This is a genomic window from Acidobacteriota bacterium (assembly GCA_038040445.1).
Lineage (GTDB): Bacteria > Acidobacteriota > Blastocatellia > UBA7656 > UBA7656 > Onstottus_A > Onstottus_A frigus.
Genome location: JBBPIG010000026.1, coordinates 52,757 through 94,656 on the forward strand (window position 1 = coordinate 52,757; position 41,900 = coordinate 94,656).

The 41,900-nt window shown below is 56.8% G+C and carries 29 protein-coding genes; 10 read left to right on the plus strand and 19 right to left on the minus strand.

Annotated features, from left to right (window positions below; genetic code table 11):
• Positions 1 to 54 precede the first annotated feature (54 nt).
• Both AABO57_23260 and AABO57_23265 read right to left on the minus strand, forming a co-directional pair.
• Complete coding sequence (locus tag AABO57_23260) at positions 55 to 888, minus strand: SDR family oxidoreductase (GenBank protein MEK6288647.1); 834 nt, start codon at positions 886 to 888, stop codon at positions 55 to 57.
• Positions 889 to 1,116: 228 nt separating this feature from the next.
• Positions 1,117 to 1,911, minus strand: a complete 795-nt coding sequence (locus AABO57_23265) for an SDR family oxidoreductase (protein ID MEK6288648.1) — start codon at positions 1,909 to 1,911, stop codon at positions 1,117 to 1,119.
• Positions 1,912 to 2,486: 575 nt separating this feature from the next.
• On the opposite strand from AABO57_23265, the gene AABO57_23270 reads away from it, so the two are divergent.
• On the plus strand, positions 2,487 to 6,014 hold the full coding sequence (locus AABO57_23270; GenBank protein ID MEK6288649.1) for a TonB-dependent receptor: 3,528 nt from the start codon (positions 2,487 to 2,489) through the stop codon (positions 6,012 to 6,014).
• A 212-nt stretch (positions 6,015 to 6,226) separates the two neighbouring features.
• A complete protein-coding gene (locus AABO57_23275) occupies positions 6,227 to 7,576 on the plus strand; it encodes a serine hydrolase domain-containing protein (GenBank protein MEK6288650.1) in 1,350 nt (449 codons plus the stop codon).
• 255 nt (positions 7,577 to 7,831) lie between these two features.
• On the opposite strand, the gene AABO57_23280 is transcribed toward AABO57_23275, so the two are convergent.
• The 5 genes from AABO57_23280 to AABO57_23300 form a co-directional block, all read right to left on the minus strand.
• Positions 7,832 to 9,367, minus strand: coding sequence for an amidohydrolase family protein (locus AABO57_23280; GenBank protein ID MEK6288651.1), 1,536 nt, complete (start codon positions 9,365 to 9,367; stop codon positions 7,832 to 7,834).
• Between the two features lie 99 nt (positions 9,368 to 9,466).
• Positions 9,467 to 10,378 (minus strand): hypothetical protein, encoded by a 912-nt coding sequence (locus tag AABO57_23285; protein ID MEK6288652.1) that lies wholly within the window; start codon positions 10,376 to 10,378, stop codon positions 9,467 to 9,469.
• A 194-nt stretch (positions 10,379 to 10,572) separates the two neighbouring features.
• Positions 10,573 to 11,841 (minus strand): cytochrome c, encoded by a 1,269-nt coding sequence (locus AABO57_23290; GenBank protein ID MEK6288653.1) that lies wholly within the window; start codon positions 11,839 to 11,841, stop codon positions 10,573 to 10,575.
• Between the two features lie 81 nt (positions 11,842 to 11,922).
• A complete protein-coding gene (locus AABO57_23295; GenBank protein MEK6288654.1) occupies positions 11,923 to 13,257 on the minus strand; it encodes a thiol-disulfide isomerase in 1,335 nt (444 codons plus the stop codon).
• A 141-nt stretch (positions 13,258 to 13,398) separates the two neighbouring features.
• A complete protein-coding gene (locus AABO57_23300) occupies positions 13,399 to 14,673 on the minus strand; it encodes a serine hydrolase domain-containing protein (protein MEK6288655.1) in 1,275 nt (424 codons plus the stop codon).
• A 335-nt stretch (positions 14,674 to 15,008) separates the two neighbouring features.
• Here AABO57_23300 and AABO57_23305 point away from each other — a divergent pair, with 335 nt between their 5' ends.
• The 3 genes from AABO57_23305 to AABO57_23315 all read left to right on the plus strand — a co-directional run bounded on the left by AABO57_23305 (position 15,009) and on the right by AABO57_23315 (position 18,894).
• Positions 15,009 to 15,326 (plus strand): SdpI family protein, encoded by a 318-nt coding sequence (locus tag AABO57_23305; protein MEK6288656.1) that lies wholly within the window; start codon positions 15,009 to 15,011, stop codon positions 15,324 to 15,326.
• A 204-nt stretch (positions 15,327 to 15,530) separates the two neighbouring features.
• The gene (locus AABO57_23310; GenBank protein ID MEK6288657.1) at positions 15,531 to 16,391 is read left to right on the plus strand and encodes an alpha/beta hydrolase; all 861 of its coding nucleotides are present in this window, start codon (positions 15,531 to 15,533) and stop codon (positions 16,389 to 16,391) included.
• Positions 16,392 to 16,572: 181 nt separating this feature from the next.
• Positions 16,573 to 18,894 carry a protein kinase gene (locus AABO57_23315; GenBank protein ID MEK6288658.1) on the plus strand — a complete coding sequence of 774 codons (2,322 nt, stop codon included), beginning with the start codon at positions 16,573 to 16,575 and terminating at the stop codon, positions 18,892 to 18,894.
• Positions 18,895 to 19,115: 221 nt separating this feature from the next.
• On the opposite strand, the gene AABO57_23320 is transcribed toward AABO57_23315, so the two are convergent.
• The 11 genes from AABO57_23320 to AABO57_23370 form a co-directional block, all read right to left on the minus strand.
• Entirely contained in the window at positions 19,116 to 19,949 is an 834-nt protein-coding gene (locus AABO57_23320; protein ID MEK6288659.1) for a hypothetical protein, read from the minus strand.
• Positions 19,921 to 20,085 carry a hypothetical protein gene (locus tag AABO57_23325; protein ID MEK6288660.1) on the minus strand — a complete coding sequence of 55 codons (165 nt, stop codon included), beginning with the start codon at positions 20,083 to 20,085 and terminating at the stop codon, positions 19,921 to 19,923. Before AABO57_23325 ends, AABO57_23320 begins: the two co-directional genes overlap by 29 nt.
• A 442-nt stretch (positions 20,086 to 20,527) precedes the next feature.
• Positions 20,528 to 20,737 carry a hypothetical protein gene (locus AABO57_23330; protein ID MEK6288661.1) on the minus strand — a complete coding sequence of 70 codons (210 nt, stop codon included), beginning with the start codon at positions 20,735 to 20,737 and terminating at the stop codon, positions 20,528 to 20,530.
• 128 nt (positions 20,738 to 20,865) lie between these two features.
• Complete coding sequence (locus tag AABO57_23335) at positions 20,866 to 21,099, minus strand: hypothetical protein (GenBank protein MEK6288662.1); 234 nt, start codon at positions 21,097 to 21,099, stop codon at positions 20,866 to 20,868.
• A gap of 108 nt (positions 21,100 to 21,207) precedes the next feature.
• Positions 21,208 to 23,802 (minus strand): carboxypeptidase regulatory-like domain-containing protein, encoded by a 2,595-nt coding sequence (locus AABO57_23340; GenBank protein ID MEK6288663.1) that lies wholly within the window; start codon positions 23,800 to 23,802, stop codon positions 21,208 to 21,210.
• 189 nt (positions 23,803 to 23,991) lie between these two features.
• On the minus strand, positions 23,992 to 24,534 hold the full coding sequence (locus AABO57_23345) for a hypothetical protein (GenBank protein ID MEK6288664.1): 543 nt from the start codon (positions 24,532 to 24,534) through the stop codon (positions 23,992 to 23,994).
• A 68-nt stretch (positions 24,535 to 24,602) separates the two neighbouring features.
• Positions 24,603 to 27,689: an efflux RND transporter permease subunit gene (locus AABO57_23350; protein ID MEK6288665.1), complete on the minus strand. Its 3,087-nt coding sequence runs from the start codon at positions 27,687 to 27,689 to the stop codon at positions 24,603 to 24,605.
• 289 nt (positions 27,690 to 27,978) lie between these two features.
• Positions 27,979 to 29,208 carry an efflux RND transporter periplasmic adaptor subunit gene (locus tag AABO57_23355; GenBank protein ID MEK6288666.1) on the minus strand — a complete coding sequence of 410 codons (1,230 nt, stop codon included), beginning with the start codon at positions 29,206 to 29,208 and terminating at the stop codon, positions 27,979 to 27,981.
• On the minus strand, positions 29,205 to 30,464 hold the full coding sequence (locus AABO57_23360; protein ID MEK6288667.1) for a TolC family protein: 1,260 nt from the start codon (positions 30,462 to 30,464) through the stop codon (positions 29,205 to 29,207). The genes AABO57_23355 and AABO57_23360 overlap by 4 nt, the downstream gene beginning before the upstream one ends.
• A 435-nt stretch (positions 30,465 to 30,899) precedes the next feature.
• Positions 30,900 to 32,291: an ATP-binding protein gene (locus tag AABO57_23365; GenBank protein MEK6288668.1), complete on the minus strand. Its 1,392-nt coding sequence runs from the start codon at positions 32,289 to 32,291 to the stop codon at positions 30,900 to 30,902.
• Positions 32,284 to 32,973: a response regulator transcription factor gene (locus AABO57_23370; GenBank protein ID MEK6288669.1), complete on the minus strand. Its 690-nt coding sequence runs from the start codon at positions 32,971 to 32,973 to the stop codon at positions 32,284 to 32,286. The genes AABO57_23365 and AABO57_23370 overlap by 8 nt, the downstream gene beginning before the upstream one ends.
• A gap of 398 nt (positions 32,974 to 33,371) precedes the next feature.
• Between AABO57_23370 and AABO57_23375 the strand changes: the two genes are divergently transcribed.
• Complete coding sequence (locus tag AABO57_23375; protein ID MEK6288670.1) at positions 33,372 to 34,250, plus strand: metallophosphoesterase; 879 nt, start codon at positions 33,372 to 33,374, stop codon at positions 34,248 to 34,250.
• A 39-nt stretch (positions 34,251 to 34,289) separates the two neighbouring features.
• Positions 34,290 to 34,694: a hypothetical protein gene (locus AABO57_23380; protein MEK6288671.1), complete on the plus strand. Its 405-nt coding sequence runs from the start codon at positions 34,290 to 34,292 to the stop codon at positions 34,692 to 34,694.
• 148 nt (positions 34,695 to 34,842) lie between these two features.
• Here the strand turns inward: AABO57_23380 and AABO57_23385 are convergent, their stop codons facing one another.
• Positions 34,843 to 37,041, minus strand: a complete 2,199-nt coding sequence (locus tag AABO57_23385) for a TonB-dependent receptor (protein MEK6288672.1) — start codon at positions 37,039 to 37,041, stop codon at positions 34,843 to 34,845.
• A 755-nt stretch (positions 37,042 to 37,796) separates the two neighbouring features.
• On the opposite strand from AABO57_23385, the gene AABO57_23390 reads away from it, so the two are divergent.
• The 3 genes from AABO57_23390 (at position 37,797) to AABO57_23400 (ending at position 41,793) form a co-directional block, all read left to right on the plus strand.
• Entirely contained in the window at positions 37,797 to 38,501 is a 705-nt protein-coding gene (locus tag AABO57_23390) for an ABC transporter ATP-binding protein (protein MEK6288673.1), read from the plus strand.
• Between the two features lie 123 nt (positions 38,502 to 38,624).
• A complete protein-coding gene (locus tag AABO57_23395) occupies positions 38,625 to 39,539 on the plus strand; it encodes an SDR family oxidoreductase (protein ID MEK6288674.1) in 915 nt (304 codons plus the stop codon).
• Between the two features lie 28 nt (positions 39,540 to 39,567).
• The gene (locus AABO57_23400; GenBank protein ID MEK6288675.1) at positions 39,568 to 41,793 is read left to right on the plus strand and encodes a DUF1800 domain-containing protein; all 2,226 of its coding nucleotides are present in this window, start codon (positions 39,568 to 39,570) and stop codon (positions 41,791 to 41,793) included.
• Positions 41,794 to 41,900: the final 107 nt, after the last annotated feature.

The window sequence follows — 41,900 nt, forward strand, 5'->3', positions numbered from 1 at the left end:
GGAATGAATGATGCGACTACGCCTATTTCCTTCGCACCAAATCTCGCGAGTCGCTTACACATAGGACCCGCCGGTCACCAGCAGGATATGTCCGGTTACATAATCGGCAAGCGGCGAAGCGAGGAATAACACCGGCCCTGCGGCCTCACCCGGGCTGCCCGCGCGACCTAGTGGGATAAATTGAGCGGCCATCTGGCGCATCTGTTCAGGGATGCCAAGCTCCACTTGCTTGCCCGCGCGTTCGATTGTCTCCTGCTTCTCCTTGGCTTGGGTGAGCCGCGTGTCGATGAAACCGTACGCGACCGCATTCACATTGACGTTGAAGCGGCCCCATTCTTTGGCGATCGTCTTTGTCACCCCGACGATCCCCATCTTGCCCGCGGAGTAGTTGACCTGGCCCGCATTCCCGGCTACGCCCGAGGTCGAAGAGACGTTTATAATCTTTCGCTGTACCCGCCTGCCTTCAGCGATCTCCTGTTTGGCTGCGTCGCGCATATACGGGGCCGCCGCGCGGATGATGCGAAACGGCGCGGTCAGATGCACGTCGATCATCGCGTACCATTGTTCGTCGGTCATATTTTGTATGACGGCGTCCCAGGTATAGCCTGCGTTGTTGACGATGACGTCGATTCCGCCGAAGGCTTCGGCGGCAGTCTTAACCAGCCGATCGGGAAACTCCACATCGGTGACGCTGCCAGCGCAAACGACAGCCTTGCCGCCAGCGTGAATGATTTCCTTGGCTGTCGCTGCCGCCACTTCCTCGTCGATATCATTGACCACAACCGAAGCTCCGTGATCAGCAAAGAGCTTCGCGATACTGCGTCCAATGCCGCGGCCGGAACCGGTAACGATTGCGGATTTGCTCTGAAGAAGTCTGTAATCTGACATCTTGTATCCCCTTCGATCGATCTGTGAGTCGCCACTGCGACTATTCGTAGCGCGTGATGATACACGAGGCAATGGGGAAGACGAAAGCAGATTGTACCGGCAGTAGATTGAAGCGGATTAGTAAGAACGCGCGATTGCTCACCGGCAGGCCCCTGGGAGCGCAGGCATCCCTGCCTGCTCGGCTTGCGCGAGAAGAGGCAGGCACGGATGCCTGCGCTCCCAAGGGCTTTACGTTATACAGATCCCGCCATCCACAGGGATCACCACGCCGTTAACATAAGCGCCGGCTCTTGACGCGAGATAGATAGCTACTCCAGCCATGTCCGGTGGGGAACCGATTCGCCCAAGCGGACAGTCGGCTTCAATCTGCTTCCGGAAATTATCGAGCAGCCATTTGGTCATCTGGCTTTCGAAGGGGCCGGGCGCGATTGCATTGACGGTGATGCCGCGCGGGCCGAGCTTTACGGCAAGCACTCGCGTCATATGGTGGACCGCGGCTTTGCTTGGAGCGTAGGCGTAGTTCTCGACGCTCGGCGCCTTGAGTCCATCGATCGAGCCAATGTTGATCACTCTGGCAGGATTATCGGGACGGGCGGCTTTCTCCAGTAGCGGTATAAAGTCCCTTGTAAGAAAAAAGACTGACTTGACGTTGGTGTCCATAACCTTATCAAAGCCGGATTCCGGATAGTCTTCCAACGGAGCACCCCAGGCCGCGCCGGCGTTGTTCACCAGAACGTGCAGCGCCCCCTCTCGCGCCGACACCTCGCGAACGAGTACCCCGCGCCCTTCGGTTGTAGACAAGTCAGCGGGAATCGAGACACACTGGCCTATCTTTGAGAGCGCTTCGGCCACGGCATCGCAAACTTCTTTCTTGCGGGATGATATGTAGACCTTCGCGCCAGCCTCGACGAAGCCACGCGCTATCATTAGCCCTATCCCGCGAGAGCCGCCGGTAACAAGAGCGACCTTGCCCTTGATCGAAAATAAATCTTGAACGTTGATCGCCTGATCGTGATCGCTCATTAGTCCTCCTGACCTTGAACTCGAGTGTTTTCGGTCTGCCTCATCGTCGACAAGCTTCAAGTGGTTCCCATGGCTTCCGCGGTCTGAAAAAAGAAGCAGCAAAATATAGCACACGCTTAGAAGCCCTGTGAAGTTTTGAGGATTGTTAAGGCTCTTCTTTTTTTCTGTTGCCGCCAGGAGATTTTCCCTGATTGACAACAGTAGGCACCTGCGATAATATGCCGCCCGACTGGCCGGTCGGGATCAGAGTCCGGGCCAGTATTTCGCAATTCTTCTTCTTACAGGCAAGTTTTTATCGAGTTTCTTTAGCGGACCTGCTCATGCTTTCAGGGGCGGATCCGCTGTGCCGGTGCAATTCGGGCCTGAGCTAACTTTCTGAAGTCGGCCTCTGTTAGCAATTTACCTGCGGATCTTAGCCTGAGGACTAAGCCCTTGGCTAAGGTCATTGAGCAACTCTCTTTTGCAGGATGAGAGGCGCTACTCTCACCCTTTCTCGCTAGGTCTCAGGCGGACACACGCCTGCAAAAAAAGGCGTCGCATCATCCTTCAATGGTGCAGCCACAAGGAGAAAGTCTATGCAGACTCACGTCAACCATTTATTCCGCTCGCTTGCGATGTTGGTCTTGTTGATGGCTATGGGTATCCAGGCCTTTGCTCAAAACGCGACTGGGGCGATCAAAGGAGTCGTTAAAGACCAAAATGATGCAGTAGTCACGAATGCTGCCGTCACCGCGACGAACAAGGCAACCGGCGCCGTCCGCACGATGAACGCCGGAGGTGATGGCATTTATGCGCTCGAGAGCCTCGTGCCGGGAGAATATGAAGTTAAAGCCGAGCATCAGGGATTCTCTACTCAGATTCAGACGCTGACTGTGGAGGTCGGCGCCACCACGACCGCCAACTTCTCAATGACCGTCGGCGTAGTTACCCAGGTCGTCGAGGTGACTGCCGAGGCCCCGGTCATCAACACAACCGATACCGTTGTCGGCGGCGTTATCAGCCGGCATCAAGTCGAGAACCTGCCTACGAACGGGCGAAGTTTTCTATCGATCGCGTTGTTGGAGCCCGGCGTATCGGTGAATTACAACGCCAACTCCGGAGTTGCCAACCCCAATAGCTACTTCACCGTCTCGGTGGGAGGAGCCCCTTCCCAGATGACGCTGATTTCTGTCGATGGAGCGAGGGTCAACGACCGCATAACCGGCGGCACTTCGCAGAATTTCTCCAGTGAGACAGTGCAAGAGTTTCAGATCAGCACCACAGCCTTCGACCTCTCCACTGGCACCGTCTCGGCGGGGGCCGTGAACATCGTCTCCAGAACCGGGACCAACAAATTTCACGGGAGCAGCTTCTTCTTTTTCCGCGACCACAATATGGCCGCGTTCCCGGACCTTAAACGCCCGACCGAGTTCTTGGCGAACGGTATAACTCGCCGCAACATACTATGCACAGATCCTGCGTCTGAAGCTTGCAAGCGTGCCCTGGACCCCTTCTTTGTGCGGAGACAGTTTGGAGGCACCATCGGGGGGCCAATCAAGAAGGACAAGATCTTCTTTTTTGCCAACTACGAGCGTAATGACCAGGTGGGGGCGCGTACCATTACCTTTAGCGATGCGGTCCTTTCCGGGTTCAACCATGTCGCGCAGCAGCCCCAGGATGGCCATCTCCTCGGCGTTCGGCTGGACTCTACAATAAACCAGAAGCACACCGCCTATCTGCGAGGCAACATCGATGCCAATGATGGTATAGCTGGGACCAACCTGGAGTCGTCGTGGATCGCTTCCAGCAATTTCGCGTACCAGACCCAAATGGGTCTGACCAGCGTTTTAACGCCAACCGTGGTAAACGATTTCAGGTTCGCCTACTCGTATTTCAGAAACTTCCTCTCTCCGCCGACACTCGCGGAGTGTGAGGCTCTCGGTGGAGGCCCTGGCTCGTGCTTCGGCGTAGGCGGCCCTCGAATTACCTTTTTTGGCGGGCTTTTGATAGGAAACGATCCGAATGCTTTGCAGAATCGCCACCCGCGCACCTTCCAGTGGACAGACAACGTCAACTGGACAAAGGGGTCCCACCGTGTGCGCTTCGGTGGCAACTGGGAACATAGCTACTCCCATGGGGGCTGGGGTCGCAATTACGAAGGAACGTTTGTAGCCTTCAGCCCGACGCAGATTCTGGGCAATCCCGGAACTTTCGGTTCGGCGAATATTCCCGCGAGCTTGCTGACCGGGGGGACGGGTGCAACCTTCGCGGACCTGCTGAAGCTCCCAATGACCGGCAACCTGAGCATGGGAGTCGGGAGCCCGGGCCAGCCTGCCCCTTACAACTACGAGAAGGCCACTGGGAACAATCTCGTTCGCTTCTACATTCAGGACGCCTGGCAGATGTTTAAGGGATTCACGCTCAACTACGGATTGGGTTGGTCGTTCGAGGATAAGGTCTTCTACCACGACCTTGATTTCCCGCCTTCCGGCTACCTGACACCGCTGTTCGGAAATGACTCGGGCAAGGTTCCTCAAAGGTACAAGAACTTTGATCCTGCCTTGGGATTTGCGTGGGCGCTTGGTAACGATCAGAAGACGGTTGTTCGCGCGAGCGCATCTCTTCATCACAACTCCCAAAGCGTGAACTTCTTCAGTCTCGAGCAGCGGAAAATCTTGGGTCCGGCGGGTAACGGACTGCAGCAGGTCACCAGCGTATCGCTGCCGAACCCCGAAAACCCGGCGGGATTTCTAAACTTCACCGCTCCCACTAACTGGACAGTTGGCGACATGCTCAACTATCTGGCAACGGCCAGGGGCCTGTTCCTGGCCGCCCTGCCATTTGACGGAAAGGATCTTGCGTTCCGAGGTGTTGATACCAAAAAGGCGGTTGTCGATGCTCAATTCCTGGATGCGATCTACAATAAGGACTCCGCACGGACGCCCTACACCATACAGGTCGATCTCGGCTTGCAACGCGAGGTAATGCATAACCTTTCGGTTTCGGCTGACTTTGTGATGCGGCGGGGAGTCGGGTTCGGATCTGGACACTCGGGATTCGATCAAATGTTCCCTGACCTCAATCTCTGGAACAGGTTCGTTCCCAACACCTATTCACTTTCCGCCAACGGGACCGCCAATCTTGCCACTCTTGTTCGAAACCCGGTTATTCCGGCCTGTACGGCAGCACAAAATCTGTTGGCACGGACAAATCCGAGAGCCTTTGCAGCGATCCCATGCTCAAACGGAGAAATCCAATATGGGATGCCGGGAATTCTCTCCAAGTATCAGGCCCTGCAGATAAAGGTGGACAAGCGCTTCTCTCATGGCGTCCAGTTCGGGGCGGCCTACTCCCTCTCCCGTTACAAGACGTGGTCGGGCCGGGTCATCGACAACACCGACTTTCACAAAAGTATCGGCACCAGCACTACCAACCCTAGACACCGCTTTACGGCCAGTGGAATCTGGGAGTTGCCCAAGTTAAAGGGCGGCGAGAAATGGATGCGAGGCATCCTGAATGACTGGCAGGTGTCAACGATTGTGCAAATGGCAACTGCGGCTCCGGTTTCGGTCAACATAAGCGGGGGTAACGCCTCTTTCGGCGGAATTGGCTTTGGTGGCTTTGATATCGAAGGGGACGGTACCTTTACGTTCCGCCTCCCCGGTTCAACTATCGGCTCATTCGGCCATAACCTGAGCCCTAATGACATCAGGCGGCTAGTGAACGAATACAACGCCACCTACGCGGCGCCGCAGAACACGCCGTTGACGGGTATTCCGAAGGGCCCGCAGCGCGATATCATCGGTACCGCGTTCCCGTTTATTGTCTTACCGCAGAAATTCGCTTTTGGCGACAGCTTCATGACGCACGATCTCCGCGTGACGCGCGTCATCCCGATTCGTGAAAACATCAGGCTCAACTTGATCGCGGAGGGCTTCAACATCTTCAACATCGCGAACCTGACCGGTTTCAGCGGTACTCTGGATCAATGGATTCGGCCCACCGCAACGGCACCCGGTCGTAACCCGGATTTCAACTTTGGTCAGCCTACCGGCCGGGTCAATTCGATTTTCGGCTCCGGCGGCCCCCGCGCATTCCAGTTCGCTGCGAGGTTGAGCTTCTAGGCTAAGCCTTTTAATCGGGGCGGCGGGGAGACTCTCCGCGCCGCCCCGCTTCAGAAAACCCGCACGAAGTCCCTTATCTCCGCACCATTGAAAAATGACATCGGACCACGTGGGCATCGGATCGTTCGAACCAACAAAATGGGGTGGGGATCGACCATGTTGAGATACGCCATCCAGCAAAGGACAAACAAACTTGCGAGAAAGAGGCTGACATGAAACGAATTACGGTCTTATCGCTGATCGCCACAATGTTCTTCACGTTCACCATCGGAGATGGCCGAGTGGTCGCGCAGTCAGCAAAGCCGGGGCTGCCAACAGCCAGACCAGAGCAGGTCGGGATGTCAGCCGAACGGCTGGCGCGCATTCGCAAAGCGATGCAGCGCTATGTGGATCGCGGGCTGGTTCCCGGCGTGGTCACGCTCGTGGCCCGGCGCGGCCGCGTGGTCAGTTTCGATGCGATCGGTTATCGCGATGTTGAATCCAAGGCTCCGATGACCACTGACACCATCTTTCGTATTGCGTCGATGACCAAACCCATTGCCTCCACCGGTCTGATGATGCTGTACGAAGAAGGACACTTTCTGCTTTCTGATCCGATCTCAAAGTTCCTTCCCGAGTTTGACAACATGAAGATCGCGCAGGCCGCGCAGCCTTCAGCAGGTAAGGACGCGCCTTACAACCTCGTGCCTGCAACGCGGCCGATCACTTTCAAACACGTTCTGACACACACGGCCGGATTCCCGAATAACTATCGGGGAATCACTCGGGCGGAGTTCACAAAGAACTACCCGCGGAAGAACACGAACGAAACCATCGTCGATGTAGTGAAGCGGCTCGCCACGATGCCGCTCAATTTCAATCCGGGCGAGGCGTGGGAGTACGGCCCGGCGACCGATGTCGTCGGCCGCCTCGTTGAAGTCATTTCCGGCATGACGCTTGACGAGTATCTGCGCAAGAGAATTTTCGAGCCGCTGAAGATGAGCGATACCCATTTCTATCTCCCAGCGGCCAAGCTGAATCGTTTCGCCGCGAACTATCAACCTGACGCTACGAACGGGAATAAGCTCAAGCTGGTCGAGGCGCCCAACGCCGAGAGCCGATACGTCAAAGAGCCGCACAACTACTTTTCCGGCGCGGGCGGTCTGGCTTCGACTGCGGCTGACTATCTCCGGTTTCATCAGATGATGCTCAACGGCGGAGAGCTTGACGGCGTGCGCATCCTGGGCCGCAAGACGGTCGAGTTGATGACGACCAATCACATCGGCGATCTGCCGGTCTGGTTGACGGGACCGGGCTTCGGTTTCGGCTTGGGTTACAGCGTTGTCAAGGACATCGGCGTGACGGGCCAGGCTGGTTCGGCGGGCGCTTACGGCTGGGGAGGCGCGTTCTGCACCTATTTCCAGGTCGATCCGAAAGAGGAGCTGATCGGCATCGTTATGACGCAGGTGCGGCCTTACGACCACCTGAACATCCGCCAGGAGTTTATGGCGCTGGCCAATCAGTCCATCGTCGATAGCGCCAAACCCGGGTCGCTGACTGCGAGCCGTGCCCCGATGCGTTGAGGGCGAATCGCGGAAGGATGACAAGCAACAAAGAACAAGTACAACCCCGGCCCCCATGGCGAGAGTGCGATCGGGAGGCCAGACGCGGGATGAGATGCTGGCAGGCTATTTTAGAACACTCGATAGATAGCCAAAATCTCACACGAGAAACGGCGAAGGCAGGAGGGGCGGCTTCCAAATAATCGTGGAAGTAGGAAGACAGCCGCGCCAAAGAAAGCACGAATCTGTGAAGAACCGGTGTCCGTTCGTAGCTAGCTAGCCGTCGGCTCGCACCCAACCGTAAGCTCTGTTTGAAGCCTGGCCACCCTCCTCTTTGTAAACCTTTTTGAATTTCGTCAGCGCGTCCGCGGGCAGACCATTGCGCTTTGCCTTCAGGTCTACCTTGTAGAGCTTCGCGGCGTTCAATCCGAGGATCCTGGATCTGTCTTCCCTGGTCAGCTTCTTGTAGCCGAACTTCTCGCACATCTCGTCGGTGAATTGAAATCGCTTGAAGAGATCTATCGCCCATTGCGGTGAACCCCACCACAGGCAATCCGTTCCCCAGATGACATGATCGGCGCCGTAGTTTTTGATGTTCTTCCCCATAAGGTGCTGGCACATCGCTGGATTCTCGACGGCGAGCAGCCCGAACGACGATCCGATTTCGCAGTAGACATTGCTGATCTTCGGATTCCTCTCCTTGATGTCCATCAGCACGTTGTGCCACAAGAAGTCGCCGGTGGTCGCGTTGAACTCGTTGTCAGCGACGTAATTCGGCTCGTTTGGCCCGTGCTTCAACGCCGAGTGATAGATCACAAAAGTTAGATCGGGATTCTGAAGCGCGGCCTTCTCCACGTCCTTGGGGTTGGCCAGGTGTCCCAGAGTGCGCGACTGATAAGAGAAGCCCTTGTGGACGCTGAACAGCCTGAGCCCCAACTGCCGTGACTTCTCATAGAATTTCGCCGACATGTCATCATCGAGCTGGAAGCCCCCGCCGCTCGATCCGGGATCGGTGTGACAATACCATTTCCACGAGTCGATTCCGTAAAGCTTCACCTCGCGCTCCATCTGCTCCCAAAGTGCCGGCCAATCGGGCTGGTTTTTTACCTTGTCCCAATAGTGGTTTGGCGCGCAGTTGCCCTGAGAAAGGGAGCGCTGGCAGCCGGCCAGTTCGTTGAGGTCTTTCTTGCGCTTGGCCATCAACCAGCTCGGCAGCGCGGTGCGGCTTCGGTCGGCGCCCTCGAGCACCTTGCCGTCCACGCCCCGCTGCTTCTCTTTAGTCGGCACGCCGCTGATCACGATCATGCTGGTTTCGCTGTCGAAGAATATCTCTTTCACGAAGTTGTGAAAGCTGTAGGCTTCTGCGTCGCCTTTCAGGTTGAAGCCCATGTTCTTGAGGAACTCATATTGGCGAAACCCACCGCCGGAGCCGGCGCGACGTTCCACTCCCAAATCGTAGGAGTTGGTGAAGTGAGTTTGAACGTCGAGGATAAAGTAGTCGCCCTTCGGCCATTTTTCGGACGTCGCCGCGGGCTCGAAAGCCTCTGCCGCATCAACCTCCCAATAATCGCCATGTACCGCGTTCATGGCGAGCACCGCAGTCGCAAACCCCATGGACGAACGCATGAAGTCGCGGCGGTTCATTCCCAGCCGCTTAGCATTCTCCGCGCCCCATTTACCGATCAGGTGCTCGACCTGTTGCTGCTTCTTGCTCTGGGGCCGCGGGAGGATCTCTTCATTCGACACGACCTGAGTCGGTATGGGCGAATCAACTCCCTTCAACTCATCGCGCTTGTATTTCGGTATCCACATGGCATTTGCCTCCTGTTTGAGGTTCAGAGTTCAAGCTTTAGCTTGCCCCCCCACGAACGGCAGGCAACCTAAAGGTTGAACTCCGAACCGGCATTCGGACTATTTGCTGACCGCGACTCTGGCATAGATCGCACTGCCGAGCCGAACGAAAGGTCCGCCGTTCTCCGACAGCTCTTCTGTAACGGTGAATGAGTGCGCGGCGACGATCGAGATGACTCGCTTCAAAAGGAGCGTCTGTCCTTTCACCTTGATGGGATCGACGGTGAAGCGGATCGAGATTGGGCTGCGCCAGTCGGCCTTACTTTGAATCTGAATGCCGTTGGCGATGCGCTCGGAGAAAGTCATCATCTTGGTTCCGTCATCGAAAGTGATCACGGCGGTTTCAGCGAAAGCCTTGCCGTCAGCTTTTCCTTCGGTGCGCGCATCGAGAGACTTACCATCAGGCAGAAGTGTGAACGTAGTCGTTCCTTCCCTGGGCGCGGGCCCTAGCGCGCTCTCACGGCCGATCCAGTTGAAGCTCCATTGCCCGACAAAGTAACTGATTGACTGTTTTTGCTGCGGCTGGGGTACCTCTCGCCTGGGCTGCGCCGGAGGAGGCTGCGATTGCTGCTGCCCCGGGGGCGCGTCACCACCTCGTTTCATGTCGAAATCGAAACCGTAGGTCTGCCCGCCGAACTCGGCTTCGCCCTTTCCCTTCATCGTGTCGCCCTGCACAACGAAGTCGTAGGTGATGGCCACATTGCCCTGCGGCGTCTCTATTTCAGTCCTGGCGGTCACCTTTTCGCCTTCCAGCTTGATGTCCTTGAGAGAAGCATCCATGCCTGGCCGCAAGCCTGTGATGGTACCGGTGTACTTCTCGCCTTCCTTTTTGAAAGTGGCCACAGCCGCTTGCCTCCCTTGTAGCCCTTCGACGGTGCCGACCCAACGGCCCTCCAGCCGGACGGGTGACTGGCCCGGCGTCGCGAAACATTGAGTCAAAATCATCGCTACAACAACGAGTGCTCTACGCATTAACTCCATCCTCCGAGTATAAAATGAGATTCCTGGGAGCGCAGGCATCCTGCCTGCCTTTGATCCCGTTAACCAATTGTTTTCTTTTCGAGCAACGCCATGCAGGCAAGGATGCCTGCGCTCCCAAGTACAGAAACGGGCGGCCCTCCCGCACGGAGACCGCCCGCTATGTTCTCGAACGTCGCCACCCGATCTCACTTGGCCGAAGGCGATTTAGCGACGGCCGTCTCGCGCTGTTCAGCATCACGGGTAAAACTGAACCAGCCTATCATCATCTCTTCCCAGGTCTGATCGCCCCAACGCACTTCCTTGGTCGGATCCGGATTGAATTTGTTCTTAGTCGAGTTGTCAAAGTGCGCCACACAATCCAGTCGCGTCCCCTTGGGAAGCGCGATCGGTTTCTCCAGCACGTAGGTCAACTGCCAGTTGAAGTCATACTTCGGCACGCTGAGCAGGACCTCTGAACGGCCATCCGGATACACTGCTGTGTAAATAAAATCCTTTCCGCGGAAATGCATATGCGGCATGAAAGACGTCAGATGCACGTCCTCTTTGAACGTAGTTGATGACTTCACCTCGTGGCTGGCCTCTCCCGGCGGAATAACAAAGCGCGCGTTCAAGGCATTGCCCGTAACCAGCGTCCGAGTCGGAGGCTCCTTGGTGAAGACCAGCCCGATGCTCGTGCGGTCTTTTGTCGCTTCCCCGTTTGTCGTGTAGTGCATTTGGAAGACTATGCTCGAGCCCGCTTTGATAAGCCGCGCAGTGCCGGGACTAAAGACCACGCCGGTCTTGTTTGGTGTGATACCTCCCAACTGGCCCCTGCCCTGCTGCGACTCACCTCCGCCGCCCCCTCGACGCGTGGTGGCGCCAGCTTCCTGAACGAAGGCAATAACGTGATGCACCACGCCGCGGTTGCCGGGCCTGATCTCCATCGCCTGAACCCACTTGTCCTCTTTGAAGCCGGTGGGGATCGTGAAGTAACGGTAAGGCACAGTTCCGTCGGCGGGAATCGAGTGCTCTTCCTGCATGGCGAGCACGACGTCGGGCTTGCCGATCGTCCAGCCCTCTACGAACTTCGGCGTCGGCGGCATGTCCTTGTCGTCACCCTTGGGCGAGCCCGCATCAACCCATGCCACTATCGTATCGATCTCTTTTTGAGAAAGACTCGCGTCATTTGAAAACTTTCCGTAGTGCGGATCAGCAGACCAGGGCGGCATCGAGCGCTCCGCCACGCGTTGCCGGATAGACTTGGCCCACGGGCGCACCTCTTGATAGTTGAGCAGAGACATCGGAGCGATTTCGCCCGTCCGGTGACACTCGATGCAGCGCTTGTAAAGAATCGGAGCGACGTCCTTGGTGAAAGTCGCGCTGGTTTTAGCAGGCCCGCTCGCAGAGGCTCCAATCACCAGGAGCAAGCTTAGCCCTGCGATAACGGCCCCCAATTTGAGTAAGCGCATTTTCATACACCCTCCTACGAAGAGTTCGGATTGTTGTTAGTCGGCACGAACCGCGCAATGCCGGGCGCGGTCCGTGCCGTTGAAGGTTTACTTGGACGCGGTTTCGGTCCGGAGATTTTGACCATCCATGGTGTAGTCCAACCACCCGATCATCATCTCCTCCCACGTCTGCGGACCCCAGCGAACTTCCTTGGTCGGGTCAGGATTGTATTTGTTCCGTTCGGAGTTGTCGTGGTGCGCGACGCACTCGATGCGGCTGCCCTTTGGCGCGGCGACCGGTTCCTTCATGAAGTAAACCAGTTGCCAGTTGAAATCATACTTCGGCACTTTTAGCAGGATCTTCGAAGTGCCGTCTGGGTACACCAGCTTATACTCGAAGTCCTTCCCGCGAACATGCATGTGCGGCATGAAGCTGACGATGTGAGAGTCTTCCTTAAAGTTAAAGGTCGCTTTTGATTCGTAGTTCGGGTCGCCGGCCGGGATCACCAGATTGCGAGACACCGCGCCGGTTGTGATTACCCGCTTCTCGACCGGACCCTTTGCGAAGTAGACACCTATGCTTGTCCGATCCTTACTGGCCTGTCCGTTTGTCGTGTAGTGCATCTGGAAAATGAGCACGGAGCCTTTCTTGATCAGCTTGGCGTGGCCCGGGCGGAGGTTCAGAGGAGTCATCCCTGGCGCCCAGCCAAGCAGCATTCCGTCCTGAGTGTTACCTCTGCCGCCGGGCTGATTCGATTGCTGAGCAGTTCTTGCTTCGCCTTCGCGGTTGGCGGCTGCGCCAAGGTTGATCTCGCCCGCCGGCGGCAACGGTCCCTGACCAGGTTCGCGCACGCTGACGATCACGTGGTGCACCACGCTCGGATCACCTCGCTTGATCTCAGCAAACTGAACGTACTTGTCTTCGGTGAAGTTGGTGGGCACCACGAAGTGCCTATAGGCAACCACACCGTCCGCGGGCACGCTCGCTTCCAGAGTCATCGCAAGCTCAACGTCCGGCTTCCCGAACTTCCAACCTACATCCGGCAATGGCGGAGCGGCCGGCCGATCCTTTACGTCTCCCTCTTTAGCTCCGGCGTCAACCCAGGCGACGATGGTGTCAATCTCCTTCTGGGAGAGACGGCGGTCGTTGGCGAATTCGCCGTGTTGCGGATCAGCGAGCCAGGGCGGCATCCGGCGCTCAACGACGACCTCGCGAATCGACTTCGCCCAGGGACGAACTTCTTTGTAGTTGAGCAGCGACATTGGAGCGATTTCGCCCGGCCGGTGACACGCGGCGCAGTTCTTGTACAGAATCGACGCGACATCCTTGTTGAAGGTGACTGAGGATGGCGGCTTGTCGCTAGCGCTTGTCGACAACTGGAATAGGAAGACCACGGCCAACAGCAGCCCCGCAGTCAGGCAAAGTCCGCTGGTGCGTTTCATTTTCTCTCCTCTTCTTAAGCGATGACTGAAGTTTTGATTCCACTGATCTCGCTGAACCAGCGAGATGTCCTCTAACTGTTTGTCAACTCTAGCCCTAAGTCGAGCGGTTGTCAATTGAACTATCGCATTGTTGACTAACCACTAATCCGAAATAGCCTGATAAGCGAGTTGCCGGAACTGGGTGCCGTACGTCAGATTCGTGTGGGGCAAAATCTGAATCATGAAAATTCCGATCATCTGCTCCTTGGGATCAATCCAGAAGCGCGTTCCCGCGGCGCCTCCCCAAAAGTACTCGCCCGCCGAACCAATCACTCCGGTCTTCCCGGCGCTGTGACCGACTGCCATTGTGAAGCCGAAGCCGTAGCCCTTTGGCAGCAGGCCGCCGCGCGGCATCTCCCCAAGGTGGTCTGAAGTCATCAACTCAACCGTCTTGCGGCTCAACAGTCGAACGCCGTCAAGCTCCCCTCCGTTGAGCAGCATCTGGCAGAACCGCAAATAGTCCGAAGCGGTTGACACCGATTGCGAGCCGCCGCCGAAATTCACCGCGGGCTTGAGGTAAGAGCTTTGCGCAGGCGTGGTGTTGAGCTTGATGGTCCCACCATCGGCTGGCGCGTAGAGTTTCGAAAACCGGCTCGCCTTCTCAGCCGGCACCGTATAGCCTGTGTCGACCATGCCCAACGGTTTGAAGATCCGTTCTTCGAGGAACTTGTCGTAGGGTTTGCCCGAAACGACTTCGACCAGCCGCGCCAAAACATCCATCGAGAGGCCGTACTCCCACATCGTCCCCGGTTGATGTACCAGCGGCGCCTGGCTGATCTTTTTGACCATTTCGCCGATTGTTTGATCGGTGGAGTTGGTCCCGAGCTTTTCATAAATGAATTTACCTTCCGCGTCTGCGGGCCCTCGGTAATCGATCCCTGAAGTGTGCCGCAGCAGATCGAGGATCGTGATCTCACGCTGAGCAGGAACGCTGTAACGCGTCTTCTTGCCGGTCTGCGGATCGGTTTCGACAACCGCAACCTTCATGTTGGCAAGCTCGGGAAGATACTTGGAGACCGGATCGCTGAGGTAGAACTTACCTTCCTCGTATAGCAGCATCACCGCGACGCCGGTGATCGGCTTGGTCATCGAGTACATGCGGAAGATCGTGTCCTTGCGCATGCTGACCCCGGCCTCTTTGTCCTGAAATCCGTAGGTCTCGAAATAGCCCACCTTGCCTCGGCGCGCGATCAGGCCGATCGCCCCGGCGATATGTCCCTGGGCTACGTGTTCCTTCATCACCGCATTGATGCGATCGAGACGTTCGTTGGAAAGCCCTGTTCCGTTTGGCGCGACTGAGCGAATTCCCTGACCAGCAGCGCCAACCGCCAAAAGTACAACCGCAAAAATCGACATCACGCGAGTAGACGGCTTCATGAGTTTCTCCTTCCGTAACAATTCTTGCTCCTCCGATGTGCTACCGAGAGATGATTCCACCAAGTAAGGCCACGATCTGGCTGCTGCCTTCGATTTAGAGTTCTTTTGAGATGGTTCAAGCGCAGCGGCCAGCCGCTGCGGTTTTATATCAGCAAAAGCAAGAGTGTCAAGCGCGAGGTCCGGCGGGTGCATCAGGGAACTTCCAGCTCGCAAAGATTATGCTTGACGCCTGCGCGCATCCTGGGCTTTAATTCGGACCGAGAAGGCGGCCCCTTCCTCAAAGTGAATCTGAAAGGCAGTTGCTGTTTCAAATGTTGATCTACGGATATCTCTTGATGACGAGCGATATCGTGCTGATTCTGGGCGGCGCGACTATGTATTGGTTTTCCCCCAGGCTTAGACGCCACTGGGCCCTCGGCTATGGTTCGCCGCGATCGATGGTCAATGACGCCACCTGGCAGACAGCAAACAGATTTGCCGGGGCAGCCCTTGCAGTCCTGACGCTGACTGCGATGTCACTCCAGGTTAGCCTGTGGAGCGTGATCGAGTTGAATGATCTAGCCCAAACACTTTCGCTGGCATTGACTCTATCGCTCCCATTCCTCGCAATGTATTTCACCGAAGTGTATCTGGCACGGGTCTTCAGAAACTAATCCCGAAGCATAGATCCGCGAAGATGGTGGCCTGTAACATGCGCTTCACTAGTCAATGAGTGGGGTATCCGCGCAAATCCGCCGAATCAGTCTCACCCGTGGTCTATGCGGCGGTGGCAAATGCGATTCTTACGAACCCATAGACCACCCATGACCGCGGGTTTGACGGATTCGCACCGATTTCGCTTCAAATTGGAGGAACCGTTGGAGCCCATTTCACACTACTATTACTCGCACCGCTTAAAGCTGCACTTCTGGGATTGGGGCAATGAAGGCAAGCCCGCGCTCATCCTGGTTCACGGCGGGTTGGATCACGCTCGCAACTGGGATTGGGTCGCCCGAGCGCTACGCACGCAGTTTCACGTCTATGCAATCGATCTTCGCGGGCACGGCAATAGCCAGTGGGCTCCCGGAGCGCTCTACAGCATAGCCGAGCACGTGCTTGACCTCTCGGCACTCGCCGACATCATCAATGCCTCTCCCATCTACCTGGTCGGCCATTCGTTGGGCGGGATCGTCACCCTGTTCTATTCCGGCGTCTACCCGGATCGAGTAAAGAAAGCGATCTCGATCGAAGGCCTGGGCCCGCCCACCAACCATCGCATATTCCGGCCTGCCTCGGAACGAATGCGCAACTGGATCGAAGCGATTCGACAGACCGAGCGCCGTGACCCGCACAGCTACCCGAGCCTCGATTCAGCGGTCGCCCGAATGAAAGAAGCCAACCCGCATCTTTCAGATGAAGTAGCCCGGCATCTGACGCTTCACGGCACTAACTGGAACGCCGACGGTTCGCTGGTGTGGAAGTTCGACAACTATGCGCGGCCGTTCGCGCCTTACGGTCACAACCGGGAGGACTTCGTCGAGATAATGGGCCAGATCACATGTCCGGTCTTGTTGTTCTGGGGAATGGAAAGCTGGGCGCCCGATCCTGAATCGGACGGCCGCGCTCAGGTCATCAAGAACCAGCGTCTGATCAAAGTCGCCGGCGCCGGTCACTGGGTCCACCACGATCAGTTGGAGGTATTCCTAACAGAGACGATGAAGTTTCTCCTCGAGCCCTGAGGCCGCGACGCTGGGCGCCAGAACACCGCCCCTTCTTCAGCACTATTTGGCTCTTTTCTCTCATCCCAAATTGCGTATAATTGAGCGTTGAAGATTCCTCGGGTAAGACCTTGACTTACCGCTCTTGAGCCTTCCGCGGGTCTCAGCGGCCTGACGATGAATATCAAGGCGTGACACCTGGATGATATCTCAAAGCATCTCCCACTACCGCATCATTGAAAAAATCGGCGCAGGCGGAATGGGCGAGGTTTATCTAGCTGAAGACACGCGCTTGGGCCGCAAGGTCGCCTTAAAAGTGCTACCCGCTCAATTCACCAAGGATGAGAGCCGGTTGCGCCGCTTTGAGAAGGAGGCGCGGGCCACTTCTGCGCTCAATCACCCCAACATCCTTACCGTTTTTGAAGTCGGCCAGACCGAAGACCTGCATTTCATCGCCACAGAATTCATAGAGGGCAAGACGCTGCGTCAATATGCTGCACTCACAAGAATCGAGTTGAGCAAAGCGCTGGATATCAGCATCCAAGTTGCGAGCGCACTATCGGTAGCACATCAGGCGGGTATCGCGCATCGGGACATCAAGCCCGAGAATCTGATGTTACGAGAGGATGGCTATGTAAAAGTGCTCGACTTCGGGTTGGCAAAACTGATCGGGGAAAAAGGCCCAACAACCGACACGGAAGCCGCAACTATCGCCAAGGCCGACACTGCCCCGGGCACAGTTATGGGGACAGCAAACTACATGTCGCCGGAGCAGGTGCGAGGACTGGAAATCGATCCGCGCACTGACATCTTCAGCCTGGGTGTGGTGCTTTATGAGTTGATTGCCCGTCGCCGGCCGTTTGATGGCCCGACACCGACAGACGTGATCGTCGCAATAGTGGCCAAGGAACCTGCGCCCCTCGGTCAGTTCGCGCCAAATGTTCCAAACGAGTTGGAGCGTATTGTTACCAAGGCGCTCGCCAAGGATCGCGAAGAAAGGTATCAATCAGCCAAAGACTTGCTAATTGATCTCAAGCGATTGAAGCAACGTTTAGAGGTTGAGGCTGAAATCTCACGTAGCTTCCCATCAGGAATCGAACGGCAGAGTTCGGGGGAATTGCCGAAGCTTCTCCCTTCGATTGCCGTGTTGCCGTTCGCAAACACGAGCGCAGACCCTGACAACGAGTATTTTTGCGAGGGGCTTGCCGAAGAATTGATAAACGCGCTGGCAAAACTCGACGGGTTGCGGGTGATGGCTCGCACTTCTGCCTTTTCGTTCAAGGGCAAGAATGCCGACGTACGCGAAATAGGCATGAAGCTGAATGTGAGCAGTGTTCTTGAAGGAAGTGTGAGAAAAGTTGGAAATCGGTTGAGAATCATGGCGCAACTCATCAACGTGGCTGATGGCTACCATATTTGGTCAGAACGGTACGATCGCCAGATGGAAGACATATTCGATATTCAGGATGAACTGTCGCTTGCCATTACCAACGCGCTGAAAGTCAGATTGCTCGACACCGAAAGAGCTGCGCTGCTCCAGCGCCGCATAGACAACCCGGAAGCCTATCGGCTGTATCTCCTGGGACGGTTTCATCTCAATAAGTACACGGAAGAGGGGTGCAAGAAGGCCGTCGAATACTTTGAGCAGGCAATTGGGATCGAGCCCGGCTACGCGCCGGCTTACAGCGGGCTCGCGGATTCCTACAGAAGGCTCTGGATCTTTGGCTATATTCCTCCGGACAAGACGGTGCCGCAGTGGAAGACAGCGGCGGCAAAAGCTCTCGAACTCGACGACACCCTGGCCGAAGCTCACGTTTCTCTGGCGTCGCTCAAATGTCTCTATGATTGGGATTGGCGCGGAGCTGAACTCGAATTCAAGCGCGGCATCGAGTTGGATCCAAACAATCCTCTAGCATATCAGAATTATGGCTACGTTTTCATAGCGCGGGGGCAGATGGAAGAAGCATTGGCGCAAAGCCGTCGCGCGCTCGAGCTTGATCCACTCTCGATGACACAGAACACGCATATGGGATATATCCTAGCCTACGCCCGGCAGTACGATCGAGCTCTAGAACGAGGACGCAAGATTATCGAAATCGAGCCTCGGCATCACGGCGGTTATACTCTCATGGGGTACGCATATCGAGCGAAAGAGATGTACAACGAAGCCTTAGAAGTTATCCAGAAATCTATTGCTTTGGGCGGCGGAGCGGTGGCCATGATTATCGCTGCAGGCAGTTACGCAGGAATGGGAAAGCTCGACGAGGCGCGCCAGGGACTCGACAAACTACTGGCGATACGACAGCAAAAATATATGCCCGCATATTTCATAGCGTCGATTTACTCAGCGCTTGGAGATACAGATAGGGCATTCGACTGGCTGGAAAAGGCCTATGAGGAGCACAACGGTTTTCTGGTTTTCCTGAAGGTACAGCAGTCCTTTGACCGCCTGCACTCAGACCCCAGGTTCAACGAACTATTGCGGCGCATCGGATTGCCGCTTGAGACTTCCGTCTCTCGCTAGACGGCGATATTCGCGTCGAAAAGCCGCGAGCGTCGCGCCATCTACGTGGCCTAGCGGAATGACGGGCGCACCCGAACGCTCAACTGACGAGGCGCCCCGAGTGCGTGCCCTCAAACGGACTCCCGAAGTAATAAGCGAACCGCCTATCCATAAGGTTCAACACGTCAAACTCAACGCTAGCCCGACTCAGGTTTGACACGGCCTTAACGCCTGAAAACTCTTCAGTGAGTTAGCAGCTTGCTGAGATCCTTCTCAAGCCCGGTTAGACGATAAACCCCAGCTTCGATTCGCGCGGCATATCCCTCATCCACCAACGCGTGGTTGCCGAGCCCGGCATCGGGGCGCGATAGCCCGGTCACACGCGCCAACTCCCCGGGAACGGTCAGACCCGCCCCTTGTAAGAACGCGCGGGCTATCTCGCACAGCGCCTCGCGACGCGACACCTTTGTCGATAGCTCGTGGGGAAAGCGTCCTTCTGCCAGCGTCCAGATGTAAGTGAACGTCGGTTCGTAAAGGACCTCTGACGGAATGACTTTCATCGCGCGTTGAAGCTCGTCGATGGCTCGCGTGAACCGCGCGCGATCGGTCACCCCTGACTCCGCTCGAAGGTCCCGAGTCCCCATCTCCCATTCGCGGCGAAGGGTTTTGAGAATCGCGCGCGCGCCGGGCGAAAGCAGCTCGGATTCTTTTCTTCGCGGAACTCCCCACAGCACGTTGAAGTGCGGAATGAGTCGCGGCGCTATGAACGTCGACTTTCGCTTCACTAGCTTCGCATAGTAGACACGGCCGCGACGCAAGGCCTCGTCTTTGATGTACCACGCGAGACTCGCTTCGGGGTCCTTCTGAACGTTGCGCGGCATGTAAGCGTCGCGGCGGCCACAGACTGCGATGTAAAGCGAAGGTCCGGGTCTCCGCGAGTCGGTCAACGTCGCGCAGAAGCCCAACGATTCGACAAACTGTTCAGCGCGCACGACGTCCTCGACTCGAAGCTCCGGCATCCGGCGCCACGTCTTGTCGCGATACGCTTCAAACTCTTCTGGAAGGATATGAATCATCGGAGGCAGCGAAGGACCCGGCGGCCAGGAGAATGGCCTCGCCGGGCACGGGTACTCCCGCGTTTTCCAGCATCACGCCGAAGAAGACCACCCAGTAGCCGTATCGTTGGAAGTAGGAGAGGAGGGTTGAGAGCATACCTCGTTGATTGCGGACTGACCGACAGATTGGTTGCGCTATGGCTGCCTATTGAAACCAGCCTGAACAAAGTCGTCATCAAAAGTAAACGCGATACTAGCACCGAGCCGCTTCATCACTATGAAAGATATGCAATCCGTCAGAGAGAAATCCTTGTCCTGATGTTGTTGGAAGTACTGCCACCCTTCGTAGAATAGCGCCTAATCAACATGAACTAGCTCGACGGAAGTGCTAACCAAAAGATTGTTCCCAACCTGAACCGCCTTTGCATGATGCCCTCGACTATTGAAATAGGTAACAACCTCATCGAAGACATAGGATGTCGTCACAAATGACGGAGGCGACTGAATGATGGTTTGCCAGTGCTGTTTGGCCGCCAGATGGTTTTGGTCTTTCGCTAATTCCAGGGCTAACAAATAGCTCGTATCAAGGAAGACTTTGCTCATCGTTGATAGATGTACCGGTCATGTTCCACCGAAGCATCAGTTACATCGTCGTCGATTGGATCTTGGCCAAGCTGAAGGATGGGGTCATTCGCAGGAAGAGGAACGATTACAATCAGACCGTTTTCCTTCCTGATCTCCACTTCCTTGATGCCTTCCAGAAGCCGTTTGGGAATGAGTAGACCTTGATCGGTTACTTCTGTTCTCATAGATCCCTCTCAGCGGAAGTTTATAAGAGCGCATTATAGCACATCTATCTGAAGCCGCCCCCGAGGCTCCGCTCCCCGGTCCTGTTTGTCCAGCATTCTGCGTCAGCAGGCACGTGATCAAGCTTCAACTATGAGGAGCGTACAGCGAGAAGTTTTTTGCGGACTGCAGTCGAGAACTCAACAAAAACGAAATGGCTCTTGTCATAGAGGTAGTCCTCGCCGCTCTCATCGACGATGCGTACTAGATCATCCTTGGCTGCCGTTGGATCCGGTATCACGGGATAGACTTTGCTGAGAATCAGCGACATCTTGTATCCACTGTCGTCAACGCATAACACAAATTCTTTCGTCGATGGCTTCATTATTCTTCCAATAGGCGCGCTTTTCGATATCGGTGGAGGTGGGTCTCTGGTGTAGAGCCCACAAAACCAGCCTCGCCGACGGTGATGCCCACGCGCGAAACGAAAAACCTAAAACCTGAAACCCAAAGTGAGCTGCGTGCGTCGCGCCGGCCGCGAGACTACCGGCAGGCCGAAAAACGGCGAGCTGAGGTTTCCCACGAAGCCAGCGTAGTTAGTCCGATTCAGCACATTGAAAGCAGCGACAGCGAGAGTAATGGCCGGACCTTCGTCTTCTCCTTTCTTTGGCTCTTTCAAGCTGAGCTCTTTGGCCCAACGCAGATCGAGAGTAGCCGCTCCCGGGCCCTGCAGACTATTGCGACGCACGCCCGCTGGCCGGTCGTTAGCCAGGTTGTCGCGATTGTCATCACGCCCGGTCGTGAGGCTGTATGGTCGGCCGCTGGTGAGCGCCAGCGTCATCCCCAGATTCAGCCATTCGCCGGCTTTCATTGTACCCAGCAGGTTGAACCGATGGCGCTCATCGAAATCGGCGCGCGACCACTCGCTCGTCAAATCATAGTTGTTGGCCGGCCGCGAATTGATTCCGCCGGTGTTGTTGTAAGCCCTCCCAAGGTTGTATTGGATAGTCCCGTTAAAGAATCGGCTGATCTTACCGCGCAACATCAACTCCAATGCGTGCGTCTGTGAATGACCCGTCGATTCCACCTGGCGCAGCACGCCGATAGCCGGATCCGGCCGCTCAACCGAGGACGGCAGCGGCGCATTGATATCGCGCGAACGAAACAGCTTGCTCCCGCGCGTATTGATGTAAGTGGCCGTTGCCGTCAGCGATTTGTTGAGTTGTCGCTCCAGACCCATGGTGAATTGAAAGGTATAAGGCGAGCGCAGATTGGGAGCGAACCGGACGATGCTAACGGGTTGCGCTGCAAGCGTGCCCCCGGACGAGAGCGGATCCGGATAACCGGGATCGGTAATATTCACCTGGCGTAATCTGCGGCCGTCAAAGCGCAATCTATCGCCAATTGGACCGGCGCCGGTGCGGTCATAAAAGATCCCCGCCCCGCCCCGCAAAACTGCTTTACGTTTCTTATCCGGCGCGTAGGCGAACGAGAGCCGCGGCGAGAAATTATTCTTGTCGCCCAAATAATTCTGCTTGTCGTAACGCAAGCCCGGCGCGATCGAGAAGTTTGGCCGCACCAGAATATTGTCCTGCACAAACAAGCCGAATTCCTTTTGCCAGAACACCAAATAACCGTCGCCCTGGTTGATGGAAAACAGGAAGGGCCGGTTGTTCAAATAGTCTTCCACTGTGGAGAAGGAAAAGGTGCCGCCAAAGTTGGTCCGGTCACTCAATCCGCGACGGCTGATGTCCGGAATGTTGAGTCCGCTTTTTACAAAGTGTTTGCCATGATTCCACGACAGGATCTCGTTAAGCTGGACGTGGTTTTCGGTCGCGCGCCGATCCGCCTGGCTGCCTCCCCCGGTAAAGGCATCGGGTACGACCAATCTGGGAATGCCCGGCCGCTCGCTGCGCGTCACGTTGTTATCGGTCCCGGCGCGCAAGGTGAATTCATTGACCAGACTGGGCGAGATGATCAGGCGATGGTTGAAAAAAAGCTGGTGCTCGCGGCCATTCGAATTGGTGGCTACTTCAGGAAGATTGAATCCGCCGACGCCGCCATTCCTGGTTGAGTCAACGGTAAACTCATAACGAACCGAGAAGGTCGTTCTTTTGCTCGCCTGATGGTCGATCCGAAAAGACAACTCGGTATCCCGGTTTGGATTGGCCACATTTGCGGAAAACACGCCCGCCGGTGTGCGGGCGAAGACCACCGATTGTAAATCTTCTTCTTCCCTGTCGACGCTGAAAAAGAACGAGGTCTTTTCGCCGCGGCCGAGTGGGCCGGTCAAGGCGCCTTCAAAGATGCGCCGCTGCTCGGGCGGGCGTTCGAGCGCGAAGGCGTTGCGCGCATCGAGCCGAAAATCGCGAAAGATGAAGTTGAACTCGCCGTGATATTCCGGTTCACCGGGTTTGGTAATGACTTCGATCCGCCCTCGTCCCGGCCGGGCGAATTCAGCCGAGTAAGGGTTCTGATTTATCCGCACTTCCTTAATCATCGAGGCCGGGACCTTCCTGGTTGTCTCGAGGCCATCGACCAGAACCGTCGGACCGCCCGATCCAGTCGAACTGGCGTCCACAAGGTTCGCCACGCTGGAAATGATGTCATTACCCAACACCGGCAGGTTTTTTAGCGCCTCGCGATCCAGCTTGATGACACCCAGGTTTTCTTCCGGATTTGTGTTTGCTTGATTGGGCCTATCAGCGACGGCAATCTCTTCGCGCACGTCAGCGATCGGCAACGTAATTTCGAGCGGAGCCGTTGGTTTCGCGCCAATCGTAAGCTGAGTTGTCGTCGGCTTGAATCCATCTTTTCGAATCTCGAGCTCGTAATTGCCGCTCGGCAGGCGCGGGAACCGAAACTCGCCTTTTTGATTGGTTGTCTTTGATTGTTCGGTGCGTTGATCATCTCGCCGAAGAGTAACTTTGGCCTCGGCGATCACTGCCCCGCTCGGATCGATCACAACGCCTGAGACCTCGTACGACTGAGGCGGACTCTGGCCGGGGACCGCGATCGCCGCGATGAGCATTAGCACCAGACAACTTGGTATCCGCCGCGCCAAGCTTTCTTTTGTAGTACGCCGCATTTCGTTATTCTCGCAGTGACCTTTGAACTGCAGATTCAGCAGCGAAATGCTACGGGTGAGTTCAAGAATAGTTGATCCGGCTTCTGAAAACCAAGCGGTTTGAGGACGCCCGACAAAACTTCAGTCCGTTGCAGGTTCTCAACGCCATCAGCCGGACGGCGACAAACTGAAGTTGTCGAACACTGTGACCTAAGGCTTCTTCGTTTTCGGCGCCTTCTTACGCTCAGGTTTCTCTTCGTTGTCGTCCTGGTCATTTTCAACGGTGATCAATTTCCCATCAGGCGCTACCTTAATTTCGGACATCTTACCCGCCCTGGTCACATGTGCTTCATAGGCTTCGATCGTGTTGTTTTTGGTGATGGACTCAACGAAGGTGATCTTTCCCTTGCCGGCGTCCTTTTTGATCGTCGCTTGAACTTCCGCCGGGAGCGAAGCCAGGGCGACTTCTTCTTCAATTTCCACCACTGCCCCTGAGGAATCAATGAGCACGTCTTTCTTGTGACCATTGACCTTCAGTTCGGCCTCATAGAACGTCTGTCCGTCTTTGACCTCTTTTGCGAGACCGCGCAGAGTCGCACCTTTGCTCTGTTCCTGAACGGTCTTGCGGACGGCTTCAGGAAGGTCCTTCATCTTCACAGGCTTTTCGGAGTTCTGAGCGAAGGCGTTTGCGCTAAACACCAGGCTCAGGCCAAACAGAAACGCGGTTGCGGTCCTTACACGTGGTGTCATCATGTGAATCTCCTTTCGATTAACTCAAGTACCTGGGAGCGCAGGCATCCCTGCCTGCGCTCCCAGGCTCATCAATCGCTCTTTTCGACATGTGCCTTTCGCCGAGCGCCGTAGCGAAGGTAGAGCGCCGGCATCAAAAACAAATTCAGCAGCGTCGAGGTCACCAGGCCCCCCAGTATGACTACCGCCATCGGGTGCTCAATCTCGTGACCCGGGCGGTTTCCGCCAACGACGATCGGCAAAAGCGCAAGTCCCGTAGCGAGCGCGGTCATCAGGATCGGAGCGAGCCGCTCCTCCGAGCCGCGCATGACAAGCTCTCTGCCGAACGTCTCACCCTCTTCAAATTCAAGGTGCCGATAATGGCTTACCAGCATGATGCCGTTGCGCGCAGCTATCCCGAGCACGGTCACAAACCCGACAAGCGAACCCAAAGAAAGCACTCCGCCGGTGAGCAGCGTCGCAATCACGCCTCCGACTAAAGCAAAAGGAAGGCTCACAAACACGAGCCCAACCAAACGGGGCGAGCGAAAGTCGGCGTGCAGCAGCAGGAGTATACCGAGAAGCGAAAGACCCGAAAGAGCCAGGAGCCGGTTCCTCGATTCCTGCCGGGCAGCATATTCGCCGAGGAACTCAGGATGATACTCGCGGTCAAAAGAGAGAGCTTTGACCTTGGCCTCGATCTCGCGCGCGACGCTTCCCAGGTCGCGCCCTTTCACGTCGCAACTCACATCTATGCGCCGTGAAGCGCCCTCGCGCTGGATAACATTCGGGGACGGCGCAATGCGGATCTCGGCTACCTCGTCCAGCGGCACATCCCCGCCCGACGGCAGATTGATCCTCATCTGGCGCAGCGCCTCAATGTTGCCCCTTACCTGAGCGGCGCCCCATACGACGACATCGAAGATCTTCTGCTCCTCGTAGACCTCGCCCACCTTGGTGCTCTTAACCAGGGTGGTTGCCGCCCGCCGAACATCGCCCGGCGTTAAACCGGATCGAAGCGCCGCGTCAGGACGCAATCTGATCTCGAGTTGCGGCACAAGGACCTGGGGCTCGACTTTCAAATTGGTGACGCCTTGAATCTCGCTCATGGTCCTACCGACTTCGGCTGCTTTTTCGCGCAGTACTCCCAGTCCAGGCCCGTAGATGCGCACGACAATCGTCGCCCCCGCCCCGGTCAGCACCTCTTTGATCCGTTCCTTCAGATAAGTAAGCACGTCACGTTGAAGACCAGGATAGCCTTCGACTACTCCTTGAATCCGCGCGACCGTCGGCTCGTATGGCGAATCGGGGTCGATGCTTATCCAGAGCTCGGCGAAGTTCGGGCCGACCACTTCGTCGGCAACCTCTGCGCGCCCAATGTGCGAGCCGAAATTCCTCACTCCGGGAATGGCCCGAAGCTCTTTGCTCACCTGAACGGTGATCCGCTGCATGGCTTCGAGCGAGGTCCCTGGCTTTCCGACCCAGTGCATCAGAAAGTCGGTCTCTTTGAAGTCGGGCAGGAACTCTTCGCCAAGAAAAGGGACCGTCACTGCCGTGAGACCGAAGACGACCACCAGCACCACCGCAGCCCATCGCGGTCGGCCCACCATACGCGGCAGAAAGCTTTTGTAATACCGCTTAAGCAGGCGGGCGACCGGCGGGTCTTTGTGATCGGCCTTTGCAGCGCGGGGCAGCAGCAACAAAGAGAGCGCGGGAGTCAATGTGAGCGCTATGGCCAAAGAGGCCATCACAGCCAGGACATATGAAACCGCAAGCGGGCGGAAAAACGACCCTGCCAGTCCATCCAGAAAGAAGACCGGGAGGAACACGAGTACCACAATCAAAGTTGCGTAAACAATTGCGCTCCTAACTTCGATTGAGGCCTTCAGCACAACCTGAAAAGCAGTCTCCGGATTCACGGCTGAGCGGTTGAGCCGCAATCGACGCATGATGTTCTCGACATCTATGATCGCGTCGTCAACCACTTCGCCCAGCGCGATGACCAGACCTGCTATGACCATGGTGTTGATCGTGTAGCCCCGGTAGTGCAGGATCAGCGTTGCCGCGAGCAACGACAGCGGGATCGCCGTCAGGCTGATGAGAGCAGTTCGCCAGTCGTACAGGAACGCTACGAGAACTATCACCACCAGCACGCAGCCGATCATCAGCGCGCGGTTCAAATTCTTAAGCGCCAACTCGATGAAGGTCGCGGGTCGAAAGATCGTCGAGTCCACCTCGACATCCTTTAAGCCCGGTCTGAGCGCATCCAACGCACTCTCGACGTTGCGGGTGACATCGAGCGTGTTACCCTGCGGCTGCTTCTCAACTATCAACAGCAATCCCGGCCCGTCGTTGATGACCGCATCGCCAATCGGCGCAGGAAAGCCTTCGACAACAGTGGCCACGTTGCCTAGCTGAAGCGGCGACCCGTCGCGGAAGGCCACTGGAATTCTCGCGAGATCCTCCGCGCGAACGACCGCCGAGAGGTGGGTGATGGAAAAGCGTTGGTTGGGCGTGTCAATGAATCCGCCGGCGCCCGGAGAAACAGCATCGCGCGTCGTTCGCACCACATCATCGAGCGTCACGTTGTGGGCGCGCAGATTGTCTGGGTCAACCAGCACCTGAATCTGCCGGTCTCGCTGGCCCCAGATCGCCACATTGGCCACACCAGGTATCGCCATCAGTCGAGGTCGAATCGTCCATCGCGCAAGCGTCGTAAGCTCCATCTGCGACAGCGACGCCGACGACATGCCAATCTTCATCACGCGGCTGGTTGATGAAAGCGGCGAGAGAATCACTGGCGGGCGCGCGACCGCCGGCAGTTGCGCGGCGACGATTGAGAGGCGCTCCTGGACAAGCTGCCGGGCGCGCATCAGGTCCGTGCCTTCCTGAAAAATGAGAACAACGGATGAGAGCCCAAGCACGGATTTCGAGCGTAACGTCTTTAGCGACATTATGCCGTTCAGCGAGTTTTCAATCGGCGCGGAGACGAGGCTTTCAACTTCGGCGGTGGACAGACCCGGCGCTTCTGTTTGTATCTCGACTACGGGAGGCGCAAATTCCGGGAACACATCCAGAGGCGTTGTGCGCACTATCTGTATCCCGACAATCATCAAGACAACAGCAAGAGCTACGACAACGATGCGCAGGTGAAGCGAAGTAGATACGATCCAGTTCATCATAAAAAACGGTTCAGGGTTCAGGGTTCGTGGTTCAGGGTTCAGGGTTCAGGGTTCAGGGTTCAGGGTTCAGGGTTCAGGGTTTCGATTTGATGGTTGCTGTTCTCCGGTTCTATTGAGTCTCGTAACCACAAACCAGAAACCCTGAACCCTGAACCACGAACCACGAACCACGAACCACGAACCCTGAACCACGAACCCTGAACCACGAACCCTGAACCCTGAACCCTGAACCCTGAACCACGAACCCTGAACCCTGAACCCTGAACCCGGAACCCCGAACCGGGGTTCATTTGCCCCCGCTGAACTCCGTGCTGAACAGCTCCGCCGCGCCAGCTACAACGACCTTGGTTCCCGCTGCTGGGCCGTGAGCCAGGACTGCCAACGAGCCTGTGACATAGCGCACCTCGACGCGCCGGCGCACGTACTGTTGCGGCGCGATGTTTTCATAAACCCATTCTCCGCCGTGAACATCACGTATGACCGCCGAATACGGTACGGCCAGACTTTGTTCTGCGCCCACCAGCGTCAGAGTAACGCCGACTCTCTGACCCGGGCGATAGGGGCCAAGCGACGACAGCTTGTAGTAAAGATCAATCGTCGAGGCATTCGGGTTAGCGGTGGGAGGCGCGGCGATTGGCCTTGCCGAAAGTATCGGCGAGCCCGGCGAGTCGCCAAGATTATGGATCTTCGCTGCCTGTCGCCGGTCGATGGACCCGAGGTCTCCGACATAGACCGGAACGCGAACCCAGATTGAAGCCAGGCTTGCTATCTCAAACAACGGCGCTGAGCTCGCGACCTTCTGGCCCGTGCCCGCGTGCACCTTTTGAATCATCCCGTCTTCCGGTGCGATAACCGGAATCGAGATGTCCGCATCCATCGGTGTGCGGATTACGCGTGCCAGCTTTTCTCGCGCCGCCTTGAGTGCGTGTTCGGCGAGCGCGAGATCCTCTCGCGCCTGTTCAACCTGCTTGACGCTTCCTGCTTTATCGCGCAGGAGTTGCTCGGCGCGATCGAGCTTTACTTTTGCGGCATCGACCCGAGTTTGGGCATCGGTCAGTTCTTTCTCGGCCTGCGAACGCGCATCGCGCTCAGGTGGAAGCATCGGTAACAAACGAAACACTGCCATGCCCTTCTGCACCGTCATACCGGCGTCAGGCGCGGCGCCCAAAGCTCCGGCGAGGATGGTGCCTGCGACCGGAGCCGACACGATTCGGGTACTGTCAGGAGGCAGCACCACCTCACCGCCAAAGGTGCGCTCTCGTGTTGCGCTGGTGACTTCAACCGGCGCGGTGCTAATCCCCAATCGAGCTTCGGCTTCGGCGGTGAGCGTAACCGTAGCCAGATCGCCCTCTTTGACGGCGTTTTCAACCTTCGCTGGAGTCGCGGGCTTCTGAGCTTCGGCGGCCTTCTGTGTGGTGCAGCCTGCCGCGCTCATCAATATGACGAGGCCGGCAACTCGCAGGTCAAAGCGAACTCCACTGAAGTAAAGTGAGAGTGCGCCGTCGGAGATTTTCAATTGGTTTTCCTTCCTACGGCCCTCTGTAACTGGGCCGTTGCGCGCTGAATGGCGGCGCTCGCTTCTGCCTCTTGCAAGCGGGCGTCGTAAAGCCGGCGTGACGTTTCAAGGACGAAGAGATAGGCCACGTCCCCAGCAGCATAAGCTTTTTCTGATATGCGAATGTCTTCTTCGATTACCGGCAAGATCCGGCCGCGCCACGAGTCGAGTGCCTGCCGCGCTGCTTGAAGCTGGGTATAGGCTTCTTGCACTTCGAGGGCAATCCGGTCGCGCACGGCTACGTATTGGCGCGCCGCGCGCTCGATCTCAGCCTCAGCCCGCGTGATCCCACCCTTGTTGCGGTTGAGGAACGGAAGCTCAACCTGCACGCCGGGTCCGGCTTCGAAGCCCTTCGACCCTTTAGCATTGGCATCGAGAATCGCCGATATGGAAAAAATCTTCGAGCGTTCCCATTTCGCGCGCTTGCCCGCGGCTTCAATGGCGAGCTCCGCGGCCCGCAAGTCCGGACGCGCGGCAAGCGCCTGCTTTATCAGGTCGTTCACCTCTTGATCGTTGCGTTGCCGAGTTGAAGAAGCCGGGCCCGCGGCGATTACGCTCGGATTTCCGCCGGCCGGTGACGTGGAAGGTTGCGTGGAAGCAACAATGTCGAACGAGGCGTCGCCGGCCACCATGCCGAGCAGAAAACGGAGCCTGTCTTTTGCAATCTTCGCCTCGTTGCTTGATCGCGCCGCCTGTTCCTCGGCTTGTCTTGCGTCGAGACCAGCACTGCTGGTTTCGAGCTCGCTTATGTCCCCGGCGCGAAGCCTGGCCTGGACGATCTGAGCAATCTCAGTTCGCTGACGATGCGAGTCGGCTGCGATGCGCGTTCGATCATTTGCGAGGGCCGAATCAGCATAGGCGACTCTTACATCGCGCACCAGGTTGAGCCCTGTCTGAACGAGGCTTTCGGCTACGCGCTCGACCTCGACTTTCGCGGCGGCGACCCGGCGCGGTCTTTGCCAGAAAACCTCGAGCGGCAGGTTTGCGGTGAACTCGAGCTGCTTGGGCCCCCACGGCAGCAACAGCGTCAACATCGGATTGCGCAGTTGACCTGCTTCGACCAGATCCGCGCGCGCGAACCCAAGAGAGGTCAGGTCGGCTTGAAAGGCCGCGTTGTTCCACAGGGCGACGGCAACCGCCTCATCCTCCGAAAGTCCGTCGGCGAGTATTACTCCCGGTGGAACCGCGAATGCCGAAGACTGAGAGTTTGGATTCAAGCCGTGTCCGGTTCGATCTTCAATCCCTTTCGACACCTGGGTTGTGACTTTTGAAGATCGGCTGGAGCAACCGGCAAGAACAAGAATCAGGAAGGCCGATGTTACAACGATAAGCTTCGTCAAATTAGGGTCCCCTTACCCTGCGCGCGAATTGAGGGTTGTTCTGTGGTCCACGTGAAAGCCGTCAGGGAAACGATTCTATTGATCCGAAGATGAACAGAAGATTAATTGCAGCCAAAGCTGGAGGTTCCTGGTTCCTGGTTCCTGGTTTCTGGTTTCTGGTTTCTGGTTTGTGGTTACGAGACTCGACAGAAACCAGACAACAGCAACCATCAATCGAAAACCCGAAACCCGAAACCCCGAATGATAAACCCGGAACCACGAACCCCGAAGAGCAGGCAAGGATGCCTGCGCTCCCAGGCTGGCGCTCCGAGGCTATCTCGGCAACGACACGGTGAACTTGCTGCCGTGGCCGGGGCGGCTGGTCAAATCGATGGACCCCTTATGCGCCTCCGCAACCCATCTTGCAATGGCAAGGCCGAGTCCGCTTCCGCCATCTACACGCGAACGCGCCTTATCAACACGATAGAATCTCTCAAAAATGTGTGGAGCCGAATCGGCAGGAATGCCTATTCCGGTATCCGAAACGATGATCTTTACATTTGCCGCTTCAACGCCGAGCCTGACTGAAATAGAGCCGCCCGAGGGAGTGTACTTGATGGCGTTGTCGAGCAGGTTCAGAAGCATCCGCCTCACCAAGACTTCATCACCACGAAAAGCGATGTCCGGTGTGGGATCGAACGTCAAGGATACCCCATCGCGCACAGCCAAAACACTTGCAGATTTGCAGCATTCTTCTACCAGGTCATTCAAATAGAACTCTTCGATCTCCAACGGTCGTTCTTCAGCGTCTGCGCGAGCCAGCGCCAGCAAGTCGTCAACTATGCGCGATAGCCTCTTTGACTCGTCTTGAACAATCGCCAACGCCTCTTTGTACTCGATCGCATCCCTGTCCTGGGATAGTGCGACATCGGCTTCGCCTCTTATTATCGACAGCGGCGTGCGAAGCTCGTGAGAGGCGTCGGCGATAAACTCGCGCATGCTCTCGAACGAACGGTCGAGTCTTGCAAGCAAATCGTTGAACACGCGCGCCAGATGCCCAAGCTCGTCGCTCTTATTACCGACGCTCAAACGTTCGTGTAGATTTCTGGCGCTGATGCGCTCGGCTTGATTGGACATTGCCACGACCGGGGCGAGGCTCTTTTTCGCGAGTAAGAATCCGCCGATTCCCGCCACGAGTAAGCTTGCGGGAAAGGCGAGGTAAAAGATTCGCCTGATCGATTCAAGCTGCTCGACCAGGTCATGCAACGGTTCGGCTGTCACCACAAGATAGTCCTTGCCCCTCGCGCGCGCGGAGATCGCGGCTACTCGTGCGCCCTCTTCGCCGAAGCCTTGAACGGTCCGAAACGTGGGATGGCCGCCCGTCGCCGCGGGAGACAAAAGGTCCTTCGGAAGAGCGATCTGCTGATCTCCGTCAAAGCTCGACGCGAGGAGCTGCTCGCCATCAAATATCGCGACATAGATCCCCGGCAGACGGAGTTCAGTCAAAGCCTGCGCGGCGCCCGAGGAGGCGCCTTCTTCACTCTCCGCCTCCTCGCTGCGAAACTCGCCGGCGACTGCCTGCGCGGCACGCAACAGCGATTGGTCGAGCCGTTCATACAGGGTTTGAGATAACACCAGGTAGACGTATGCGCTGAAGCACAGAAGCAGCAATCCGAAGAGCAGCACATACCACAATGTCAGACGAACTCGGACGCTCTTAACCATTTTCGCTCTCCAGATCGGGCGAGAAGAAATAACCCTCACCGCGCCGGGTGTGGATCAGCGGCTTGCTGAAACCCTCGTCTATTTTTTTTCGAAGCCGCCCAACGTACACATCGATGACATTCGAAAACGCATCGAAGTTCTCGTCCCATACGTGGCCTGCTATCTCGGCCCGCCCGACCAGCTTGCCCACTCTAAGCACAAAAAACTCCAACAATGAGTATTCCTTCGCGGTCAGGCTTATCGCGCGCCCGGCGCGAGTCACTGTGTGACTTGCGGTGTTGACTGTCAGGTCGGCGACTTGAAGAGTCTCCGGTCTAATCTCCTGCGCTCTTCTGAGAAGCGCGCGAATTCGCGCCAGGAGTTCCTTAAAATCAAACGGCTTGCTCAAGTAGTCATCTGCTCCGCAATCCAGACCTGTCACGCGATCGTCAATCGCATCGCGGGCGGTCAAAATCAGCACAGGCCGTTTGTTACCTTGAGCGCGCAATTCTTTGCAAACCTGGAAGCCATCCTTAAGCGGAAGCATTACGTCGAGGATGATCAAATCGTATTCGGTGATGCTCGCCTTATACAGCGCCTCCTCGCCGTCGCCGGCAATGTCGACGGCATAGCCCTGCTCACGCGCGCCCTTCGCAATAAAGCGCGCCACTCGCGGCTCATCCTCTACAAGTAATAGTCTCACCCGCTTGGATCCAATTCCGTCCACACTAGAGTCCGACCCTATCCTACCTACAAACAAATTAGAGGAGGATGAACTCGCAGGCAAGCACGGCCAGGTCCGACCGATTCTTGGGGCATTAATGTTCTGTTCATCATCAGTCGGCTAGAATACTGATCTACCAGCATTGACCTCGAAAGGCAGGCAGCCGCTGAATCACTTGGAGGCGATGTATTTCGCGTGATAGTGAATTCAGGATGCTGAGCGCAGTCAGGTAATCGAATCTCTCAGGTTTCTTCCAACTTAGAATCGCATCGCCGGCCAAACTCACAGAGCGTGGCCGAGATTCGTTCGAAGCTAGCAACGCGGGGGCATCTGAAGGGCCGTCGTCAGACGATCTTGCGCCAACAAAGGATGTGTGAATGAACCAAAACAAAATCACTCGCCGGCAGGCGATACTTTCAATAGCAACGATTTCCGCGGGGGCGTTAATCAAGCCGTCCGCGGCCTTCTGTTCGCCGGTAGATGACAAGGTAAGATTTGCCGTCATCGGAGACTGGGGCACGGGCGATAAACATCAGATCGGGATCGCAAGGCAAATGTTTGCTTCTCACCAGCGTACGCGGTTCGATTTCGTCATTTCCGCGGGGGACAATGTTTACCCAAACGGCAGTGGGAAGTACTTCGATCGGAATTTTGAACAGCCGTTTGCCAACCTGCTCAAAGATCGCGTCAACTTCTACACTGTGCTCGGCAATCACGACGTCGACGCGGGACGTCAGGACCAGTGCCAGTACCCCTTGTTCAACATGGGCGGCCAGAACTACTACAAGATCGAGAGAGGAAACGGGTTGGCCGAGTTCTTCATGCTCGACTCCACAGATTTTGGCTTAACCCAGACGACCTGGCTGGAAAGCTCACTGAGTGCTTCGAAGGCCAAATGGAAGATCGCCGTCTTCCATCATCCGATTTATTCATCCGGTAAGCAGCACGGATCAGCCACCGGGTTGAGGAAGCGACTCGAGCCGTTGTTTACACGTTACCGCGTCAACGTTGGCTTCTCCGGGCACGATCACATCTACGAACGGACCAAACCGCAGCAAGGCATCCAATATTTCGTCTCGGGCGCGGGCGGGAAAGTCCGGCGTGGTGACGTCGATCGGGGAAGCGGCATCACCGCCGCGAGCTTTGACGACGACAACCACTTTATGGTGATCGAGATCGACGACAACCAGGTAAGCTTTCAGGCAATCAGCGAAGCTGGAGTCGTAGTTGATAACGGCTTGGTCAAACAAGCTTAAAGCACAAATACGAACCAAAGGGGAATCATGAGGACAAACTTGAAGATTTTGGTTGTACCGGTTCTTCTATTAGCCGCTGTCGGCGCGGCCCAGGTTAAGAACAATTCCGGCCGGATCAAGGATGCCCTGCCCGCAGGGATAAATCTCACCGAGGCGAAGCTCGTCGAGATTCGAGATGATGCCGGTCAGGTTGTTTTGAGCGGCACTTTCTCAAACTACGCGGCGCCCTTGTCGAGCAAAAACGCAGCCACAAAGGCAAAGGGTCTTGCGGAAATCGAGATCGAAAAATCGGGAACCGCCACCAAGCAGGAGAGCGAAGTCGCTGTAGAGAACCTTCCTGCGCTAGCGACCTTCAAGCTGATTGTCGATGGGAATGAGGTGGCCACCTTCACAACCAGCAAGGCTGGCAAGAGAGCCTTGAAGTATACTCGCAAGGATCAGTGATCCAGCAAGGTTATCGCAAACGTATTCGCTTGCTTGGTGCGGATAGGCAGCAAGTCTGAAACCCTCGAACAACGTTCGGTGATCTTAACGATCCGAGCCGCGATGCAAGTTGGCGCATCGCGGCTCGGATGAATCCACGGCAAGGCGACTAGAAAAACCTCAGCGTGTAAGTGAGCCTCACGCCGCGTCCGATTTCCGGGGCGAACTCCTTGATGAACGACAGATGGTTCCGGTAGAGCCGATCACCCAGGTTGAAGCCGCTCACCGAGATCGTCTGAGCGAGATGCTGCTGAGCGAACGTGTACGACGCATTCACGTTGAACACTGTATAGCCACCGGTTCGTGTCTCTGTGGGAAACAGTCGATCCTGGTCCTTTGACATCACAGCCTCGGGATTGAATCTGAAATCCTTGTATGTGAACTCCAGGCCGGCGCGGCCGCGCAGCGGCGGTATGCGAGGAAGAGGGGTGTTCGTGTCAGTCAGCTTTGCGTTGACGTAGTCAACTTCCGAGAGCAGCCAGATGTTGCGATGTAACCCTGCGTCCAGCCTTGCCTCGACACCCGTGTATCGAGCCTTTCCCTGGTCATAGTTGGCTACGATCAGACCGTCGTCTTCCTCTCCGGTTGGCGCCAGAAAGATAAAGTCTCTCAGGTGGTAATAGAAGTAGTTCAGCTCGGCTCGAAGCCTGCTGGTGGAATGCCTCAACGAAAGATCGATCCCATCGCCCCGCTCACGCTTCAGGTTAGGATCCCCTACTTCAAAAGTCGCGTTGCCCGGGTGTGGGCCGAGGTTATAAAGCTCTTCGAGCGCCGGCGCGCGATAGGAGTGGCTGTAGTTGACGACGAACGCTCCTCCTTTCCAGGTTGGAACGCGCATTCCGACTGCGCCCGAGAATCCGTTGAATGAGCGGTTGGGTGTCGGCCGTTCGAGGATCTGGTCGGGTTCATAGGCGTTGTGTTCGAATCGCCCGCCAAATTGAAACGACACTCGCTCGAAGTCCACCTTCTGAAGACCAAAGAGTGAGAAAGCATTCTGCTTTGTGGGAGGACCCAGCGATTCTTCGCCCACCGAAGTGTAATCCCGATGCAATCCCCAGAACCCGAAGCTTCCAGACCACCTGCCTGTCTTTCGCTCTTCGAACACGCCTCGATAGCTGAACGACTTGTTCTTGAACTCAGTGTTCACGACGTTTTCGATCGCCCCGATTTCCTGGTGCATGTAGTCATTGTATTGAAGCGAGAGCTGAGCAGTGTTGATGAACGAATCCAGGTCGCGGAGACCGCCGTTGAAACGAATGCTATGGCGTCGCGGGTTGAGAAGAACTATTTCGGGATTTTCCTCTGATGGGTCGAACGGAATGCCATAGCGCTTTCGGTCAAAGGTGTAGTCAAAGCTGAAAAACTGTTTTCCGGGGTAGTAACCGAAGCCGCCTGAACCCGCCCCTTCCCTGGTGTAGGAGTTAGGAATCCTTCCGATAGGCGTGTCGTAGTCGCCCGCGCGCTGACCGCTTCCGCTGCCCCAGAAGAGCCAGTTCTTGGTGCCGTACTCGAGGCCGCCGCCCCCGCCGCCCTGCCAGTTGTTAGTGCTGCCAAGGGCAGAAAAAGAGCCTCGCAAGCCTTCGTGAGCATGTTGGTGTCCGGTTATCGCGTTAACCACGCCGCCAATTGCGCTGCTGCCGTATAGCAGCGTCGCCGGCCCCTTGACCACTTCGAGCTTCTCGAGGTTCAGAAGATCGATTGGTTCGCCGTGATCTCCCGACTGAAACCCAAGCGAGCCGATCCGATTCCCATCCTGCAGCACAAGGACACGGTCGCCGTCAAAACCTCGGACTACGGGACGCGAGGTTCCGGGTCCAAACGTGCGCTTTGCGACACCGAGCTCGTGATCGAGCACGTCGCCCAGCGATTGAGTGTTCTTCTCTAAAATCTCGACGGAGGTAAGCGATGTGACCGACTGAATGGAGTTGAACGATGTCTCTTCTCCGCCGCTCGCGCTAACGGTAATCTGTTCGCCGACGACTCGAAGCCGCATCTGGAAGTCGGCAGTGGCGGTCGCGCCGTCAGCCACTTGCACTGTCTGCACGACATCGGGAACCCGGTCCAGATGAGCAACAACACTGTAGCTTCCGGGTGGAACATTCTGAAATTCGTAAGCGCCATCGTCATTCGTTTCGACGGAACGCCTTAGTTGAAGAATGCTCACTATCACGCCGTGGACTGGCTTTCCAGACGTTTCGAGCGTAACCGTACCCTTCAGCGTACCGCCGGCCCCCTCGCCAAGCACGGAAGCCGAAAGGCTGCTAACACAAAACGCTAACATTAGTGCGAACACGATAAGTCGTTTCATTGGAAGTCTCCTTGCTAGTGAAGCAGAACGAACGCCGGCTCGATAACCAAAACGTTAAGCCGGCAAACATCCGTGCCCTAAATCAGCGCTGCACATATTGCTGGCAACGCTACGCGCGTGGAGCTTCTGCCGAGCTCGTTCGCAGCGACCGATGCGAGCCTGCCGAGCGCGCGGCTTAGGGCCGGTATGAATCGTGAGTCACCAGGTCAGAGGAGGGGCGCGGCTGGAGAGGATAAGGCAGGGGCGGCTCAGACGCGGCGATGCCAGAAGAATCTCGCGAACCAACGCCTGAAGAGGTATCACAACTACTACGGAGTGCGGACGGTCAGTTGATTGAAAGCTGCGTTGAATCCTGCACGAGAGGCAGTTCGAATCATTACTCGAAGTTGGCGTGCTGCTCGAGTCGCCGTCTTCACCGGTAATCCTGACGGTGGCCAGCGCCACCCGGTCGCGCGCGCGGTCGTGACGATGTGTCACGCAAACGAACAATGCGTGCGCAAGGAGGCAAAGCAAGGCAAGCGAAATAACTCGCGCCTTAGACCTTCTCTTGAGCTTGCCAGGCTTTTTCAACGCTTAATTCTCTCCGAATGATTCGAGACTTCAATTTAACTACGCGACGCTTACGGTGTCAACGATGCTACTCTGAACCGCTTGTGGCCGGATACGCGTGGTTGCCTTGTCTCGTTACGCCAAACGCCCTATAGTCACTCGGCGTTTAAGCCTCGCAAGAGGAGATTGATTTGACGGACAAGTCGTTGCTCGAACTGAAAGACGTAACCGCTGGCTACGGCGACGTTCAGGTTTTGTGGGGCGTAACGTTCGCGGTTCGAGAAGGTGAGATTGCAACGCTGGTCGGCGCTAACGGCGCCGGAAAGACAACCACGCTGAAGACGATTTCGGGCGTGGTGCGCGCCTCCGGCGGACAGGTTGTTTTTGACGGCGAGCGCATCGACCGGCTTCCTTCGCACGTGATCGCCGCGCGCGGCATCGCTCACGTTCCGGAAGGGCGCAGGCTCTTTCCGTTGATGAGCGTCAGAGAGAACCTGGAGCTTGGAGCGATCGGCCGCGAAGCTCGCCGGCTGCGCCAGGGTTCATTCGAGCGCGTCTTCGCACTGTTCCCGAACATACGGGACCGCGAGGGTCAGATGGCCGGCACGCTTTCGGGCGGCGAACAGCAGATGGTGGCCATCGCTCGCGGACTGATGGCGCGCCCGCGCCTTTTGATACTGGACGAACCAAGTCTTGGTCTGGCGCCCATCATCGTGCGAGAGATGTTCGACATCGTCCAGACGATCAATCGTGAAGGCATCACCGTTCTGTTGGTCGAGCAGAATGTCCAGCAGAGTTTGAAGCTGGCCGATCGAGCCTACGTGCTCGAGAACGGCCGCGTGGTGCTTGAAGGAGCAGGCAGCGAGCTGCTCAACGACCAGCGTGTTCGCGAGGCTTACCTCGGAGCATAGATTGACTACTTCTTATGACTTAGTCTCGATGAAATACTTTTCAAGGAAAAACTTGTCCGTGAAGTAGCGGCTCCGCCAGTTTGGATTCACGCGATCGAGCAAGCATATGCGACCGACGCAACGATGAAGGAAGACACAATGCCGGGACAGATTCTGGTAATCGGAGCGACCGGCTCTGTAGGCAGCGAGATGGTCAGACTACTCTGCCGCAAGGGCGAGAGCGTGCGAGCGGCAAGCAGAGAACCGGCGGCGCGGCCTCGATCAGACGGCCCGGTATCGTGTGTCGAATTCGACTTCGAGCGGCCGGAAACCTTTGCCCCAGCCCTCGACGGCGTCGATCGAGTGTTTCTCATTGCGCGGCCGGGAGACGACCACACAGACCGCGTCGCCTTCCCTGTCATCGACGAGATAAAGCGACAACGCGTCCGTCACGTCGTCAACCTATCGGCGATGGGTGTCGAAACTCGCGATGACATGGCGCTGAGGAAAGTCGAGCGGTACCTGGAAGATTCCGGGGTTGGCTTCACACATCTGCGCCCAAACTTTTTCATGCAGATCTTCAGCGCGGGCCCGCTGCTGATGGATATTCGCTCGACTGGTGCGTTTCATATTCCGGCCGCTGACGCGAAGCTCTCATACATCGATGTGCGCGACATTGCGGCGGCAGCCACCGCGGCGCTGACCGAGCCAGGTCACGTGGGCAAGGCCTACACGCTCACAGGAGCGCAAGCCCTCGATCACTATGAGATCGCGGGAGCCATCTCCGGCGCGACAGGTAAGACAATTCAGTACATCCCCATCAGCGAAGACGCCGCTCGAAAAGCCATCGAAGCTGCGGGTCTTTCACTGGAGCGAGCCACACGGTTGATCGGCTTATACAGGCTTGTCCGCCAGGGATTCTGCGAGCCGGTTTCCCCCGACATTCAGACGGTTCTCGGCCGGCCACCCACATCCTTCGCGCAATTTGCCAGAGGGGCAAGCACCATAGATCAGACTAAAGTCTGCGCCACGATTGAGACCATCCCGGCTTTGAGATAAGATTGCGCCTCAAAGGAGTACCTTCCCTATGCGGTTCAAGATTCATCTGTTTCTCCCTCTGTTCATTGCCGCGGTACTGATTGCGCCAATCATTTCAACGACTCGCGCCGCCGGGCAAGCCCCGCAAGCACCCGCGCAGCCGTTCGAGCCGTTCGTCAATCGGATTCGTGACGGACTCAAGCTGAACGAAGAACAAGTCACAGAGCTGAGAAAGGTCCTGGTCAAGCACGCGCCGAAGCTGCTCGATCTTCGCAACCGCGCGCAGGCGAACCCTTATGCGCCGGGGCTTCAAACCGAAATTGATAAGGAACAGAAGGCGATCCGGGAAGAGCTCACCACACTCCTCGACGAAGATCAAAAAGGTAAGCTTGCAAGCTTCGACACGCGACTGCCGGTGCCGATGGGGCCACCTTTCGTCTTGATCAACGTCCTTCCGCGCGTCCGTATAGAGGCGGGGACAATCAAGCTCGCAAGCACCGAACGACTGATCTCGACTCCCAGCCCAACGGCGAAGGGTCGCTCCGCTCGATTGACTGAAGACCAGAAGCTGCTTCACCTGCTCAATCGCATCACATTCGGTCCGCTCCCCGGAGACGTCGCTCGAGTTAAGCAAGCCGGCATCGAGCGATTTATCGAACAGCAGTTGCACCCCGAGACGATTGACGATTCCGACCTCGAGAAACGATTGGAGGTGTTGCCGACCCAGCGAATGACGTCGGCTGAGCTTTATCAGTTCTATCCGCCTCCACAGGTGGCGGAGCAGCGCGCGAACGACAAGAACGCGCCGCCGATCTTTGGCCGCCCGCAACAGGTCATCGGCGAGCTTGTTCAGCAAAAGCTCGTGCGCGCCGTGTCCAGCAACCGGCAGTTGCAAGAGGTGCTGACGGATTTCTGGTTCAACCACTTCAACGTATTCGCTCAGAAGGAAGCCGATCAATGGTTCGTAACCAGCTACGAGCGCGAGGTGATTCGCCCGCGCGCGCTCGGCAAGTTCCGCGACTTGTTGCTTGCGACTGCCGAGAGCCCGGCGATGTTGTACTACCTGGACAATTGGCTGTCGGCTTCGCCTGATTCCAAACAGCCGCGACCGCCCCGGCCTCAAAACGGGCAGCCGCCAAGACCCGCTCCTGCGGCCAATCCCAAGCCACCTGAAGCCGGGGGGCCCGCGCCCGATCAGAACACCTCGATGATCGCCAAGAAAGAAAGCGATCCTCAATCCTCAATCCTCAATCCCCAATCGCCTCCTCCTCCCAGACCAGCCCCACGCAAGCCAGGCATAAACGAGAACTACGCTCGCGAGCTGATGGAGCTACACACGCTGGGCGTCGATGGCGGCTACACGCAGAAGGACGTGCAAGAGGTCGCGCGTTGCTTCACGGGCTGGACCATCGATCGTCCGTTTCAGGGCGGCGGCTTCGTGTTCCGCCCGTGGATGCACGATGACGGCGCAAAGACCGTGCTGGGCGTCACGATGCCGGCAGGCGGCGGGATCGCGGACGGCCGCCGAGTGATCGACATTCTATCGAGGCATCCTTCAACGGCACGCTTCATCTCGAAAAGACTCTGCCAGCGATTTGTTTCCGACGATCCACCCGCGCAACTGGTCGAACGCGTCTCGCAAGTGTTTCAGAAAACCGACGGCGACATCCGCGAAGTCATTCGCGCAATCTTGACCTCGCCGGAATTCAACTCGACGGTTGCGTTTCGCGCCAAGATCAAGTCGCCGCTCGAACTGGCCGCGTCTGCAATTCGCGCTCTGGACGGGGACACCAACGGCGCTCCCGCGCTGCACGATTGGATTCGCAGAATGGGCGAGCCCCTTTATCAGTTCGCATTCCCGACCGGCTACGGCGAGACCTCGGCGAAATGGGTAAACACCGGTGTGTTCTTCAACAGGATCAACTACGCGGTGGCGCTGGCGAGCAATCAGATCAACGGAACGAACTATGATCCGCTTCGGCTTGTTTCGACTGAGGCCGTTGGGAATTTGAATGAGCTGACCAATCAATTGTCTGCGCTGATCGTTCACACAGAGTTGTCGCCGGAAAGCTTGGGCGCAGTTCGCGCGGGCCTGGCCGAGCAGGGTTCGCCGGTTACTGCGGCAAGTGCCGCGCGTCCGGCGATGAACGCCGGAGAGAGAGCCGAGATGCTTCCAGTGAAAGCGGCTTCCACGTCCGATGCCAACACTGAGCGCCGCCGGATAGCTCAAGTGATCGGCTTGCTGATGGGCGCCTCGGAGTTTCAAAGACGGTGAGTTTCGCGCAAAGCTCGCAAAGACTCGCAAAGCTTGGCGCTCATTGGGCGAGAGTTGGGTCTTTGGGCGGAACGGAGGGATAATCCAACCACAAATCCCAAAAAAAA

What these genes read in the sequence shown, in the direction of transcription:
- AABO57_23260 (MEK6288647.1), bottom strand. Translation starts at nt 888, where the DNA reads ATGTCAGATTACAGACTTCTTCAGAGCAAATCCGCAATCGTTACCGGT.
- AABO57_23265 (MEK6288648.1), bottom strand. Translation starts at nt 1,911, where the DNA reads ATGAGCGATCACGATCAGGCGATCAACGTTCAAGATTTATTTTCGATC.
- AABO57_23270 (MEK6288649.1), top strand. Translation starts at nt 2,487, where the DNA reads ATGCAGACTCACGTCAACCATTTATTCCGCTCGCTTGCGATGTTGGTC.
- AABO57_23275 (MEK6288650.1), top strand. Translation starts at nt 6,227, where the DNA reads ATGAAACGAATTACGGTCTTATCGCTGATCGCCACAATGTTCTTCACG.
- AABO57_23280 (MEK6288651.1), bottom strand. Translation starts at nt 9,367, where the DNA reads ATGTGGATACCGAAATACAAGCGCGATGAGTTGAAGGGAGTTGATTCG.
- AABO57_23285 (MEK6288652.1), bottom strand. Translation starts at nt 10,378, where the DNA reads ATGCGTAGAGCACTCGTTGTTGTAGCGATGATTTTGACTCAATGTTTC.
- AABO57_23290 (MEK6288653.1), bottom strand. Translation starts at nt 11,841, where the DNA reads ATGAAAATGCGCTTACTCAAATTGGGGGCCGTTATCGCAGGGCTAAGC.
- AABO57_23295 (MEK6288654.1), bottom strand. Translation starts at nt 13,257, where the DNA reads ATGAAACGCACCAGCGGACTTTGCCTGACTGCGGGGCTGCTGTTGGCC.
- AABO57_23300 (MEK6288655.1), bottom strand. Translation starts at nt 14,673, where the DNA reads ATGAAGCCGTCTACTCGCGTGATGTCGATTTTTGCGGTTGTACTTTTG.
- AABO57_23305 (MEK6288656.1), top strand. Translation starts at nt 15,009, where the DNA reads ATGACGAGCGATATCGTGCTGATTCTGGGCGGCGCGACTATGTATTGG.
- AABO57_23315 (MEK6288658.1), top strand. Translation starts at nt 16,573, where the DNA reads ATGATATCTCAAAGCATCTCCCACTACCGCATCATTGAAAAAATCGGC.
- AABO57_23320 (MEK6288659.1), bottom strand. Translation starts at nt 19,949, where the DNA reads ATGATTCATATCCTTCCAGAAGAGTTTGAAGCGTATCGCGACAAGACG.
- AABO57_23325 (MEK6288660.1), bottom strand. Translation starts at nt 20,085, where the DNA reads ATGCTCTCAACCCTCCTCTCCTACTTCCAACGATACGGCTACTGGGTG.
- AABO57_23330 (MEK6288661.1), bottom strand. Translation starts at nt 20,737, where the DNA reads ATGAGAACAGAAGTAACCGATCAAGGTCTACTCATTCCCAAACGGCTT.
- AABO57_23335 (MEK6288662.1), bottom strand. Translation starts at nt 21,099, where the DNA reads ATGAAGCCATCGACGAAAGAATTTGTGTTATGCGTTGACGACAGTGGA.
- AABO57_23340 (MEK6288663.1), bottom strand. Translation starts at nt 23,802, where the DNA reads ATGCGGCGTACTACAAAAGAAAGCTTGGCGCGGCGGATACCAAGTTGT.
- AABO57_23345 (MEK6288664.1), bottom strand. Translation starts at nt 24,534, where the DNA reads ATGATGACACCACGTGTAAGGACCGCAACCGCGTTTCTGTTTGGCCTG.
- AABO57_23350 (MEK6288665.1), bottom strand. Translation starts at nt 27,689, where the DNA reads ATGAACTGGATCGTATCTACTTCGCTTCACCTGCGCATCGTTGTCGTA.
- AABO57_23365 (MEK6288668.1), bottom strand. Translation starts at nt 32,291, where the DNA reads ATGGTTAAGAGCGTCCGAGTTCGTCTGACATTGTGGTATGTGCTGCTC.
- AABO57_23375 (MEK6288670.1), top strand. Translation starts at nt 33,372, where the DNA reads ATGAACCAAAACAAAATCACTCGCCGGCAGGCGATACTTTCAATAGCA.
- AABO57_23385 (MEK6288672.1), bottom strand. Translation starts at nt 37,041, where the DNA reads ATGAAACGACTTATCGTGTTCGCACTAATGTTAGCGTTTTGTGTTAGC.
- AABO57_23395 (MEK6288674.1), top strand. Translation starts at nt 38,625, where the DNA reads ATGAAGGAAGACACAATGCCGGGACAGATTCTGGTAATCGGAGCGACC.
- AABO57_23400 (MEK6288675.1), top strand. Translation starts at nt 39,568, where the DNA reads ATGCGGTTCAAGATTCATCTGTTTCTCCCTCTGTTCATTGCCGCGGTA.